The sequence below is a fragment of the Halococcus hamelinensis 100A6 genome, from assembly GCF_000336675.1.
In the GTDB taxonomy this organism is placed as follows: domain Archaea; phylum Halobacteriota; class Halobacteria; order Halobacteriales; family Halococcaceae; genus Halococcus; species Halococcus hamelinensis.
This window is the reverse complement of record NZ_AOMB01000013.1, coordinates 1-45,587: the sequence shown is the minus strand read 5'-3', so window position 1 is coordinate 45,587 and position 45,587 is coordinate 1. Positions and strand designations below refer to the sequence as shown.

Sequence of the window (45,587 nt, the reverse complement as noted above, 5' to 3'; positions counted from 1 at the left end):
ATCTCCATGAAGACCGGTGCGGAGTAGGTGATGTTGCGGAGGCGGGCTTCCTGGGGGTAGAGGCGTTCCTCGCTGCCGTCGGCCTCCCGTACCCGCGGCGTGACGACCCGGACGTCGCCGAGTTCGACGAAGACGGGCTCCTCGCCCTCCTTGTCGCCGATGTCGGTGTCGATGGTCTCCTTCTCGTCGACGACCTGTTGCATCCCGCGGCCGAGGAAGTCGTTGAACGAGCTGAAGTGGTGTTCTGCGAGCCGTTCCTGGGAGAAGTACTCCCGTGAGATCGAACGTCGTGTGTCCCTGTTCATTAGTCGATGACGAGCCGATAGACGACCGCTTGGTCGGTGGTTCGTGAGTCCCGAACGATCCGGATCACGTCGCCGGTCGCGGCCTCGTCGGGGAGCGCCGGGTCGGTGCGTTTGATCTTCGGGAGGTCGGTGCGTTTGATGTCGTACTCTGCGAGCACCTCGTCGATCTCGGAGTCGTCCTCCACGACGGTGTGCTCCGGGACGAGCGTGTGCTGGCCGACGTCTACCATGTGTGTCTAACTGGGGAAGAAGTGGCTATCACGAGATACTACAGCCTGTATAGGGTCCAGAACCTTAACCATTCCGACCGCGAGCGGGCGCTCTTCCGGGGTCGCGAACGACGGTCGGGGATGGCTGCCTCGCCTCGATTTCGACCGGACGCACGACGCGATGGGATATAGCGTTTCGGGCTCGGCCGTCGGTCGGTTTGGAAACGTTTAACCGTCCGTCCGGACAACGATGAGTTGTCGGTGCCCAGGTGGTGTAGTGGCCCATCATACGACCCTGTCACGGTCGTGACGCGGGTTCAAATCCCGCCCCGGGCGCTTTTCGAAGCAAGACGACGAGCCGTGTCTCCGTTGGCTGGCAGAACAGTATAACACACCAGCGGTGGGTGTGAAAGCTCCGTTTCGGCTCGTGTTCGGTCGGTTGGGACCGCGATTCAATCCAGGTTGCGTTCCATCCAGAGTTCGAGCGTCGTGATCGCCGCGATCGAGGTCACCATGTGGTCGGCGTCGCCGGCGAGATGTTCGCGGCGGAGGCGTCGGATCGTCTCGGCGTCGAACACCGACCGCTCGCAGGCCCGTTCGAGGAGGTCGTCGAAGAACTCACGCACCCGTGGATCGTTCCGGTACCACTCGTCGGTGGTGCTCCGACCGCCGTAGGTGGTTCGCTTGAGGAGCCGTGCGGCGGCGGTGGTGGTGAGAAAGCCCGCGACGTGGAGCGGGTAGGGATACTTCGGCGCGACGCCGGTTCGTTCGTAGCGGATCGTGGCGAGGTCGGGGTTGAGGTCGCGCGTCAGCGTGAGCTTCGCCGGCGTCACGCCGAACGGGATCGTCCCGTTCGTGAACGGCACCGTCCCGATCCGATACTTCAGCGGGAGCCGGGCGACGTATTCGAGGAACTCGCGGTGGGCGAACGGCACGCGGGTGCCGGCCCGGCTCCGCGGGATCTCGTTGCTGGCGAGCGTCATCCGGGCGTAGTAGTTGTCGAGGTGGGCTTCGAGTATCGTCCCCTTCTTCGTCCGGGCGTCGCTGCGTTCGGCGGTGTCGACGAACGACTGGAGCGGGTCGACGTCCGCGGCGAGCAGGTCCGAGACCGTCCCGTGGTCGACCATCGCCTCGCTCCAGTACATCGATTCGACGGGGGAGTCGGTGCCCGTGAAGTGACGCCGCCGGAGGTGATGGCCCATCAGTTCGCCCTGCCCCGCACCCTCCATCAGGACACCGGCGTGGTCGTCGGGGAGCGCGTAGACCGAGAGGAGGTTGAGGAACGAGGACCACCGGAGCATGCCGTCGGTGAGGTCGACTGCCTCGCCGAGGCGCTCTAAGAACAGCTCCGGGGTGAGTTCGACCTGGTCGATACCGATGTCGAGGTGGTCGGCGACGCGACGGGCGAGCGCGGGGTTGCCGCCGCCGCTCGGGTTCGCGTCGTAGGTGTAGGCTTCGAGGTCGTCGAACGCCCGACCGGCGTGGCGTGCGAGCTCGCCCGCCATCGTCCGGCTGTCGAGCCCGCCGGAGAGCCACAGCCCGGCGTCGTCGTCGATCGTTCCCGCCGTATCGTCGATGACGGTGCGATAGCGGTCCGCCAGACGGGTGAGGTAGCCGTCGTCGGGAAGCGCATCGAACGACGGCGACCAGTACCGGTCGGTCGAGACCTCACCCGCGCGGTATTCGAGCACCGTGGCCGGCGGGAGACGCGTGACCCCCTCGACGAGGGTTTTCTCGCCCCAGACGTAGCCCATCAACAGCATATCACTGACGGCTCGTTCGTCGACCGTCGGGTCGTCGAGGCGGGTGATCAGCGGGGCGAGACCCGACGCGAACGCGGTTCCGTCGTCGAGGTAGTAACACGGCCGGGTTCCCAGTCGGTCGGTCGCCACGATCAGTCGGTCCGTCGTCTGGTCGATCGCCGCGACCACGAACGGCCCGTCGAGCCGAGCGAGAAGCGCCGCGGGGTCGTCGAACAGCGACTCGAAGAGTTCGTCGGTCGAGAGCCCGAGCCGGTCGCGGTTCGTTATCGCCCCGTTGACGACGGCGGCGCGGTCGCCATCGTCGTAGGTCAGTCGTCCGCTCGGGTCGCGGTCGCCGTGGTGGACCAACCCGAGCGCGTAGTCGTCGGTCTCGAAGGTCTCGCGTTCGTACCACGGCTCGTCGTGGAGCGACGACGCTGCGTCCTCGAGGGCCGCCATGGAGAGAGAACCGCCGAACACACCGGTCATGATACGTCAGGAATCAGGTGCGCGGCGGATAACGATACCGATGCGGGATGGAATAGCAACACGAAAAAACGGTAACCGAACGCGGCGTTACTCGTCGAGCGTCTCGGGGTCGGTGGTGATCGAGACCGAGTCGTCGATCGAGGCCTGGACGAGTTTGCCGGTGTAGCTGTACTCGTCGCGGAACGAACCGACGCCGCCCGAGACCGAGGAGCCGTCGTCCGAGATCGGGTCGGAGGAGTCGTCGATGTGTTCGAGCGTGCCGGTGACTTCGAGCGAGTACTCCGTTCCCGACTCGTCCTCGCCCATCACCGTGATGGTGCCGGCGTCGTCGTCGAGTTTGATCGTCGCGTAGTCCTCGACTTCGAGCGCGACGAGTTCGCCCTCGTACTCGTAGGCGTCACGGTAGCTCTGGACGCCGCCGGTGGCGGTGTTGTCCGAGATGTCGTCGTTGTCGTCCTGGGTCGCGCCGCCGGTCTGTGACTTCTCGAGGTCACCGCTCGTCGAGAACTCGTAGGGGATGCGGCCGCCCTCGGTGCTGGTGTCGGTGATGACGAGGTTCGCGCTGTCCTCGGGCTCCGGCATGTCGGACTCGTCGATGTCCCCGCTGAGTTCGTTGTCCGAGCCCGAGCCGTCGGAGTTGCCCGACGACTCGTCCGAGTCGTCCGAGGATTCCTCCGAGTCACTCGACGAATCGTCCGATGAGGAGTCCTCTGAATCCTCGCTCGAATCCGAATCATCCGAGTCGTCCGAATCGGACTCATCCGAGGATTCCTCCGAATCACTCGACGAATCGTCCGATGAGGAGTCATCGGAACTCTCGCTCGAGGAGTCATCCGAATCGCTCGAGGAGTCATCCGAATCGCTCGAGGAGTCATCCGAATCGCTCGAGGAGTCATCCGAATCGCTCGACGAATCGGACTCGTCCGAGTCGTCCGAGGATTCCTCCGAGTCACTCGACGATTCGTCCTCCGAGTCACTCGACGATTCGTCCTCCGAGTCGTCCTCGACCGACGACACCGAGGAGCCGTCGTAGCTCGACGACGAGAGGCTCGGGGCGGGGCAGGAGCCGCCCTGGCTGATGTTGCTCTGTTCCACGTCGCTTCCGGAGAGCTGGAGACCCTTCCCGCCCGCGCTGATCGTGGTGTTCGCGACACGACTGTCGCTACAGTTCTCGAGGAAGATGCCCTTCCGGCTCCCCTCGGTTTCGACACAGCAGTCCTCGATGGTGGTGCCGTCGCGGCCCTGGATGAGGATGCCAACGAGGCTGGTCGCGTCGCCGGTGACGCTGACGCCCTTGAGCGTGCCGCTCCCGGAGCCGCCGTCCGGGTTCGACGCACGGATCCCGTAGCCTTCGGAGTTCATCTCGACGCGGGTGTTCTCGATGGTGAAGTCCCCACTGTAGTTCGGGAACACCTTGATACCGGTATCGGCGTTGGCCTCCGAGCCGATGCTGACGTCACAGTTACGGATCGCTGCGCCCGAGCCGCCGCGGTCGCTCTCGATACGGATCCCGGAGCCGTTGAGCATCTCGCCGGCGTTGTCCGACCGGCTCTCGGAGACGTCGACGACGGCGGTCACGCCGTCGACGTAGCTTCCGTTGCTCCCGATACGGACCTGGGAGAGGTCGTTGTTCTTGTAGAGTCCACCTTCGACGTGGACCTCGCCGGACGTCCGGCTGCCGTAGACACCGTTGCCCGAGAAGCCCTCGACGTTACAGTTACGGAGGGGGATGGTGCCCTTGTTCTCCTCGCCGATCCAGACGCCGACGCGGCCGTACGCACCCATCCGGCCCTCGTTGTGGAGGACGATGTCCTGGACGGTACCCGAGCCGCCGGACGACCGGACCATCGGGGAGAACGCCTGAAGCGCTGCGTCGGAGTCCCCCTTGCTCTGTCCGGTTGACGAACTGATACCCTCGCCGAGCATCTTCAGGCCGTGAACCTGGAGGTTGTCGTCCGGCGCGACCTGAACGTCCGGCGTGGCGTTGCTCTGGTCGATGGTAATGTTCTCGACGAGAACGCCGTCGCCACCGTTGATGTTCAGGGCCTTGCCGTTGTAGTCGTCGGGGACGGTGAACGTGACGTCGCCCTCGCCGACGATACCGAAGTTGCTCTTCCCGCTGACGTTGGTCTGACCCGAGAGCTCGTAGTCGCCCGACGGGAACTTCAACAGGGTGTTGCTTTCGGCGGCGTCCTCGATCGCGCTGGTGGCGTCACCAGCGTCGCCCATGTCGACGACGTTGTCGAAGCTGATCCCGTGGCGCTCGGTCGCCGCTGCCCCCTCCCCAGCGAGCAACGGTACCGAGACGGCGGCTGCCCCTGCAGCCTTGAGATACGACCGTCGGCTTGGTTTGAAACTGCTGTCTGTGCTGTCGCTATCGTCGCGTGTTCCGTTGCGCGGCATCGTCTGCTAATTAGGCATCCGTAAAATACGGCTTCTGGCCAGTTAGTTGCATTTACTTACTTTTCGTCGGATCGTGGCCACGTTTCGTGCCAGTCAATGATACTTCGATTTCTATAGGCAGTGAAAATATCTCGGATCGCGACTCGAACGGGGTTCGGGTGCGCGAGTGGTAGTGTGTGTCGCGCATGGGTAGCCGATGGACGTGGCCGGTGAACGTAAGCCCGAGGAAGGAGCGCGGCGAAGGTCAGCTCTGGCGGTCCCAGTCGATCCAGTCGTGTTCCCAGCCGGTTCGGCGCTCGGCTATGGCGCGTGCGCGCTCGCGGTCCTCGCGAACGGTGCGGTTGCGTTCGATCGAGTCGGACTGTTCGCCCTCGACGAGCAGCGGGGCGAAGCTCGTGGGTCCGAACCGTGTCTCGTGTCCCGCACCGTCGACGGCGACGAGCGACTGGTCGCGTGTGCCGACCGGCATCACGAGCCGACCGTCCGACGCGAGCTGGTCGGTGAGCGCGCGCGGCGGTCGCACGGCGGCGGCTTCGAGCAGTATTCGGTCGAAGGGGGCGTACTCCGCCAGCCCGTACGCGCCGTCGCGACGGTCGACGAGGACGCCGCCGTAGCCCGCACGCGCGAGGTTCTGCCGGGCGTCGAAGACCAGCCGGCGCGAGATATCGACGGCGTGGACGTGCTGTGGGCCCGCGATCTCGGCACAGACCGCGGCGGTGTAGCCGACGCCCGCGCCCACGACCAGGACGCTGTCGCCGGGGGCCGGCGCGAGCGCCTCGATGAGGCGTGCGACCGTGCTCGGGGCGAGAATCGCGGTTCCACGGTGATCGAACGCGCGGTCGGCGTACGCGGCCTTCTCCTCGGCGACGAACTCGTGGCGTGGGACCGCCCGGAGCGCGGCGCTCACGCTCGTGGTCTCGACGACCCCCTTGCTCTCGTGTTCGAGTCCCGCGACCATGTCGTCGCGCAACACCGCCGGATCCATACCCGAGATCCGTCCCCATCGGTCTTGAATCGCGCGCCTTCACCGGCCGGTCGAGGGGCCCATGACGACCGGTCATCCGGCGGCTCCCGCGCTCTATCCACAATTTTCGCCGTCCACCGGCGGTGCGGATGCTGTGGCGCACGCTCGCGGTCGTGCGCGAACGGACGTGAGTCCGCGACCGCGGACACTGTGCGAGGTCTGCGCGAGCAGCGCGAGCGCAGGCTCGTCGGAGCGAAGCTCCGACGGTGGATGAGCACCGCAGTGAGTGACGCGAGCCGTCGGCGAGCGGAGCGAACGAATCGGTTGGGAGGCGTGTGGCCTGTGCGGGGTGACGGCGGGGCGGTGCGGTCTCTCGTTTGGGTCGGGACTCGCGGTCGATTCAGCCCCTTCAACCCCCTCGACAAAAACGTGAAGAGCCGTTCCTTCGACCCGACTCAGCCCTGCATCCGAACGAACCGAACCCCGCCGTGCTTCTCGACGTCGAGATCACCGCCTTCCTGCTTGGTCGCGCGCACGAGGGTCTGTCGTCGCGTCCCGACCGGCGCGACGATCCGACCACCAAGGCGGACCTGTTCGACCACGGGGTCGGGGATCTCGGGGGTGGCGCACGTCAGGTAGGCCGCGTCGTAGGGCGCGCCCTCGGGCCAACCCTGGTGGCCGTCGCCCACGCGAACCTCGACGTCGTAGCCCAGGCGCGCGAGGCGCTCGCGGGTCGCGACCGCGAGGGGTTCGTAGTACTCGACGGACCGGAGATGTCCGACTACTTCGGCGGTGACGGCGGCGTGGTAGCCACATCCGGTGCCGATCTCGAGTACCGAGTCGCCGGGGTCGAGCCCGAGCAGGTCGGTCATCATCGCCACCATGTGGGGCGCGCTGATGGTCTGGCCCTCGCCGATCGGGAGCGGGCGGTCGTCGTAGGCCGCGCTCCGGCGCGCTTCGGGGACGAACTCGTGGCGCGGCACGGCCAGCAGCGCCTCGCGGGTCGAGTCGCGCTCGATACGGCCCTGGCGGTCGAGTTGTGCGACTAACCGCTCCCGCTGGGCTCGGGTGTCCATCTCACCACACGGACCAGGCCGAACTCGACTCGTCGTCGGCGTAGACCCGATTGACGTCCTTTGCGAACGCCATGTCGCCCTCGTGGTCGAGCCGGTCGAAGCCGTAGCCCGTGGCGTCGGGCCGGAGGTGGATCCCCTTGACGGTGAACGACTCCTCGCCGAGGTCCTCGCGCTCGCCCACGGTGAACTCGTAGTCGCCGGGGACCCGGAGTTCGACACCTCTGGTCTCGTCGCCGCCGTCCGCGGGATTGAGGGTGATGTCGACGCTGACGTTGCCGACGACCCGCGTCCAGACCGTCTCGATCGCTTCGGTGGTCGCGTCGTCGGTCCGTCCGCCCTCGACTTCGAGGCTCGTGATCCGAACGGTCAGCAGGGCCTCGGGGGTGTCGAGCACGAACTCCTCGCCGACCGCGAGCCGCTCGCCGAGCGGGATCTCGGTGGTGGTCGAGAACGAGTCGCCGTCCTGGGAGACGATGACGTCGCGCTCCCGCATGTCGGGTTCCTCGACCTTCACCTTGTGGACATGGCTGCACTCGCTGCACCGAACCGTGGCCTGGCTCCCGGGTTTGAGGACCTCGTGGACGACCGCGGTGTCGGGTGAACACGCCGGACAGGACGTCGCGACGCGTTCGGTGGCCTGAGTCATGTCGGTCCTATCGGGCGCGCGAATAAAAGCCGTGGTGGTCGTGCGTCGCTGGGTCCGTCCGGCCGTCACTCACTCGTCGTGTCGACGCCGAACAGCCAGTTTGCCCCGCAGAACCCTGTCAGAGCGTTCTGCAGCAGTCCGAGCCCCGCGATCCCGGTGACCATGCAGACGGTTTTCCGCCCCGACCGAAACGCACTGATGGCGGTCATGACCAGCCAGATGCCGATGACGCCACGAACGACCCGGTCGGTTTCCCCGACGTTCTGTCGCATGGACGTCGCTTCGGCGTCGACCGAGAAGTCACTTGCTCGTCCTACTGCGGAAGTTCCACTTCCTCGCCGTCGGCGTAGACGGTAGGGTCGCGCAGGATGCCGTCGAGGTGGAGCGGGGCCTGGGTGTCCCCGCCGATACCGTGGTCGTCGCCGATGGCGATATGCACTGTTCCGGCGGCTTTCTCGTCGAGGAGCACCGAACCGACCAGTTCCGTGACCGCGACGTTGGTACCGATGCCGAGCTCGGCGAGGTTGTAGGCGTCCTCGCCCACTTCCTCCGCACCGCGTTCGACCTGCTCGCGGATGTTGTCGTCGGAGATCTCGGTGACCAGACCGTCCTCGACTTCGAATCGAAGTTCCCTATCGAGCAGGCCGTGGGGCATCATCGTGCCGTCGACGACGTAGGTTCCCTCGGCGGTCTCGGGGCTGACGAACACCTCGCCGGCGGGGAGGTTCGACATCACGCCCGCCTCGTGGACGATGCCGGTGTCCGCGAGCCACTCGTGTGCGCCGGGTTCGAAGGTGATGTCGGTGCCCGCGGGTGCGGTCACCCGGATCTCGTCGGCCCCCTCGACCGCGTCGAGTACGGCCTCGCACGCCGACTCTATCTCCCGGTAGTCGGTGTTCAACCCCGTCCGAAAGACCTCCTCGGTGATGCCGGGGAGGGTGGCGATACGAGCACCGGCCTCGTTCGCGCGCGAGCGCGCGCGAGTGTGACTCAAACTCATCGTGGTCGGGCAGAGCACCACGTCGCTGCTGCGCATCGTGGCCGCCACGGGCGTCGGGGGTTCGGTGCCGTGTTGTGAGCCCGGCGGGTAGCGGACGAGGACCGCGTCCTCGGTTACCTCGTGGGCGGCTTCGTAGAGCGCTTCGCCGATGGCGAGACGGTCGTCGTCGGTCACCACGGCGCACGATTCGTTCGACCGGAGCGCGAGACACTGATTGATGGCGGTCTCGGCCGCCCGTTCGAGGGGCGTCCCGTCTGCGTGGCTCATGGCCCGAGCACGGGGGCCGCGCGCTTAGGCTTTCGGCCGGCGCGCGAAACGGTTATGCCCGTCGCTCGAACACACGAAGACATGCTCAAGGTCGGCGTCAACGGCTACGGTACGATCGGCAAACGCGTCGCGGACGCGGTCGTCGCCCAGCCGGACATGGAACTCGTGGGCGTGGCGAAAACGCGGCCGAACTTCGAGGCCGAACGCGCCGTGGCGAAGGGGTATTCCCTCTATGCCGCCATCGAGGAGCGCGCCGACCAGTTCGTGAAGGCCGATATCGAACTCGCGGGGCTGGTCGACGAACTCGTCGAGGAGTCCGACGTCGTCGTCGACGCGACCCCCTCGGGGATCGGCGCGGAGAACAAGTCGCTCTACGAGGCACACGACACGCCCGCGCTCTATCAGGGCGGCGAGGACGCCGAGATGGTGGATACGAGCTTCAACGCGCGCGCGAACTTCGCCGATGCGAGCGGGGCCGAGCACGTCCGCGTGGTCTCGTGTAACACCACGGGACTCTCGCGGCTCGTCGCGCCGCTCGAAGCGGAGTACGGGATCGAGAAGGTCCGCGCGACGCTGGTTCGGCGTGCCGGCGACCCCGCCCAATCCGGGCGCGGCCCGGTCAACGACATCCTCCCGAACCCGATCTCCCTTCCATCGCACCACGGTCCCGACGTCCAGACGATCTTCCCAGACCTCGCGATCGACACGCTGGGGCTCAAGGTGCCGGCGACGCTGATGCACATGCACAGCGTGAACGTCTCGCTCGAAGCCGAGCCGGACGCGGAGGAGGTCAGGGAACTCCTCGAAGGCGAGTCGCGGCTGTTCGTGGTGCCCGAGCGGTTCGGCATCGACGGCGCGGGCAAGCTCAAGGAGTTCGCGCTCGACGCGGGTCGGCCGCGGGGCGACCTCTGGGAGAACTGCCTCTGGGGCGAGTCGGTCTCGATGGAGGGGAACGACCTCTACCTGTTCCAGGCCATCCACCAGGAGTCGGACGTCGTGCCCGAGAACGTCGACGCGGTGCGCGCGGTGGCGGGAACCGCCGATGCCGCCGAGAGCGTCGAGACGACGAACGACGCGCTCGGCATCGGGTTCTGAGGCCACGACTCGACAGCTCGAACTGAATGCGTTGGTGCGCGCACACGGTCGGCGCGAACGACGGTGAGCGCCGACCGCGAATCGGCGTGCGAGGGATGAGCACCGCAGTGAGTGAGTGAAACGAGCGAACGAGGAGCGCAGTCGGTTGGGGAGGTATGTGGTGGTCGCGGAGCGGTGCTGTGCGGGGCGGTTGCGGAGGTGTTAGTAATTGTACCGCGAGTGAGCCGGAGGCGAACGAGCGGCCCTTTTTAGTCCAGGTTTTTGCGAGGAGTGGTGCGCGTCAGCGCACCCGACGAAGTAAAAAAGTGGTAGCCTAACCCTTTTGTCCCGCCCTCGCATACCAGTGGCTATGCAACCGGGCGACCGTGACGACCGCGACCCGTTCGAGGACATCTTCAACGAGATAGAGCGGATGATGGACGGGATGATGAACGGGAACGTCGACATCCACACCGACACCATCGACGGCACCGGTGCCCACGTCGACGTCTACGAGGACGACGAGTCGGTGCGCGTCGTCGCGGACCTCCCGGGCATCGAGAAGGACGCCATCGACCTCACCTGCGACGGTCGCCGGCTCACCATCGACGCCGCCGGCGACCGCCGCGAGGTCACCGAGCGCGTGCGGCTGCCCACGCGGGTCGACGAACGCTCGGCGAACGCCACCTACAACAACGGCATCCTCGAAGTCGTCTTCGAACGCAGCGACACCTCCGCCGACATCGATCTCTAAAGCCCCACTTTTTTGCTGCGTCGGGTGCGCTCCGCGCACCACTCCTTGCAAAAACCTGGACTAAAAACTGCCGCTCACTCACCTTCGGCTCGTTCGCGGTACGATAACTTACCAACCGCCGAACCGCTCCGCACAGCACCGCGACCACATCCGCCGAAGCCCTCGCGCCTCCGGCGCTCGCCCTTCATCCGCCAGGACCGCACCGCCACCGCAGCCGCACCGCCACGATACGGCCGCACCGCTGCCGCCCCGCGCCGCCACCGCAGCCGCAGTCGGCGGCACTCAGACCCGAGCTTCGATGAGGTCCGCGAGGTCGTCGTAGAAGCCGGGTTCGTACTTCGTCGCGGCGTCGATGGTCGGCCGGGCGTTGGTCTCCGAGACCACCGCGCGGTCGTCGTTCACGAGGATGTCGACCCCGAGCCACGGGATGTCGAGGGTGGCCGCGGTTTGCTCGGCGAGCTCCCGGAGGTCGCCGGGGAGGTCGACCCCGTCGGCCTCGGCCCCGCGGTGGACGTTGTGCTTCCAGCGGCCCGTCGCCCGTTCGGGCTCGGGGAGTCGGCGCTCGACCGCACCCGCGTACTCCCCGTCGATACACATCGCGCGGTAGTCGGTGGCGTCCGGGAGGTACTCCTGGACCAGAAACGAGCGGTCCGCGGTCGCGGGGTCGTCGTGGATCAATCGGAGGTAGTCGGTCACGCCGAGGAACGAATCGAGGTCGTCGACTTTGACCACGCCCGTCCCCCGGGTCGTGGAGTTCGGTTTGACGACCACGGGCGGGTCGAACGCCTCGAAGGTCTCGACGATCGAGGCCTCGTCGATCGGATCCGAGACCAGCACGCTTCGCGGGGTCGGGAGGCCCGCCCGCGAGAGGCGAGCGAGCACGTCGGCCTTGTTCCGCGAGGTCAGGATGTCCTCACGGTCGTTGACCCACGGCACGTCGAGCAGCGCGTCGGCGACCCCGCCCTCGATGAGCCGCGAGGGATGGACGAAGCCGACGTCGAACCCCTCCCACTCGGAGCCCGGGTCGGTCAGCGGGATCGTCCGCTGTTCGGTGACGACCTGGTCGACCTCGATGTCGCGGTCGGCCAACGGCACGCGCATCCGCTCGAACGTCTCCTTCCCGGTGGCGACCGCGAGTCTGAGCATACCGTACCGAAACCCGCCGGCGACAAAAGCCTTCGAGAACTCAGGCGACGAGCAGCTCTTCGCCGCGCTCGACGGTGATCGTACACGGGGTGCCGACCTTGTTGTACGCCCGCCGGAGGGCGTCCTTCGCGACGTCGGCCTGGTCGGGCTCACACCAGATCGTGAAGAGGCGCTCACCGGCACTGATCCGCGCCGCGGTGCCGACGGGCTTGCCGAAGGCCTGTCGCATCCCGTCGGAGACACGGTCCGCGCCCGCGCCCGTCGCCTGCTTGTTCTCCCGGAGGACGTGGTGGGGGAACTTTCGGAGGATCATCTTGTAGTTGCCTTCCCCGAAGTTCTTGATGAGATATCGGTTCGCCGAGAGGCGCGAGGCCTCCATCGCGCCGTGGCGGATCTGTATCTCCTCGTCGACCGAGAGGCTGATCTGGACGGGGTACTCCTCGGGGTCGGTGCGGACGTCGCCCATCTTGTGCTGGGCGACCGTCGAACCCGGAATCCCGGTGATGTACTCCTTGCGGGTGTACGCGGGCTTCGAGATCTCCCGGTACATCGAGGCGGGTTTGTCGGACATAGTACGAAGTGGAACGCCGAGAGGGCGAATAAACCCATCGAAGGAGTCCCACCACACGCCCTATGAACGACGGGCCCCTTAGACCACCCATGAACATGCTGGTCGACGGCGAGTGGCGAACCGACGCCTATGAGAGTACGAACGACGACGGCGAGTTCGACAGACAGGAGACGAGCTTTCGGAACTGGGTCGAGGCGGACCCGGACGCCGAGTTTCCCGCCGAGTCCGGCCGCTATCACCTCTACGTCTCCTACGCCTGCCCGTGGGCCCACCGGACCCTCGTGACGCGCGCGCTCCGCGGGCTCGAAGACGTCGTCTCGGTCGACGTCGTCGACCCCTACCGAGCCGAGGACGGCTGGCAGTTCACCCCCGGGAAGGACGGTACGACGCCCGACTCGCAGAACGGCTTCGACTACCTCCGCGAGGCCTACGTGAAGGCCGATCCCGAGTTCACGGGCCGCGTGACGGTGCCCGTGCTCTGGGACAAGGAACGAGAGACCATCGTCAACAACGAATCCGAGGAGGTGATGCGGATGCTCGACACCGCCTTCGACGAGTTCGCCAACGACGCGACGCTCTATCCCGAAGGCAAGCGCGACGAGATAGACGAGACGATCGACGCGATATACGAACCGATCAACAACGGGGTCTATCGCGCGGGCTTCGCGGGGAGTCAGGACGCCTACGAGAACGCCGTTTCCGAACTCTTCGACGCGCTCGACCACTGGGAGGAGGTCCTCGCCGACCAGCGCTACCTCTGTGGTGACGCCCTCACCGAGGCCGACGTCTGTCTGTTCACCACGCTGGTCCGCTTCGACGACGTCTACCACACCCACTTCAAGTGCAACGTCCGGAAGATCGCGGAGTACCCGAACCTCTGGAACTACCTGAAGGAGCTCTACCAGCTCCCCGGGGTGTCCGAGACGGTTCGGATGGACCATATCCGCGAACACTACTACCGAACCCATCCCGACATCAACCCCAAACGGATCGTCGCGGTCGGGCCGAACCACGACTTCGAGGCCGACCACGACCGCGACCGGATAGCCGGTGGCCCACCCCGGGAGCTCGCCGGTCTCTCGGCCGACTGACGACCGGCGGACCCGGTTTCGTGTCGTAGCGAGCCTCTTCAGAGGGGAGGTGAAGACTTACAACTGAATGCCCGTTAGCCGCCATTGTGGAGGGAGACCCGGCGGGAGTGGACCAGGACAGACGTTCTCGGCCCGACGAGACCGATTCTCCGCCTTTGGTTCGGGGATCGTGTCGGTCCCGGTACATGGAAAGGTGATAACCAGCCGCCAGCGATGGCCCTCGTATGCCGATCGCGACCTGCCCGAACTGTGGCGGAGAAACGTGGTACGACGAACCGGGCTGCCGTCGCCCGGGTCAGTATACGCTCCCCTGCGCCCTCTGTGGTCGCGTGCTCTCGATTCCATAGCGTTCGCCCCGGCACTGACGGTCTTCCCCGGCCGTTCCGGGGGCCGTCGGTTCGGGTCAGTCGGTCGACGGGAGCTCGATGTCGTCGACCGTCGGCTTCTTCAGGAGGATGTACGCCCACATCAGGGCACCGACCGTGCCGGAGACCGCGGCGAAGACGAGCCCCATCGTGAGATAGGTCAACGAGTAGGCGAACCACACGAACGCCGCGGTGGCGGAGGTGAGTCGGGGGATCCGACTCTCGGCATCCCGGAGCGTCGGTACCAGCGCGACGATCTGAACCGTCGTGAGCGAGACGAAGACGAAGTCGGCGAGCGCCATCCGTGCTACCCTCGCTCACCGTCCCGTCCGGTGTCGTCCCCGTGGACCACCCACCCGCCGGGTCGCGACCCGTCGACCGTCGCCTTCGTACCATCCCGCCGCACCGTATGGCGTTCGAAACGACCGATTTCCATCCAACCGGGTCGTTCGGCCTCGACCCACAAAAAAGACACAACTTCGACCGCCGTCGGTCGATCCACGGGCACGAACCGCCGGCGGCGAGGGATGTGGGGGCGTGGCCTGACACCCCGCCGCACATCGGACCGTCAACAAAGGGCTTTTATCGGACGGCGGGGTACGACAGACCGCGCGTGGGTAGCCAAGCCAGGCCAACGGCGCAGCGTTGAGGGCGCTGTCCTGTAGAGGTCCGCCGGTTCAAATCCGGTCCCACGCATACCACTCCACCTTTTGCTGCGCTCAGTCGCTCGCTAGCGCTCGCTCCCTCGCTGGCAAAATGTGGATCAAAAGCGCGTCGGGTTCCCTCCGGTCACCCTCGCGCCCGCTCGCTCGTTCCACTCGCTCGCGGTGCAATCACTATCCACACAGCAACCGCTCAGCAAACCGTACGGCACAGCGACCGCCAACCGCTTCCGCCGAAGCCCTCGGCGCTCGTTTCACTCGCGCCTCGCCCTTCATCCGCCAGGACCGTACCGCTACCGCGACCGCCCCGCCGCACCCGCCGCGGCCGCACCGCAACCGCCACACCGCGGGCCGCAACCGCCGCGGCCGCGCCGCCACCGCCGGACCCCACACGCTTTTGCCCGGGTGCGGGGAATGGCCACCGATGAGGATCGTCACGTTGGGTCCGGCGGGTACCTACTCCCATCGCGCGGCCGGGGCCGTCGGCGAGGGGGTCGAGTTCCGCGAATCAGTCACCGGCATCGTCGAAGCGGTCGCCACGGGCGAGGCCGACCGGGGGATCGTCCCGGTCGAGAACAGCATCGAGGGCTCCGTCACCGAGAGCCTCGACGCGCTCGCCGAGTTCGAGGTCGCGGTGGTACGCGAACTCATCACCCCGATCCGCCACGCACTGTTGGCGCAGACGGGCGATTTCTCGGTCGTGGCGAGCCACCCCCAGGCGCTCGCCCAGTGTCGGAGCTACCTCGACGCCGAGCACCCCGACGCGACCCTCGAATCCGTCACCAGTACCGCCCGAGGCGTCGAGCGCGCGCGAGAGGACCCGGACGTGGCGGCGATCGCCCACCCCGGCACCGCCGACGGCGGGCTCTCGGTGCTCGGCGAGGACATCCAGGACCGGACCTCGAACGCGACCCGCTTCCTCGTGGTGGCCCCGACCGCCGAGCGCTCGGCGGCGGGCGGCAAGAGCTCGCTGATCGTCTACCCCGACGACAACCACCCCGGACTCCTGCTCGACCTCCTCCGACCGTTCGCGGACCGCCGCATCAACCTCACCCGGATCGAGTCACGACCGAGCGGCGAACGCCTCGGGGACTACGTCTTCCACATCGACATCGAGGCGGGCCTCTACGAGGACCGAACCCGGGCCGCCGTCGAGGAGATCGAGACCCTCGCTGAGGCGGGGTGGGTCCGACGGCTCGGCTCCTACGATACCGAACACGTCGTCGAGTGAGATTTAACTGCCTCGCGAGCCTACAGTGAGGTGAAAATGTCCCGACGCAACCCCTTCGACGAGATCGAGCGGATGTTCGACCGCATGAACGACCAGTTCGGGCGGTTCGACGAGATGCCCGTCCCCGCGACCCAGTCGGTCTCCGTCGACCTCGCCGACGCCGGGGACAGCTTCGAGGTCACGGCCGACCTGCCCGGGTACGACCGCGAGGAGATCGACCTCTCGGTCGCCGACCGAACCCTCCGCATCACCGCCGAGCGCGACGAGTCGTCCGAAGAATCCGACGGCGACTACCTCCGGCGCGAACGCCACACGCAGTCGGTGAGCCGGTCGCTGACCCTCCCCGAGCAGGTCGAGGAAGGCGAGGCGAGCGCGTCGTACACCAACGGCGTGCTGACCGTGACGCTCCCGAAGGCGGCGAGCGATTCGGACTCGCGCAGCATCGACATCGACTGAGGAACGGAACCGACTTTCGGCACCCGCCCGGAGGAGGGACATGGTCCTCTCGACCGGCGACCCGGCACCCGACGTGAGCGCGACGAACCAGCACGGCGAGTCCGTCTCGCCGGACTTCGACGAGCCGACGGTAGTCTACTTCTACCCGCGCGACGACACGCCCGGCTGTACACTCGAAGCCAACCAGTTCGCGGCCGAACACGAGACCTACCGCGACGCCGGGCTGACGGTCTACGGTGTTTCGACCGACGACGTCGACTCCCACGAGCGATTCGCCGAGGACAACGACCTCGATTTCGACCTGCTCGCCGATCCCGAGGGCGAGGTCGCGAACGCCTTCGGCCTCGACGTCGAGGACGACTTCGTGGCCCGAACCACGTTCGTGCTCGCCGACGGCGAGGTCGAATCGGTCTACGAGTCCGTCGACCCCGACGGCCACGCCCGCGCGGTGCTCGAAGACGCGGACGAATCGGGGCTCGTCGCGCTCGACGGCTGAAGCGCCGCGCTCAGATCCGATCGCGAACGTTCCGTGCGGCGGTATCCGCGACCGCTCGCCACCCCGCCGGCCGCTCCGTCCCACGCTTCGGCGGGTCGAGTTCGAACTCGAGGGGGTGGTACTGGAACCCATTGAACGTCGTGGCGGCGGTGCGACCAACGAACTCGGCGTTTTCACGTTTCGAGGAGACCCCGCCGTTCGCGAGGTCGTAGTACCGGGTGAACAGCTGAAAGACGTCGACGCGACCGGCGAGCACGTCCTCGGCGAGGTGGCGAAAGAGCTTCGCGGTGTTGTCCGCCGGGTCCGCTCTGCGCCACTCCAACTCCACCACAACGAGGCGAGTCGCGGACTCGCCGGCCACGTCGACGGGCGTCCGCCCGATCCGGTGCTCGGTCGTCCAGTCGAAGTCGGGTGCGAGCGTCGCGAGGCGCTCCCGGAAGTGGGCTTGCACGTCTGCGGCGAATCGGCCCATGAGCTGGCCGCGGACCGTACCCCCAAACCGTTTGCGGGCCGGTCGACGCGGCGGAACACGCACTGGAGTTCAGTCGGGACGCAGCACGCGACACTCGATCGACTCGTCCAGGAACCGGCCCACGTCCGTCGCCTCGTGCTCTACTCGCTTCAGAATCGACTCGTCGAGCGACTCGAACGGTGTGACGTCGATGCCCGTCGTTTTCCGCGACCGGTCGAGTCGCCACGTTCCCACGACGCCCCCATCGACCAGCACGGTCGGCCGAATGATACCGCCACCTGGCCAGACGTGCGACTCGTAGCCGTCGGGGACCGGGCGATGTTCCTTCTTGTAGCCCAGCAGATACGTGTCGTAGCCGGGGAGCAGCCGGACCGAGAGGGATTCGATCGGCGGGTCGTCCGAGTCCGCCTGCTCCAGCATCAGCGCCTCGCCGGCGTCGGTCTCCAGTTCGCGTGCGTCGTCGGTCAGCGACGCCCACGCCGTCTTCACGTCCTTCGCGTAGAGACCGCTCCACGCCGCGAAGTCCGCACGGGTCGCCGGTCCGTACGCCGCGAGATAGCGCTGGGCGAGCGTGGCGAGCGCGTCGTCGTGATCGGGCGCAGGGCCGGGATCGACCCAGCTATCGAGACGGTCGTAGGCGTTCGTCCCATCGATGGGTGCGACTTCACAGACGACACCCCGGAGCGCCGCCCGCCGTATCAGGTGATAGACGGCCTGTGTCGCCGTGTCTACGGCGACACCGCGGTCGACGAGATGCTCGGCGATGCCTTCGCGCGTGAGCGGTCCCTCGTCGGCCAGCACGTCCCCGATGGTCTCGACGGCCGCTTCGACCCGCTCCTCGTCGAATCCCCACTCGGCGAGCCGGCGTGGGTCGGGGCCACGCGTCGCGAACGTCGGGCCGAACACCGCCAGCAACCACGGCAGGTCCGCCGTCGCGACGAGGTGGAAGGTCCCGCGCATACACCACGTCCGGACGACCGACCGCTCGTCGTAGAGCGCGCGTTCGACGTCCGTGGCCGTCAGCCCCCGACGCCGGGCACGCACCGAGAGCGCGGCGGCGGGTTTCTCCTGGGCCTGGATTCCACAGACCGACCCGACGAGATCGCCGACGGTCACGTCGTTGGCGGCCCGAGGCGCGATCCGCTGTGCTCGCAAGCGGTGTCGAAGCAGCCGTTCGCACCCGTCGGAGGCTGTCATGGGACGAATACGCGACGATCAGCAAAGAAGAGTGAGGGTGATCGATCGGGCGCAGGACGCTCCCGGCTCAGTCGATCTGGATCGCGGGTCGGCCCGGGGTAGCCTTCTTCGCCACGCTCTCGTCGGCCTCGTTGGCGGGGACGATCGTCACGTCGGCTTCGAACTCGCGTTCGAACAGCCACGCCGCCCGCCGGAGCGCGGCGAGTTCGGTCTCGGGCGCGAGCGCTTCGGTCAGCGACTGGTGGTTCGCCGCGAGGTCCTTCGCGTAGTCGGCAGCGGCCTCGCCACGGGTTCGGAGCGCCTCGTCGCGCATCACGCTTCCCACGACGTCGTCGTCGGCCTCGATGGCGATGTCGAGCGCGCGGTGCTTCCACGCGGGCGCGACCACGACCTCGATCTCCTCGGGATCCTCGATGTCGGCGACGTCGACGATGTGCCGGACGTCCTCGCGGGTGTTCTCGACCAGCCGGCGCTCGGCGGCGTAGTCGACGTCGCTCCCGGCGACCGGCCAGTCGGCCTCGGCCACGAAGCCGTCCTCGCCGAGCGCCTCCCAGCACTCCTCGGCGACGTGCGGGACGACGGGCGCGAGCAGCCGGACCGCGACCCGGAGGCCGCGTTCGAACGTCGACGCGTCGGGCGTGACCCGCTCGCGGTACTGCCGGAGCAGCGTGACCAGCGCGCGGGCCTCCCGGAGCGCCTCGTCGAACCGGAAGCCGTCGTAGCCCGTGGTCGCCGCGGCGACCGTCGCGTCGACCTCGCGCGCGACGTACTCGTCGATCGGGCGCTCCCCTGCTTCGGCCGTCTCGGTGGTTCCCTCGACGAACTCCGTGACGGTTCCATGGAGCCGTCGGACGAACTCGTTGTTCGAGCGCACGCCGCGGTCGGTCCAGTTGAAGTCCGTCTCGGGGCCCGCGACGCTCATCATGAACAGCCGCGCGGTGTCGGCACCGTACTCCGCGATGATCTCGTCGGGCGAGACGACGTGGTTCTGGCTCTTCGACATCGCGCGGTTCTCGAGCAACACCATCCCGTGATTCGTCAGGTTGTCGAACGGCTCCTCGACGTCGACCATCCCCATGTCCGAGATCGCACGGGTGAAAAAGCGGGCGTAGAGCAGGTGCAGGACGGCGTGTTCGACCCCGCCGACGTACCGGTCGACCGGCATCCAGTCGTTCGCGCGGTCGGTGTCGAACGGCGCGTCGTCGAGGTCGGGCGAGACGAACCTGAGGAAGTACCACGACGAGTCCATGAAGGTGTCCATGGTGTCGGTCTCGCGCTCGGCGGGGCCGCCACACTCGGGACACTCGGTCCGGACGAACGACTCGACCTCCTCGATCGGGTTGCCGGTCGGGGTCGGCACGAACTCCGGGAGCTCCACCGGCAAATCCTCGTCGGGGACCGGCACGGCACCGCACTCCTCGCAGTGGACGATGGGGATCGGGGTACCCCAGTAGCGCTGGCGGCTGATCAGCCAGTCGCGGAGGCGGTACTGGGTGTGGTGTGACGCGCTCTCGATGGTGTCGACGAAGCGGTCGCGGGCCGCGTGGCTCTCCAGCCCGTCGTACTCGCCGCTGTTGACCAGCACGCCGTCCTCGGTGTAGGCTCCGTCCTCGATGTCGAGCGAGCCGTCGCCGTCCGCGGGCGCGACGACTTGCCGGATCTCGATGTCGTACTCGCTGGCGAACTCGTGGTCGCGCTCGTCGTGGCCGGGAACACCCATCAGCGCGCCCGTACCCACGTCCGAGAGCACGAAATCTGCGACGTAAACGGGTATCTCCTCGCCCGTCAGCGGGTTGACCGCGTGCTCGCCCGTGAAGACACCGCGTTTCTCGTCGCCGTCGGCGTCCGGGTCAAGGGTCTCGACCTGGGCTTCGAGTTCGGGGTTTTCGGCGATCAGTTCCTGGGTGACCTCGTGACCCGGCGCGAGCGCGAAGAAGGTCGCGCCGTGGACGGTGTCGAGCCGGGTCGTGAAGGCCTCGCACCCGCCGAACCCCGGGATCTCGAACTCGACCCGCGCGCCCTCCTGGCGGCCGATCCAGTTGCGCTGCATCCCGCGAACGCTGTCGGGCCACCCGTCTAGGTCGTCGATCCCGTCGAGCAGTTCGTCGGCGTACTCGGTGATCGAGAGGAACCACTGGTCGAGGGTTCGTGACTCGACGGGCGTGCCACACCGCCAGCAGTGTTCGTCCTCGCCCTCGACCTGCTCGTTTGCCAGCACGGTCTCACACGAGGGACACCAGTTGACCTCGCCGCCCTTCTGCTCGGCGAGGCCGTCCTCGTAGAATTGCTTGAAGAACCACTGATTCCATCGGTAGTAGTCGGGTTCGCAGGTCGTGACCTCGCGCTCCCAGTCGTAGCCGAGCCCCACCGACCGCATCTGGTCGCGCATGGTGTCGATGCAGTCCATGGTCCACTCCCGGGGGTCGCTCTCGCGTTCGATCGCGGCGTTCTCGGCGGGCATTCCGAACGAGTCCCAGCCCATCGGGTGGAGGACGTCCTCGCCCTGCATCCGGAGGTAGCGGGCGTAGGCGTCGGTGATGGTGTAGTTCCGGACGTGGCCCATGTGGAGCTGGCCCGACGGGTAGGGGAACATCGCGAGGACGTAGGCCGGGTCGGTCGCGTCGTTCGGCGTTCGGTAGACGCCGGCCTCGTCCCAGCGAGCCTGCCAGGTCTGTTCGATGGCGGTGTGGTCGTAGGTGTCCTGTCGAGACATGAGAGACGGCTTGGGTGTCATTGACCACGGTCGGGTTTTTACCTTGTCATTGGTCGGGAAGCCGCGACGTTCTTGACGCCCAGTGGCGTAGGGTGGGTATGAGCAGCGACGACACCGAAGAAGACGACTCGGGAATCAGAACCGTCACGCCCCTCTCCAGGCCGCATCGAAACACCGAGATGGACGCCATCGGCTGGGGGATCTTCATCGTCATGTTCGTGGTCGCCCTGCCCGTGATCCCGCTGTTCGTGGTCTACTGGCTGCTCGACCGGGCGTTCGGCTCGGGCGACCGCCCCGAGGAAGCTACCGGCTGACGAACGCGAACGAGTCGACGTCGCCCGTCTCCTGGGCGTGCTCGTAGACCACGTGAGCGGTCGCCACGTCCTGGATCGCGAGCCCGGTGCTGTCGAAGACGGTGATGCCGTCGTCGTCGGTCCGGCCGGGCCGCTCGCCGACGACGATCTCGCCCACCGCGGCGTCGATGTCCTCGTCGCCGATCGTGCCGTCGGTGTAGGGGATGCTGATCTCGCCCGAGTGAGTCGTCTGGTCGTGGTCGTCGATCACGAGCTTCGCCGCTTCGAGGATTGCGGGGTCGAGCTCCTGTTTCGCGGCGGCGTCGGCCCCCATCGCGTTGACGTGGGTGTGGGCCCCGAGGTGCTCCCGCGAGACGAGCGGTTCGGTGCTCGGGGTCACCGTCGAAAGCACGTCGCAGGCGGCGGCTTCGGCGATCGAGCCGCCACGAACGTCGAAGCGGTCGGAGAAGGCGTCGACGAACGCCTCGATGGCCGCCTCGTCGAGGTCCGAGACGACGATCTCCTCGATGTCGCGGACCGCGGCGATGGCCTCGACCTGGGTGTAGGACTGGACCCCAGCGCCGACGAGTCCGAGGCTTCTGGCCTCGTCGATCGCGAGGTGGTCGGTGGCGACCGCGGCGGCCGCGCCGGTGCGTTTCATCGTGACCTCGGAGCCGTCCATGATCGCGAGCGGCATCGCGGTCTCGGGGTCCGAGTAGATCATCGTGCCGATCACGGTCGGGAGGTCGAACTTCTGGGGGTTGTCGGGGTGGACGTTGACCCACTTGATCCCGGCGGCGTCCCAGTCGCCGGCGTCCATGTAGGCCGGCATCGACCGGAAGTCCCCGTTGTACTCGGGGAGGTCGATGTAGGACTTCGCGGGCATTCGGGCGTCGCCACGTTCGTAGGCCGCGAAGGCCGCGCTCACGGCGTCGGTAACCTCGTCCATCCGGGCGTTCGCGTCGACCGCCTCGCGGTCGAGCAGGAGGGTATCCATGCCGGGCGTTTTCGCGCGGTGGCAATAAGTGCCACCAGTTCTGTCGGGCGTGGCGATCGACCACGATGGATGGGACGGACCAACGAAAGAGGTTTGCGTCGATGGTTTCGAGTGCTATCATGCGCCGTACCGCCGGACTGGTTCTCGTCGTCGCCGTCGTGTTCGCCGGATGCAGCGGGGTCCTCGATGGGGGATCCGCCGGGACCACGGGACCGTCGACGGCGAACGAGACCACCGGAAACGAACGGCTCGCGCCGGGACTCACCGACGCCGGCGTAGTGAACGCGAGCGCGCTGGTCGCGGCCCACGAGTCGATCCTCGGAAATCAGTCGTTCACCAGAACCACGAACGCGACCGCGCGAACCGCGAACGGCTCGGTGCTCGTCGATACGTCGAGCGTCGTCCGCGTGGGGTCGCCCGGCGAGGGGCTCGATTCGGTCGTCGAACAGCGCGGGAGCGCCACGTCGGTCACGACCGGCGGGGTGCCCGCCCACCGCGAGGTCTGGACGGACGGCGGCCCGGTGTTCGTCAACAACACCTACGCCAACGGCACCACCCGCTACGAGCGACTCCCGCCGGATGCGAGCGGTCGGTCGGGGGCCGTGAGCGGCGGTGTCGAGTACGCCCTCGAAGGGTACGGCCCCGCGAACACCTCGGTGAGCGAGCGCCGGTCGAACGGGACCACCCGCTACGTCGTCACGAGCGACACCGCCGACACGACCACCGGTGGGGAGGCAACCCTCCGGCTGGTGGTCGACGAACGCGGCGTCATCCACGAGCTTCGCACCGAAACGAGCCCGGCGGGGAACGCGAGCAGCCCGCTCGTGCGGACCGCCGCCTTCTCCGGGGTCGGCACGACCGAGGTACCCGAGCGCCCCGCGTGGGTCGGGACGGCGATGAACCGAACCGCGTCGAACGACACGATGGCGACCACGAACGGATGAGGTGGCGGTCGCTGGTGGTCGTCGCGCTGGTGGTCGTCGCGCTGGTGGTCCTCGCCGGCTGTAACGGCGCGCTCGGCGGCGACGGCGAATCGACGGCGACGGTGACGCCCGCCGCGGTGCCGACCGACCGGCCGACGGCGACGGCCCACCCGGCGCTCGCGCCCGGCCTCACGCGTCGGGGGATCGAGGACCCCGACGCGCTGTTGGCCGCGCACGCCGACGCCCTCGAGGACCGGTCGTTCACGACCCGCTCGAACACCACCGTCGAGTTCGCGAACGGGTCGGTCGCCACTCGCGGTACGAGCGCGACGTACGCGGGGCCGTCGGGCGAGGCGGTTCGTCTCGTCCTCGACCGGAACGGAACCGACGAGCCGAGCCACATCGAGGCCTGGCAGCGCGACGGCGAGCTGCTCGTGAACCGAACGTACACGAACGGAACGACGAGCTACGACCGCATCGCGGTCGGCAGCCAGCAACGCGTCGGGACCTACGGTGCCGGAAGCCTCGAATACCTCCTCGACTCGACCAGCCTCGCCGGGACCTCGGTGGCCGAGCGGGCGCACAACGGCACTCCCGTCTACGTCGTTCGAGGGCGCACGGAGAGTCAACTGATGGACGGCACGACGTTCCGACTGGTCGTGGGTCCGAACGGACTGATCCAGCGCTATCGCGTGATGCGGGCGACGTTCGCCGACAACGAGTCCGCCACGGCGACGACCGTCGTGACCTACGACGACGTCGGCACGACCCCATCGCCGGAACGGCCGGCCTGGGTCGATACCGCGCGAAACCGGACCACGACGGTGCCGGGAGCGGTGACGACGACCGCACCGCGGCCGACGGATTCGACGGCGACCGAAGCGGCGACAGCAGCCGAATCGACGACGAACCCATAGTGGTGAAGAGTCGTTCCGTTCGCCATTGCCGCTCCGGGATCTGATGAAATAGCTGGTAGTATCGTTGGACGATCAAAAGACGCGAGTAACGACACGTCGGGCGACGGCACCGACGAGGGACCCGGCGATCCCCACCCCGACGAAGATAGCGAGGATACGGATGTCCGTCGCCAGCGAGACGGGATAGCTGACCGGGCCGAGACCGGCATCGACGTGCATCGCGACGATCCCGCCGACCGCGAACAGCCCCGTTATCGATCCGCTGACGAGAAGCCCGTCGTTGAGGTAGGCGCAGACCGTCGCGGCACCGAGGACGACGACGACCGGCCCGACCATGAACGGGAAGGTGTCCGGAAGCCCGCCGAGCACTATCGCGGTGTAGACCAGCGTGCTCGCGAGGGCGAACACACCCGCCAAGGCTGAGAACCGTCGGGAGCGGCGCTGGTCGCGACCGACGAGGAGTGAGGAGACGTTCGCACCCATGCTATCGCCGTTCACTGGTCAGTGATAAATACTTTCTCCGCGTTTTCGATAGGGCTCCGAATATAGAGGCACAACCCACGCGTGGCAGTCGGTTGAGTCCGGATGCGCGGCGATCGAGGGACGCTGCTCGGTCGAATCGTGCGTTCAGGCCCCGCGACATTCGCTGTGGTCCCGACTGCTATCGTATCGGGTCGAAAGAACGGTCGCAACGGAGGGGTTTTCGCGCGGTGCGTGGGTCGAAACGGGAGGAGTGAGTAACCGAACGCGGTTACATCATGCCGCCCATGCCACCCATGCCACCCATACCACCCATGCCGCCCATCCCGCCGGGCGCGCCACCGGGGCCGCCTTCGTCGCCGCCCGCGGTGGAGAGGTCGCCCGCCGCGATGATGTCGTCGATCTTGAGCACGAGGTTCGCGGCCTCGGTCGCGCTGGAGAGCGCCTGCTCCTTCGCGTGGGCGGGCTCGACGACGCCCGCCTCGAAGGTGTCCTCGACGTCGCCGGTGAAGACGTTGAGTCCCGCACGACCCTCGCCGGATTCGTGAGCCGAGCGGAGCTCGACGAGGGTGTCGATCGGGTCGAGGCCCGCGTTCTCGGCGAGCACGCGGGGGACGAGTTCGATCGAGTCGGCGAACGCCTCGACCGCGAGCTGCTCGCGGCCGGAGACCGAATCGGCGTACTCGCGGAGCCGGGAGGCGAGTTCGACCTCGATCGCACCGCCGCCGGGGAGCACGCGCCCATCCGAAACGGTCTGGGCGACGACTTCCAGTGCGTCCGTAATTCCCCGTTCGAGCTCGTCGACGACGTGGTCGGTCGAGCCGCGAAGGAGCAGCGTCACGCCGTGGGCGTCGTCGCCCTCGACGTAGAACAGCTCCTCGTCCTCGTCGCGAGTGATCGAGCCGTGGCCGAGGTCGGCCTCGGTGGCGCTTTTCAGGTCCGAGACGACGTTCGCCCCGACGACCTCCTTCAGGAACTCGATGTCGGATTTCTTCGCACGGCGAACGGCCAGGATGCCCTCCTTCGCGAGGTAGTGCTGGGCGAGGTCGTCGATGCCCTTCTGGCAGAAGACGACATCAGCGCCGGTCTCCTTGATCTGGTCGACCTTCGCCTTCAGCTGGCTGTCCTCCTGGTCGAGGAACTGCTGGAGCTGGTCGGGGTCCGAGAGGCTGACCTGGGAGTCGACGTTGGCCTCCTCGACCTCGACGGCCTCGCTGAGGAGCAGCACCGAGGCGTCCTCGACGTCGGTCGGCATGGTGTCGTGGACCGGGTCCTTCGAGACGACCGCACCCGAGAGGAGCTCGGAGTCGGGAACCGATCCGCCGGTCTGGGTCTCGATGTTGACGAATTCGAGGTCGACGACGTTCTCGCCGACGTCGTTCTCCACCGTGACGTTCTGGACGGCCTCGACGATGAGGTCGGCGAGCTGTTCCTTGTTGGCTTCGGCCCCTTTGCCGGTCATCGAGGTCTCGGCGACCTTCCGGACGCGCTCGGTGTCGTCGGCCTCGACCTGCTCGGCGATGTCGGCGATCTCCTCGCGGGCCTGCTTCGCGGCGTTGTCGTAGCCCCGCATGATCGCCGTCGGGTGGATGTCCTGCTCGATGAGCTCCTCGGCGTTCTTCAGGAGCTCGCCCGCGACCGCGACGGCGGTCGTGGTGCCGTCGCCCGCCTCGTCCTCCTGGGTCTCGGCGACCTCGACTATCATCTCGGCGGTCGGGTTGTCGATGTCCATCTCGGTGAGGATGGTGACGCCGTCGTTCGTTACGGTGACGTCTCCCATCGAGGAGACCAGCATCTTGTCCATCCCCTTCGGCCCGAGTGTCGAGCGGACCGAGTCCGCGACCGCCCGCGCCGCGTTGATGTTGTGCGACTGGGCGTCCCGGTCCTGAACGCGCTGGGCGTCGTCCCCCATGATTATCATGGGCTGTCCCTGCATTCGCTGACTCATGATTCACCGATTGATTGTCTGCGATTCTATATAAAAGTACCCATTCCGTACGAACGCGTCGTTCCCGGCTTCGAACCCGAGACCGGGAAAACCCGGAGACTGCGTGGGAACGGTTCGTTTGGCGTGCGGATCGGTAACGTACCGGTGGACGTCGGCGGACGGCTCTCGGATGGAATTTATAACCGGTCTATCGGTCGAGCGGCTCCTTCCAGTGGACGACCACCGAGCCGACCACGAAGTCGTCGCGGGCCTCCGCGTCGCGAACGAACTGGATCGTGTTGGTCCCCTCGACGAGTTCGGCCCCCGTGATGGTGTCCATCCAGTACTGCCAGCCCGGCGACGGGGGCACGTCGAACCCCGAGAGGGCGTCGTCGTTGACCAGGATCTCGTGGCCGTAGCCTCCGACCTCGAAGAGCTGGCATTCGAGGTACGGTTCCGTGGGACCGTCGGTCGGGACCTCGAACTCGAGCTTCGAGGACCGGTGATTGCCGACGAACTCCGCCCACGGCACGTCGAGCCCGTCCGCGCTCTCGCCGAGGTGTTCTTGGAAGTTCAACACCGTGTAGTTCGCGTGGGTCCGCGTGGAATCTGCCATCGTGCGGAGGCTTGCGGGCCGGGGAATTAAGCCCGTTGTCTGTCCCAGCCCGGTTCGGTCGTCGTGTGCAGCTCCGTCGTAGCGTCCGTGCGCTCGGCGCTCACGTCGTCACGTCCGCGCCCTGCCGCCGACACGCTGCGACGCTCGTTCGAAGCGACCTCCTCGCGGTCGCCAGAACCGATAAGCACCGACCGGATCGATTCGTGCCATGCCGTTGTTGCAGTTCGACACGACGTTGTCGCTGTCGGGGACCGAGAAGACCGAGTTCGCCGACCGGGTTACCGGGCTCTACACCGACGAGATGGAGACGACCGCCGGTCACGTCGCGGTGACGGTCCGGGGCCACGACGAGTCGGCGCTCCACCTCGGTCGGGCCGTCGACGGGCCGAGGCTGTTCCTCGACGCCGAGATCCGACGTGGACGCTCGTTCGAGCGCAAGCGGGCGTTCGCTCTCGCGGTCATGGAGCACGCTCGGGATCGGTTCGACGTTCCCGACGAGAACATGAAGGTCGTGTTCACCGAGCACCACGGCGACGCGATGATGGGCGTGGACCGTGTCGGCGGCGAGTGGGGCGGTGAGTGAGTACCGACCGGATCTACCGCTTGGCGAGTCGGTCCCTCGAATCGTTGTACCGTGGGTGTGCTCGTGAAACCCTCGCAGAAACACGGTCGCAGCAACGCTGCTCCCTGCTTTGCCTCGTGGTTCGAGAGAGCGAAACTCTCTCGTCATCACGAGACGGCTCCGCCGTCTCGAACGACTTTGCTCGACAAAACACGGTCGCGGCAGAGCCGCTCCCTGCTTTGTCTCGCTCTGCTCGACAAAACGCCGGGACGGGGATTTGAACTCGCCCGGACGTGCTCACTTCGCTGCGCGCGCCCGGTCTGCACAAATCCCCGTCGTTTGCGCTTCGCTCGTCACGTCCGTTCCTCGCAGAAGCGCCGGGACGGGGATTTGAACCCCGGATCCCAAAGGGAACACGCTTTCCAGGCGTGCGCCTTACCACTCGGCCATCCCGGCTCGGTCGGTTCTATCCGAGTCGGCGGTTAAGCCCTTTCGCTCCGCACCAGCCAGGTCTCGAAGACGTAGCTGGTGACGGCCGTGACGAGCCCCACCACGACCGCGAGCCCGAGTTTCGGGGTGAGGCCGATCCCGAGCCCGCCGGCGAGTTCGGTGGCCTGGACGAGCACGAGGAACGCGAGCGCGCCGATCACGCCCCACAGCAGTCCGGATCTCGTTCGCGGGCGCACTACGAACGCGTCGCGATCGCCTCGATCTCGACGCCGACGCCCTTCGGGAGCGCACCGGCCTGGACCGCGCTCCGGGCCGGCGGCTCGTCGTCGAAGTAGGTCGCGTAAGTCTCGTTCATCTCCTCGAAGTCGTCGATGTCGGCGAGGAAGATGGTCACCTTCACGATGTCGTCCAGTCCGACCCCCGCCTCGTCGAGCACGGCGCGCACGTTGTCGAGCACGAGTTCGGTCTGGTCGGCTATCGGGGCGTCGGCCTTCGACTCCCCGTCGGGGGTGAACGGAATCTGGCCTGCGGTGAAGACCAGGGAATCGGTAGTCGCAGCCTGGCTGTACGCGCCGACCGCTGCGGGGGCCTCGTCGGTCTCGATGGTTCGCTTCATGCCCGAGGATCGACGCCGAGCGCCTTAAACCTCGGCGAGTCGGGACGGCCTATAGAACTGTCTACGCGCTCCGGCGTTCGCGGGCCTTCCGTCGGAGGTTCTTGTAGCCGCACTTCCGGCAGCTGTTCGCCCGCGGGGGGTTCCGTGCGTTACACCGCATACAGATCTGCTTCGCGAGGAGGCGCTCCTCCGCCGCTTCGAATCGTGCCATGTCCTCCATCTCGGGTCAGCGGGGTTAAGGGTTTTCGAAACGCCGGATCGGCTCAGTCGGCGTCCGCGAGGTACTCGGACTGGACGGCGACCACCTCGGCGGAGTCGGCACACGCGGCGTATCGCCGGAGGGGTTCGTCGTTGAGTTCGAGGAAGGTGTGTCCCCATCGAAACTTCGAGAGGAGCGTCTCGGCGACGTCGCGCTCCCCGAGAACGCAACACGCGCCGGCGAGCGCCTCGGCGGTGGTGAGCTGGAAGGGTGTGCCGTAGTTGACGGGATTGGCAGCGACCAGGAACGGCAGCGCACGGTGGGGCCCGCGGAGCGAGAAGCGCTCCGCGTCGGCGGTCTCCCACGAACAGTCGAGCGCCACCACTCGGTTGTCGGCGTCCCGACGGTCGGCTGGCGAGAGCGCCTGCTCGGCGTGCGGGTCGAGGACGATCCCCGAGGGTGTTTCGCGGGCCGAGTTGTGAAGGGCGACGAGGTCGAAGCGCGCGAGCTTTCTGGCCGTGCACTTCTCGGGGTCGTCGTCGCCCTCGTACCGGACGTGACACTCCACGGGCGGGGTAGACGGCTCGAAAGGAAAACGGGTCCGATCAGGCGATCGAGTCGTACTGGTCGGCGAGCTTGTCGGCGGCCTGGCCGAGCTGTTCGCGCTCGTACTCCGAGAGGTTCCAGTCGACGACCTCCGCGCCGTCGCTCGTGAGTTTGACCGGCACGCCGAGCCCGACGCCCTCGTGGCCGTACTCGCCCTCCAGCACCATCGAGCCGGGGAGGACAGTACCGGTATCGCGGACGATAGCCTCGACCATGTGGCCGACGCCGGTGGCGGGGCCCCACTGAGTCGCGCCCTTGCGCTCGATGACGTTCATCGCGCTCTGCTGGAGGGATTCGAGGATGTCCTCGCGCTCGTCGTCGGAGAACTCGGGGTCGGTCCCCTCGACGCGGACCTTCGAGAAGACCGGAACCTGGGCGTCGCCGTGCTCGCCCAGAATGCTGGCCTCGACGTTCGTGACCTCGGTGTCGAAGCGGTCGGCGAGCACGTACCGAAAGCGTGCGGAGTCGAGCCGGCCGCCGAAGCCCACCACGTGTTCGCGCGGGCGGTCGCCCGTCTCGTAGAGGTGGCGGTTCAGCAGGTCCATCGGGTTCGAGGTGGTCACCGAGATGAAGTCGTCGGTGTGCTCGGCGAGCGAGGACTCGATGTCGGCGATGATCGGGGCGTTGTCCTCGCCGAGGTCGAGTCGGCTCTGCCCGGGCTGGCGCGGGATGCCCGCCGTGATGACCACGACGTCCGAGCCCGCGGTGTCCTCGTAGGTCCCCTGGCGGATCTCGGTGTTGGTATCGTAGGCGATGCCGTGGTTCGTGTCGGCGGCCTGCCCCACGGTGGTGTCCTCCTGGTCGGGGATGTCGACGAAGACGATCTCGTCGGCGACCCCGCGCAGGGCGATGTTGTAGCCTGCCGCCGCACCGACCGTGCCCGCCGCGCCGACCACGCTGACTTTCACCATATCGTTTCCTGTAACCCTCGGCTCGGGCTAAAGGGCTTCGAAACACACAGTTTCGGCCACTGGTCACGACACCTTCACTTTCACCCCGCTTTCGTGGGGTTGAAGTCGGTACCGGGCGGAGGTTCGACGCGTCACACGCGTCGGCGGCCTCTCCACCGCCGTTTTCACCAGAGCTATACCGGCGAGCGGCGCAGACGCCACATGATCGAACTCGCCGACGTCCGCGACGCCCGCGAGGTGGTCGCCGGCGTCGCCCGCCACACCCCGCTCGAATACTCCTACTCGCTCTCGGAGCTCTCCGGTGCATCGATCCACCCCAAGTTCGAGGTGTTTCAACGGACCGGCTCGTTCAAGATCCGCGGGGCGACCAACCGGATCGCCGCCCTCTCGCCCGACGAGCGGAGGGCGGGTGTCGTGACCGCGAGCGCCGGCAACCACGCCCAGGGGGTCGCGCTCGCGGCGACACGTACGGACGTCGACAGCGTGGTCGTGATGCCCGAACACGCCCCGATCGCGAAGGCCAGCGCTACCGAAAGCTACGGCGCGCGGGTCGTCCTCCACGGCACCGACTACGACGAGGCACAGGCCCGCGCCCACGAGATCGAACGCGAGGAGGGCCGAACCTACGTCCACGCCTTCGACGACCCGCTCGTGATGGCGGGTCAGGGAACCATCGGTCTCGAGGTCATGGACGACCTCCCCGAGGTCGACACCGTCGTGGTGCCGATCGGCGGCGGCGGGCTGATCTCCGGGATCGCCACCGCCGTGAAGGGGATCGATCCCAGCGTGCGGGTGGTCGGCGTCCAGGCCGAGGGCGCGTCGAGCGTGGCGGAATCGCTCGAAAAGGGCTCCGTGCACACCCTCGACGGGGTGGACACCATCGCCGACGGCATCGCGACGCGACGGGTGGGCGAACGGACGTTTTCGGTGATCGAGGAGCGCGTCGACGAGGTCGTCACGGTCTCGGACCCCGAGATAGCGGTGGCGATCACGACGCTGCTCGAACGCTCGAAGGCCCTGGTCGAGGGCGCGGGTGCGGTCCCGATGGCCGCAGTGCTCGCGGGCGCGTTCGAGTACGAGGAGGACGAGGTCATCGNGATAGCGGTGGCGATCACGACGCTGCTCGAACGCTCGAAGGCCCTGGTCGAGGGCGCGGGTGCGGTCCCGATGGCCGCAGTGCTCGCGGGCGCGTTCGAGTACGAGGAGGACGAGGTCATCGTGCCGGCGCTCTGCGGGGGCAACATCGACCTCAACATGCTCCGGACGGTCGTGATGCGCGGGCTCGTCGAGTCCGGTCGCTACCTTCGGCTTCGAACGACCCTCAAGGACCAGCCCGGTTCGCTCGAACACCTCATCGGGATCATCGCCGAGCGACGCGCGAACATCTACGCCATCAAACACGACCGGACCTCGCGCGACATCGGGATGACCGCGACGGAGGTCGAACTCGACCTCGAAACCCGGGGCCGCGAGCACGTCGAAGCGCTCATCGAGGAACTCGAAGCGAACGGCTACGCCGTCGACGTGCTGGTCTAACCCAGGGGAACGCGTACCCACAGTCCTTTTTGAATCCCGCCCCTTTGGAGCGAGCATGAGCGAATTCGACAAGGAGGCCGAGCGCAAGAAGCTCGAAGAACGCTTCGCCGAGGAAGAGGAAGACCGCGAGACAACCGAGCGCATGAGCGAACTCCTCCTCCAGGGTGCGACGATGACCGACGTCCACTGTGACGAGTGCGGCAACCCGCTCTTCCGCTACGACGGCCAGACCTTCTGCTCGTCCTGCCAGCGCACCGTCGAACGGTCCGAGGGTACCGGGAACGCCGCGGCTACCGAGAACACAGCCGCCGGGAACACGGCCACTGAACCCGCGGCCGAACCGACGAACGCGACGCAGGAAACCACGACCCGGAGCGCCGCCGACCAGCAGGTCCCCGCCACCGACCCGCACGACGGGTCGGCCGATGTCGGACGAGGTTCACCGACCGGCACGGCAGCAGGGCGAAACGAACCCTCGGAGCCCGTCTCCGCACCCGACCAGCGCCAGCGCGCGCCGGCGGACGGGACCCCCACGAACGGAGCCACCGCCGGAATGGAGGGGTCGGGGACCGCTGACGGCCTCGCCGCGACCGAGGCGTCGCTCTCGCGCACCCTTCGCCGTCAGGCCGACGCCGCCGAGCGCGCCGAGGACCTCGGCCGAACCCGCAACCACCTCGCCGCCGTGCGCGAGGCCGCCGAGGCGCTCGATGCGGTCCGGTCCGTACGATAAAACAGCCCCCACCTTTCAGCCCCACCTTTTGCTGCGCTCGTTCGCCTTCGGCTCACTCGCTGGCAAAATGTGGATCAAAAGCGCGTCGGGTTCCCTCCGGTCACCCTCGCGCCCGCTCACTCGCCGACGGCTCGCTCGCGGCACAACCACTAACTTCCCGCACCGCCCCGCACAGCACCGCAACCGCCTCCGCCGAAGCCCTCGGGCGCTACGCGCCCTCGCCCTTCATCCACCAGGCTCCACCACTACACCGCGACCGCCACCGCACTGCGGCGGCCGCACCGTACCGCCGCACCGCAGCCTCGAACCGCACCGCGGCTACGGCTCGTAGTCGCTCCCGATGACCTCGCGGATCCGCTCGGCGGTGACTTTCCCGACCCCCGAAACCTCCAGCAGGTCCTCTTCGTTCGCGATCATCACGCCTTCGACGGTGCCGAACTCCTCGAGCAGCGCCCGCGCCGTCACCGGCCCGATGTCCGCGATCGCGCTCACGACGTACTCCTGCTGTTCGACCAGGGTCTTCGATCCCTTCTCGCCGTGGACGCTGACCTCGCGGTCGTCCAACTCCTGTTCGCGACCCGCGATCACGTGGAGGAGGTCCGCGGTGTCGGCCTCGTCCGTGGTCCGGAGCACGCTCGCACCGAAATCCACGGCCAACGACGCCAGCGCGCCCCGGATGGCGTTCGGGTGGACGTTGCGCTCGTCGTAGAGGTCCTCGCCCTCGATCACCACTACCGGTCTTGCGTAGTGGCGCGCGGCGTCGCCGACCTGGTCGAAAAGGGACCTGTCCCCGCCGGTGAGCGTATCGAGGAAGTCGCTCACCGACTTGCGCTCGACCACCACCCGATCCGAGAGGACGTAGTCGCCGACTTCGAGCGTCTCTAATCTGGTCTCGCAGTCCTCCCGCGTCGAGAGGTCGCGCGCGATCGAGGCGTCGAGTTCGCGCTGGTCCACGACGATCTCGATGGTCTCGCCCTCGCCGGCCGCGGTCGCGACGATCCCCTCGCTCTCGTCGACCGATTCGTCTTCGACCGACTCGTCACGCTCTGCTGTGCCGGATTCGTTCCCGTCCGATTCGCTTCGGTCCTCCGTGTCGGCCTCGCCGGTCGTCGGCGGACCGAAGGCCGTCAGCCCCGACTGGCCACCGTCGCCGGCGGTCGTCGTTCCTGGCTCGACTTCGACGGAGGGGGTAGCCGCCGCCGGATCCGGTTTGCCCGCGAACGCGTCGAGCCCCTGCTGGGCGAGTTCGGATTCGATCTCGCCCGCCGAGTCCTTCAGTCGCCCGAGTTCGTTCGTCATCGTCGACTGCTCGTGGCGGGACTTCCAGAAGTAGGCCTCGTCGCGGGTATCCTCGGCGAGCAACACCATCACCCGGCCCTCGGCCTGACGACCCGTCCGACCCTTGCGCTGGATCGACCGGATCGCGGTCGGCACGGGTTCGTAGAAGAGCACGAGGTCGACCTCCGGTACGTCGAGCCCCTCCTCGGCGACGGAGGTCGAGACCAACACCTCGAACTCCCCGGCGCGAAACGCGTCGAGGGTCTCCTGCTGTTCGGTCTGGGTCATCCCATCCGAGCCCTCCTTGTCGCCCTGGCCGACGAACTTCCGCGTCTCGAAGTGCGCACCCAGGAACTCGGTGAGGGTCTCGGCGGTGTCCCGCGATTCGGTGAAGACGATGACGCGCTCGCCGCCCTCGATCCCGAGACACTGCGCCAGCAGAATACGGGTTCGGCGGAACTTCGGGTGGAGGTCGTCGTACCCCTCTGCTTGCTCCATCGCTTCGCGCACCTTCGGGTCCGAGACCAGCCGCTGGCTCGCCTTCGACGCGCCCGACGAGCGCGCGGCGTTGCGCTGGCGCTCGAAGTAGCGTCGGAGCGACTCCACGCTCTGGGTTTCGGCGAGCGTGACCGCCCGCCGGAGCTTCATCACCTCGGCGTGGACGCTCATTCCCTCGTAGCCCTCCGACTGGTCGTTGTCCATCAGTTTCCGGAGCTCGCCGCGCATCCGGTTGAGGTCGCGCTGGGAGACGTCGGCGCTCGTGGTCCGCGTCACGCCGAGCTCCTTCAGCCGTTCCAGTCGATCCTCGATCACCGCCACCAGCGAGTTCCGGATGGCGAGGATCTCCTCGGGGAGGGTCACGCGCTCCCACTCGACGTCCGTGTTGTGGGTGTACTGAGCCACGTCGGCGTCCTCTTCGGTCATCACCGCCACCGAGGCGAGGCCGAGGTTCTCACAGACCGACCGGATCCCCTCCTCGTCGCCGCCGGGCGAGGCGCTCATGCCGGTCACGAGCGGGCGCTCGGCGTCGGCGTGATACCGCTCGGCGATGTAGTTGTAGGCGTAGTTGCCCGAAGCGCGGTGGCACTCGTCGAAGGTGAGGTGCGTCGTGTCCGAAAGGTCGATTCGGCCGCCGATGAGGTCGTTCTCGACGACCTGTGGGGTGGCGATCACGACCCGGGCGCGTTCCCAGAGCGCGGCGCGGTCGTCGGGGCTGACCTCACCGGTGAAGACGGCGACCTCGTCGTCGGGGATCGTCAGCGCCTCGCGGTAGAACGCGGCGTGCTGGGTCACGAGGGGTTTGGTCGGCGCGAGCAGGAGCGACGTTCCCCCCGCTTCGTCGAGCCGGCCGGCGGTCACGAGCAGGCTCACGGTGGTCTTTCCGAGCCCGGTCGGGAGACAGACGAGGGTGTGCCCGCTCGCGGCCGAGCGCGCGAGTTCGACCTGGTAGCGCCGGCGTTCGAGCACGTCCGGTTCGACCAGCGGGCGGTCGATGGACTCGATCCCGTCGGCGGAGGCGGTCATTGGCCCGTCGTACCACCCCGTCCGGAATAAGGATTCGCAGACCCGAGCGAAAGTGGATCCGCGAGTTTCAGCCCACGACCGTCGGCATCGTCCCCCTCGTGACCCAGAGCCCGACCGCGATACCGACCGCCGCCAGCACGGGGATCGAGAAGTTGTCGTCGATGACGTAGCCCCAGACCACGGGTTTGACGCCGTCGGCGAACGTCGCGGCGGCCGCACCGAGCACCGCCGGGAGGAGGGGCACGAACGGGGAGGCGAGCACGAGACAGACCACGAACGTGACGAGGATCACCGACGCGGCCTTCGTGGGCCGGAGCTCGCCCGATCCAAGCAAACCGCTGATCGGGTCGGCGACCATCAACATCAACACCGCCGGGAGTGCGACTCGGGGTTCGAAGACCAGCACCACCGCGGTCGAAGCCAGCACGTAGAGCGCGTAGCCCGCGAGGTTCTCCTGTTCGTACTCACGGGTGAGCACGTCGTAGAGTCGCCAGTCGAGGCCGACGAACAGTCGAAGCGCTTCGAGGGCGATCGTGACGAGGGAGCCGAGAACGAAGGTCCAGCGGAGCTGGGCGTAGGTGACGACCCCGAGGAGGTAGGCTCCGGGGAGCACCACACCGCTCATGTGGACCGCGCGCCGCGCGACCTCGTTGGCCATCAGCGTTCGAACGGTCCGCCCGCCCGGAGCGCCGCGAGCCGTGCGGGGAGCTCCGCGATCGGGACCCGGGTCTGCTCGGTCGAGTCGCGCTCGCGGAGCGTCACGCTCTCGTCGTCGAGCGATTCGTAGTCCACCGTCACACAGTACGGCGTCCCGATCTCGTCCTGGCGGCGGTAGCGCCGCCCGATGTTGCCCGAGTCGTCGTAGGTCACCGCGAGCCCCGCCTCGCGGAGGTCGGCGGCGACCTCGCGGGCGCGCTCGCCCAGCCCGTCCTTGTCCATCAGCGGGAACACGCCGACGAACGTCGGCGCGAGGTCGGGTGCCAGGGAGAGGTAGCTCCGGGACTCACCCTCGACCTCGTCCTCGCGGTAGGAGTGGTCGAGCACGGTGTAGATCAGCCGGTCGACGCCGAACGCGGGCTCGATGACGTGCGGGGTGACGTGTTCACCCGGAATGGTCTCCTCGCGCACCGCGAAGCCGGTCCGCTCGGTCGGCATCGTGTATTCCTCGCCGTCGAGTTCGACGGTCACGTCCGCCCCCTCGAACGCCGATGGGTCGCGTTCGGCGAGCCCCTGGAGTTCCTCGGCGATCCGACCGGCATCGGAGCCGAACTCGGGTCCCAGGAAGCTCATGTCGGGGTCGACGGAGGGTCGTTCGACGGTCTCGGGCTCGTCGTAGGCCTTGAACACCGTGAACTCCTCGCCCGAGTGGTCGTCGTGCTGGGAGAGGTCGTAGGTCCCCCGGTCGGCGAAGCCCGTGACCTCGATCCAGTTGCCGTCGAGTTCGGTCTCGGCGTCCCAGCAGTCCGAGGCGTAGTGCGAGAGCTCGTCGCCGAGGTGCTGGCGGTAGCGAAAGCGGTCCATGTCGACGCCGATCGACGCGTACCACTCCGCGGCGACCCCGAGGTAGTAGGCGATCCAGTCGTTCGCGACGACCCCGGTATCGAGCGCTTCCTCCACGGTGAAATGCTCTATCTCGCCGTCGCGCTCCTGGGCGGCAGCCGAGTAGAGCGGGAGCGAGACGTCCGCAACCCGTTCGAGAGGTGGGTGGTCGGTCTCGGGGTCGTAGAACTGTTCGAGTTCGGCCATCGCGAGTTCCCGGACCCGGATGATCGAGCGCCGGGGGCTGATCTCGTTGCGGTAGCCGGTCCCGACCTGAGCGACCCCGAACGGGAGCTGATTCCTGGCGTACTCGGCCAGTCGAGGGAACTCCACGAACATCCCCTGGGCCGTCTCGGGGCGGAGATAGCCGGGCGAGGCGGAGCCGGGACCGATGTTGGTCTCGAACATCAGGTTGAACCCCGAGACGGGTTCGTCCGCGAGCGCCGTGCCACACGTCGGGCACGCGATGTCGTGGTCGGCGATCAGCTCGCTCACCCGGTCCGTCCCGAGCGCCTCGGCCTCCTCGATGTCGGTGGCGTCCTCGACGAGGTGGTCGGCCCGGTGGTTGGTCCCGCACTCGGGACACTCGACGATCATGTCGTCGAAGCCGTCGAGGTGACCCGAGGCCTCGAAGACGGGTTCCGGCGTCACCGTTGGCGAGGCGATCTCCATGTGACCCTCGCGGGTCACGAACCGCTCGCGCCAGCTGGCTTCGAGGTTGCGCTTCAGCGCCGCGCCCTGCGGGCCGTAGGTGTAGAAGCCGCTGGCACCGCCGTAGGCCTCGTTCGCGGGGAAGTAGAAGCCGCGTCGTTTGGCGAGTTCGGCGAGGGTCTCGGCGTCGACGCCCGCCGAAGCGGACCCCGTCTCACTCATCAACGGCCTCCAGGAGGTCGACGTCCCGGACGATCCCGGCGAGTTCGCCGCCGCTCACCAGCGGGATCTGCTCGATGTCGTTCCGGAGCATCTCCTGGGCGGCCTCGCGCGCGGTCCGGGTGGTCCCGACGCTCACGACGTCGCTCGTCATGAACTCACAGACCGGGTCGGCGGGGATCTCGACGTTTCTGGTCGGGAAGTAACGGCCGCCGACCGCCTTGATCCCCTCCCACTTCCAGTCGGCCTCCTGGTCGGCGATCGACTCGCCGGTCTCGGCCTCGCCGTCGATGACCCGCGCCACGTCGAGGACGTCGACCTCGGTGAGCACGCCGCACATCTCGCCCTCGTCGTCGAGCACCACGCCGTAGGGGACCCCCGAGTGCGAGAGCTCGCGCTCGGCGACCGTGAGCGGCGTTCCCGCATATATCGCGTTCACGGTCCGGGAGGCGAGCTCGCCGACCTGGGTCTCGCCCGCGACCTCGCCCTCGGCGATCGCGCGGATCACGTCCGTGATGGTCACGATCCCCTCTAGCTGGTCGTCTCGCGGGCTCTGTCCGCTCGATTCCGAGGCGCGCTGCGCCTCGCCGTCGACGACGGGCAGCCGGCGCGCGCCCGACTCGACCATCAGCCGGGCGGCCTCCTCGATGGTGGCGTCGGCGGTGATGGTCGGGCCGTCCTCAACGAGGAGCGCGAGCTGGTCCTCGTCGGGGTGTTCGATCAGAGTCTGGCGCGAGACCAGCCCCCGAAACTCCTCCTCGTCGCCCTCGCCCTTCACCACGGGAACCGAGGAGAAATCGCGTTCCTGGAGGTATTCGAGCGCGTCGTCGCGGGTGCCGGGGATGGAGACCGTGACGAGCGCATCGCGCGGCGTCATCGCGTCGGCGACGTTCATGATGGACCCACTGGGCCGCCCACGTACAAAGTCGTTACACTTCCCGTCCCGCGTGGATCGAGCGCCGTGAACGCCGCCAGATCAGTCGACGGTCGACCGGTTCGGCGAAGGGTTTTCACGTTCGCTTTCGGACCCTCCCCCGGAGCCACATCGTGACCGAGGAGCAAGCGGAGACGGGGTCGTGCTCGTTCGCCGACGCGCTCGAACGCGGTGGCGAGGCGCTCGCCACCCACGCCGCGGCCCTCCGAGCCGCACCCGTCGAAACGCGAAGACGGGGGGTTCGGGCGCTCGAAGCCGCCGCCACGACGGATCCAGGCGCTATCGCGCCCGCGCTCTCGGCCTGTGAGGAACTGCTCACCGACGACGACCGCGCGGTCCGGCTCTCGACCGCGAAGCTGTTCGTCGCCGTCGCCGCGGGCGACCCCGACCCGGTCGTGCCGTCGGTCCCGGCGCTGGCCGCCCGTCTCGCCGACGACGAGGAGTTCTACTACGTTCGCGCCCGGTCGGCCGAGGCCCTCGGCTACGTCGCGCTCGCCCACCCCGAAACCGTCGCCTCGCCCGCCGTGCTCGCCGACCTCCGGGTGGGCCTCTCCTTCGAGGGCTCGGAGGTCCGCGAGAAGCTCGCGAAGGCACTCGAACTGGTCGCGACCGGCAGCCCCGACCGCCTCCGCCACCACCTCCCGGACCTCGCGACTCACCTCGACGACGGAAGCGAACTCGTTCGCTACCACCTCACGACCGCCCTGCTGGTCGTCGGCTGCGTCCATCCCGCGGCGCTCGCCGACGTGGCCGACGGGCTCCTCGCCCGGCTCGACGACGAGGAGCCGTCCGTTCGCGGGCGGGCGCTCGAAGCCTGCGGCGTGCTCGCCCGGTCGTCGGTCGACGTCGAGGTCCCCCGAACGCGACTCGCGTCGTTCGCGGACGACGAAACGTTCGTCGTCCGGCGCGCCCGGTTCGCGGCCGCCGCGCTCGACAAGGGGGAGGACGCCTTCGAGGACGTCGGAACCGTCGCGGCGGTCCGGGGGACGACCGAGGCGGCCGTCGCGGCGATCCGCGCGCCCGACGGCGAGTGTCGGAACTGCGGGGTCGCGCTCCCCGAACCCGGGCCCCCTATCTGCCCGCGGTGTGGCGCACCGCGCTGAGGCCTCGACGACCGGGACGACCACGGGAGGTCCCGGATCTCGTCACCAGCACCGTCCGAGCAAGCGGCTCCGAGTCGGTGCCCGACCTACTCGCCGGCGGTGAAGTCGGTCGCCGGGAAGAACTTCTCCGGGTCGTCGTGTTCGAACGACCCCACAGGCGTGCCGTCGAGTTTCTGGAGGTGGGTGTACATGACCCCGGCATCCTGGACGGCGCTCAGCAGCGACCGCGACGTCCGGCGCTCGAACCCGCCGGCGACGAAGACCGCCGTCTCGGTGTCGGGGTCGGTGAGCACCGTAACCAGAAAGACCTGGCCGCCGGCCTCGTTGCGGTAGACGTCGTAGCGCGGGAACTCGCCGGCATCGATCGCCGTCGCGACGTCCTCGGCACGGTCGCCGGGGATCACGTAGACCAGCCCGAACCGCCCCTCGACACCGCTCTCGGGCGGTTCGGGGGCGGTGTGGCCAGCCGGTATCGTGATGGTCTCCCAGCCCTCGTCGGCGTACTCCGTGGCGAGCGCCTCCATGTCGTCGAGCGTCGCCGCCCACGCGTTCTTGAGCGCGTTGGCGTTGGCCGTGACGCGGTCGGCCGAGTCGGGGTCGTCGCTTATCTCGGGCATGTGCCGGGCCAGGGACCCGGGGGATAAAGCCCCTCGGCTACACCGCGACGCCGAAGACGGTCTCCAGCGCGAACGAGACCGCGAGCATCAGGAGGCTCGAGAGGAAGAGCTTCGCGGCCGGCGAGAGTCGGTCATCCGGGACGAGCCCGTACTGTCCGAGCGGGGGCACCCGTTGAACGAGGCGCTGGAACCGACTCTCGTCGCGCGTTCCGACTGTCTCGCCGGTGTCGTCCTTCCACGGCGGTCGCGGTCGGAGTTGGAACGTCGAGACGCCGAACAGGAAGAACCCGACGAAGAAGAGGGCGTACTTCACGCCGACGAGGCCGCCCCCGAGGGGGAGGCTCACGACCGCCGCGGTCGCCGCGACGCACACGACGACCACGGTGGCGTACGTCGCCGCGTCGAGCGCTTGGCGCGCGCGGTGGGCCGCCGATCCGACCGGCGGACGGCGGTGGGGGTGGGCCATCAGCCCTCGAAGACGGTCCGGTCGAAGACGTCCTGGGGCTCGTCGTGCTCGGGTTTGTGGCGGTGACAGAGGCTCACCCGCCCCGCCGAGCTCACCTCGTGGTGGGCGGGGGTCTCGGCGTCGCACTCGCTCCCGAACTCGTCGAGGAGCGTCGCGAGCGCCGCCCCCTCGTCGTCGTCGCGGACGTGGGATTCGGCTTCCTCGATGTGGCGCTGGACCTCGGTGGGGACCTAGACGTCGCCGAAGACCTCCTCGTTGATCTCCTCGATGTCCGAAAAGCGGGTCTCCATCCCGAGGAGACTTCGGGCGCGTTCGGAGAGGCTCCGGTCGGCGCGTTGTCGCTCGCGGAGGATCTCCTGGAACACCTCGATCCGCTCCCAGAGCTCGTCGTCGGCGTCGCGGTACTTCTCGGGCCGGATCTTCGCCGGACACCGCGTGCTGAACGGACAGCCGGCGGGCGGGTCACGCGGCGACGGCGGGGTACCCCGAAGCGTGATCCGATCCTTGTCGGTGTCGGGGTTGGGTTCCGGGATCGCCGAGAGCAGCGCGTGGGTGTAGGGGTTCGCCGGCTCCTCGAACAGCTCCTCCGTGGGGCCGACCTCCATGATGTTCCCGAGGTACATCACCGCGACCCGGTCGCAGATGTGCCGGACGACCGAGAGGTCGTGGGCGATGAAGAGGTAGGTCAGCCCGAACTCGTTCTGGAGGTCCTCTAAGAGGTTCAGGATCTTCGCCTGCACCGAGACGTCGAGCGCGCTCACGGGTTCGTCGAGCACGACGAACTCGGGTTCGAGTGCGAGCGCGCGCGCGATCCCGACCCGCTGGCGCTGGCCACCCGAGAACTGGTGGGGGTATCGGTAGTAGTGTTCCTCGCGGAGCCCGACGGTTTCGAGGAGTTCGCGTACGCGCTGGCGGCGGTCCCGGGGCTCCTTCCAGTCGTGGACGTCGAGGGGTTCGCGAACGATCTCCCCGACGGTCATCCGGTCGTTGAGGCTGGATTGGGGGTCCTGGAAGACGATCTGGGCGTTGCGCCGCCAGTTCTTCAGGTCGTCGCCCGAGAGCCGGGTGACGTCGGTGCCGTCGAACAGCACCTCGCCGTCGGTCGCGGTCTCGAGCTGGACCAGGGTTCGCCCGAGGGTCGTCTTCCCACAGCCGGATTCGCCAACGAGGCCGAGGGTCTCGCCCCGGTCGATCGAGAGGCTGACGTCGTCGACCGCCTTCACCGGCTCGTTCGAGAGCAGCCCGCCGTCCTCGTAGTAGGTCTTCAGGTTCGAGACCTCGACCAGCGCCTCGCCGCGCTGGGCCCCCTCCTCGCGCTGGACGGTCTCACTCATCGACCGTCACCTCGCTGGCCTCGCCGCGGTCGCGGTGGGTCTCGACCGCCTCCTCCCGCGAGACGTCCTCGGGGTAGAGCAGACACGCCGCGGTGTGGTCGGTCGCGGCGTCGTTCACCGAAACCGAGACCGGGTGGACGGCGTCGCACTCGGCGAACGCCTCGGGACACCGCGGCGCGAACCGGCAGTAGGTCGGCGGTTCGTTCGGCGTCGGCACGTCGCCCTCGATCGTCCGGAGGCGCTCCTCGCCCACGTTCCGACCGGGGATCGATTCGAGCAACCCCTCCGTGTAGGGGTGTTTCGGGTTCGCGAACACCTCGCCGACCGGCGCGGTCTCGACGACCTCGCCGGCGTACATCACGTTGAGCCGGTCGGCGACCTCCGCCATCACGCCCATGTCGTGGGTGATGAAGACGATCGAGAGGCCGCGTTCTTCTTGGATGTCGGCCAGGAGTTCGAGGATCTGGGCCTGGATCGTGACGTCGAGCGCGGTGGTCGGCTCGTCGCAGATCAGGAGTTCGGGCTCACACGCCAGCGCCATCGCGATCACCGCGCGCTGGCGCATCCCGCCCGAGAACTGGTGGGGGTACTCGCCGATCCGGCGCTTGGCGTCGGGGATCGAGACGGCTTCGAGGAGGTTGACCGCCTCCTCGGTCGCCGCCTGACCGCGGAGCCCCTGGTGGAGCCGGAGCGCCTCCTTGATCTGATTCCCGACGGTGTAGACGGGGTTGAGCGAGCTCAGCGGGTCCTGGAAGATCATCGCGATCCCCTTCCCACGGAGCTTCCGCAGCGCGGCCGGCGACGCGCGGGTGACCTCGACGTAGCCCGCCGCGGGCTCGTCGCCGTCCCACTCCTCGACGAAGACGAAGTCGTTCTCGTCGGTCGCGTCGGCGCGTTCGTCGTCGGAGAGCCCCGAGACGTCGACCGTCGACCCGCCGAACGAGTTCGCGAGCCGCGCCACGGTGGCGGGGTCGCGAAACCGGATGGAGCCGTCGAGCACCCGCCCCGGCGACCGGGTGAGCCCCATGATCGACCGCGCGGTCACCGACTTGCCCGAACCGGACTCGCCGACGATCCCGACGGTCTCGCCGTCGTGGACGTCGAAGCTCACGCCGTCGACGGCTCGAATCGTCTCCTTGTCCGTGAAGAAGGCGGTTCGCAGGCCGTCGACCGAGAGGATCGGTTCCTCGTCGCGGCGGTCGAATCGGAGGGCGTCGCCCGTCGCGTCGGTATCGGTGCTCACGCGCCACCACCTCCGGCGATGGCGGCCTCGCCACCGTCGGAGCCGCCGCCCTCGCTCTCGGGGTCGAGCGCGTCGCGGATGCCGTCGCCGAACGCGTTGAACCCGACGACGATCAGCGTGATCATGATCCCGGGGATCAGCGAGATGTGCCACGACGCGGTGGCGACGTAGGGCTGTCCCGAGGCGATCACGGTTCCCCACTCCGGGGTCGGCGGCGTGATCCCGAGGCTGAGATACGACAGCCCCGCGACCGAGATGATGATCCCGCCGAGGGTCAGCGAGGCGTAGATCAGGAGATAGCCGGTGACGTACGGCAGCATGTGCTTTCGCATGATGGTTCGGGGCCGCTGCCCGAAGCTCTTTGCGGCATCGATCCACTCCTCCTCGGAGACCTGGAGGGCGGGTCCGCGGAGCGCCCGCCAGAAGAACGGCCAGTACGTGAGCGAGAATATCACCATGAGCATCACCGCCCCGTTGTAGAGGTTGGCGAGCCAGGTACCGGAGAAGACTGCGGAGGCGAGGATCGCAACCAGCAACACCGGGAGTGCCTGAATCGAGTCGCTGGCGACCACGGTCGCGAGGTCGGCGAGCCCCTTGTAGTACGCCGTCAGCATGGAGAGGATGCTGGCGATGCCCGCACCGACGATGAGCGAGACCAGTCCGATCATCAGCGATACCCGGGCCCCGGCCGCCATGTAGGTGAAGAGGTCCTTTCCGTTGGTTATCGTGCCGAACGGATGGAACCGTTTGTAGTCGTCGTAGGTCCAGGGGCCGACGTTCTGGCCGCCGGCACCCTGGGACGTCGACCCGAGGTTCGCGGTGCCGACGGTGACGTTCTGGAGCGTCTCCGTTTCGTCGTCGTAGTATTCGGTGTAGTGGGTGTACGGGTTCTGGATGTTGGCGTCGACCGTCGTCGGGCCGAGCGCCGGCGCGAACAGCGCCATGATGAAGAACGTCAACACGAGCACGAACCCGAACTGTCCCCATCGGTGGCCCCGAAGTCGGTCGACGACGTCGTCGCGGGGCGTCCAGTCGGCGTAGCGGTAGTGCTCGCGGAACCAGCGGTAGCCGACCCAGAACCAGCCGAGCCAGACGAACGCGTAGACGTAGATCAGGACGACCCGGATCAGCCACGCGTACTTGGGTTCGAGCCCCAGGAAGGTCCCGGTCCACGCGCCCGTCCCACCGGGCTGGAAGCCGTCGTTCGGGATCAGACTGCGCGAGAGCAGTGTGGGGATGCCGGCGGCGGCCTCGCCCGCGCTCGCGAGCGCGGCAGCGACGGGGTTCGGTGCGAGCGGGCCGAGGCGGGCCACGGTCAGGAGGAGTTTGATGACGACGCCGACGACCGCACCGAGTTCGAGCGCGAGCAGGACGACCGCGCCGAGGAGCCACTTGAGAGCGGGCCGCGGGTTCGCGGCGATGCGTTCGCGAAGCGGTTTCTCTTCGTCGAGGGGTGTATCACTCATGGATTACTCGTTTTCGTAACCGACGCGTGGGTCGATGAGGGTGTACAGCAGGTCCTGAAGGATGTTCGCGAACACCGTTATCAGGATGAAGATGAACATCAGCGCGCCGACCAGCGGCAGG

Annotated in this window: 44 protein-coding genes, 3 tRNA genes and 3 pseudogenes; 15 read left to right on the top strand and 35 right to left on the bottom strand. The window is 67.8% G+C overall.

What is annotated here, in order from left to right; translation table 11 throughout:
- A pseudogene (locus C447_RS05010) lies at positions 1 to 305 on the bottom strand (DNA-directed RNA polymerase subunit B''); the annotation flags it as partial.
- Complete coding sequence (locus C447_RS05005; protein ID WP_007691516.1) at positions 305 to 535, bottom strand: DNA-directed RNA polymerase subunit H; 231 nt, start codon at positions 533 to 535, stop codon at positions 305 to 307. The gene C447_RS05005 and the pseudogene C447_RS05010, both read right to left, overlap by 1 nt.
- Positions 536 to 777: 242 nt before the next feature.
- Here C447_RS05005 and C447_RS05000 point away from each other — a divergent pair.
- Positions 778 to 850, top strand: a tRNA-Asp gene (locus tag C447_RS05000).
- Positions 851 to 966: 116 nt separating this feature from the next.
- Here the strand turns inward: C447_RS05000 and C447_RS04995 are convergent.
- The 7 genes from C447_RS04995 to C447_RS04965 all read right to left on the bottom strand — a co-directional run bounded on the left by C447_RS04995 (position 967) and on the right by C447_RS04965 (position 9,101).
- On the bottom strand, positions 967 to 2,715 hold the full coding sequence (locus C447_RS04995) for an asparagine synthase-related protein (protein ID WP_007691514.1): 1,749 nt from the start codon (positions 2,713 to 2,715) through the stop codon (positions 967 to 969).
- A gap of 117 nt (positions 2,716 to 2,832) precedes the next feature.
- A complete protein-coding gene (locus tag C447_RS04990) occupies positions 2,833 to 5,148 on the bottom strand; it encodes a right-handed parallel beta-helix repeat-containing protein (RefSeq protein WP_049904373.1) in 2,316 nt (771 codons plus the stop codon).
- A gap of 244 nt (positions 5,149 to 5,392) precedes the next feature.
- The gene (locus C447_RS04985; RefSeq protein WP_007691510.1) at positions 5,393 to 6,133 is read right to left on the bottom strand and encodes a protein-L-isoaspartate O-methyltransferase family protein; all 741 of its coding nucleotides are present in this window, start codon (positions 6,131 to 6,133) and stop codon (positions 5,393 to 5,395) included.
- Between the two features lie 434 nt (positions 6,134 to 6,567).
- Positions 6,568 to 7,188, bottom strand: coding sequence for a protein-L-isoaspartate(D-aspartate) O-methyltransferase (locus C447_RS04980; protein ID WP_007691509.1), 621 nt, complete (start codon positions 7,186 to 7,188; stop codon positions 6,568 to 6,570).
- 1 nt (position 7,189) lies between these two features.
- Entirely contained in the window at positions 7,190 to 7,834 is a 645-nt protein-coding gene (locus C447_RS04975; protein ID WP_007691507.1) for an HVO_0476 family zinc finger protein, read from the bottom strand.
- 65 nt (positions 7,835 to 7,899) lie between these two features.
- On the bottom strand, positions 7,900 to 8,106 hold the full coding sequence (locus C447_RS04970; RefSeq protein ID WP_007691505.1) for a YgaP family membrane protein: 207 nt from the start codon (positions 8,104 to 8,106) through the stop codon (positions 7,900 to 7,902).
- A gap of 41 nt (positions 8,107 to 8,147) precedes the next feature.
- The gene (locus C447_RS04965) at positions 8,148 to 9,101 is read right to left on the bottom strand and encodes an aminopeptidase (protein WP_007691503.1); all 954 of its coding nucleotides are present in this window, start codon (positions 9,099 to 9,101) and stop codon (positions 8,148 to 8,150) included.
- Between the two features lie 81 nt (positions 9,102 to 9,182).
- Between C447_RS04965 and C447_RS04960 the strand changes: the two genes are divergently transcribed.
- The gene (locus tag C447_RS04960; protein WP_010612537.1) at positions 9,183 to 10,196 is read left to right on the top strand and encodes a type II glyceraldehyde-3-phosphate dehydrogenase; all 1,014 of its coding nucleotides are present in this window, start codon (positions 9,183 to 9,185) and stop codon (positions 10,194 to 10,196) included.
- Between the two features lie 349 nt (positions 10,197 to 10,545).
- Positions 10,546 to 10,929 carry an Hsp20/alpha crystallin family protein gene (locus tag C447_RS04955; RefSeq protein ID WP_007691499.1) on the top strand — a complete coding sequence of 128 codons (384 nt, stop codon included), beginning with the start codon at positions 10,546 to 10,548 and terminating at the stop codon, positions 10,927 to 10,929.
- Positions 10,930 to 11,211: 282 nt separating this feature from the next.
- Here the strand turns inward: C447_RS04955 and C447_RS04950 are convergent, their stop codons facing one another.
- Together C447_RS04950 and C447_RS04945 are read right to left on the bottom strand one after the other, a co-directional pair.
- Positions 11,212 to 12,075, bottom strand: a complete 864-nt coding sequence (locus C447_RS04950; RefSeq protein ID WP_007691496.1) for an ATP-grasp domain-containing protein — start codon at positions 12,073 to 12,075, stop codon at positions 11,212 to 11,214.
- Between the two features lie 40 nt (positions 12,076 to 12,115).
- Positions 12,116 to 12,646, bottom strand: coding sequence for a 50S ribosomal protein L16 (locus C447_RS04945; protein WP_007691494.1), 531 nt, complete (start codon positions 12,644 to 12,646; stop codon positions 12,116 to 12,118).
- A gap of 89 nt (positions 12,647 to 12,735) precedes the next feature.
- On the opposite strand from C447_RS04945, the gene C447_RS04940 reads away from it, so the two are divergent.
- Positions 12,736 to 13,737, top strand: coding sequence for a glutathione S-transferase family protein (locus C447_RS04940; RefSeq protein WP_007691492.1), 1,002 nt, complete (start codon positions 12,736 to 12,738; stop codon positions 13,735 to 13,737).
- A 403-nt stretch (positions 13,738 to 14,140) separates the two neighbouring features.
- Here C447_RS04940 and C447_RS04935 read toward each other — a convergent pair whose 3' ends face one another.
- Positions 14,141 to 14,404: a hypothetical protein gene (locus C447_RS04935; RefSeq protein ID WP_007691491.1), complete on the bottom strand. Its 264-nt coding sequence runs from the start codon at positions 14,402 to 14,404 to the stop codon at positions 14,141 to 14,143.
- A gap of 309 nt (positions 14,405 to 14,713) precedes the next feature.
- Here C447_RS04935 and C447_RS04930 point away from each other — a divergent pair.
- The 4 genes from C447_RS04930 (at position 14,714) to C447_RS04915 (ending at position 16,947) form a co-directional block, all read left to right on the top strand.
- Positions 14,714 to 14,798, top strand: a tRNA-Leu gene (locus C447_RS04930).
- A 390-nt stretch (positions 14,799 to 15,188) separates the two neighbouring features.
- On the top strand, positions 15,189 to 15,995 hold the full coding sequence (gene pheA, locus C447_RS04925) for a prephenate dehydratase (protein WP_007691489.1): 807 nt from the start codon (positions 15,189 to 15,191) through the stop codon (positions 15,993 to 15,995).
- A 36-nt stretch (positions 15,996 to 16,031) separates the two neighbouring features.
- Positions 16,032 to 16,451: an Hsp20/alpha crystallin family protein gene (locus tag C447_RS04920; protein WP_007691488.1), complete on the top strand. Its 420-nt coding sequence runs from the start codon at positions 16,032 to 16,034 to the stop codon at positions 16,449 to 16,451.
- A gap of 40 nt (positions 16,452 to 16,491) precedes the next feature.
- Positions 16,492 to 16,947: a peroxiredoxin gene (locus C447_RS04915; protein ID WP_007691486.1), complete on the top strand. Its 456-nt coding sequence runs from the start codon at positions 16,492 to 16,494 to the stop codon at positions 16,945 to 16,947.
- Between the two features lie 10 nt (positions 16,948 to 16,957).
- On the opposite strand, the gene C447_RS04910 is transcribed toward C447_RS04915, so the two are convergent.
- From C447_RS04910 to leuS, 3 genes are all read right to left on the bottom strand, one after another.
- Positions 16,958 to 17,419 carry a hypothetical protein gene (locus C447_RS04910; RefSeq protein WP_007691485.1) on the bottom strand — a complete coding sequence of 154 codons (462 nt, stop codon included), beginning with the start codon at positions 17,417 to 17,419 and terminating at the stop codon, positions 16,958 to 16,960.
- Between the two features lie 69 nt (positions 17,420 to 17,488).
- The gene (locus tag C447_RS04905) at positions 17,489 to 18,616 is read right to left on the bottom strand and encodes a winged helix DNA-binding domain-containing protein (RefSeq protein ID WP_007691484.1); all 1,128 of its coding nucleotides are present in this window, start codon (positions 18,614 to 18,616) and stop codon (positions 17,489 to 17,491) included.
- Positions 18,617 to 18,683: 67 nt separating this feature from the next.
- Positions 18,684 to 21,329, bottom strand: a complete 2,646-nt coding sequence (leuS, locus tag C447_RS04900) for a leucine--tRNA ligase (protein ID WP_007691483.1) — start codon at positions 21,327 to 21,329, stop codon at positions 18,684 to 18,686.
- A gap of 98 nt (positions 21,330 to 21,427) precedes the next feature.
- On the opposite strand from leuS, the gene C447_RS04895 reads away from it, so the two are divergent.
- Positions 21,428 to 21,643 carry a DUF7535 family protein gene (locus tag C447_RS04895; protein WP_007691482.1) on the top strand — a complete coding sequence of 72 codons (216 nt, stop codon included), beginning with the start codon at positions 21,428 to 21,430 and terminating at the stop codon, positions 21,641 to 21,643.
- Here the strand turns inward: C447_RS04895 and C447_RS04890 are convergent.
- Entirely contained in the window at positions 21,633 to 22,619 is a 987-nt protein-coding gene (locus C447_RS04890) for an alanine dehydrogenase (protein ID WP_007691481.1), read from the bottom strand. The two genes, C447_RS04895 and C447_RS04890, sit on opposite strands and share 11 nt — an antisense overlap.
- A 119-nt stretch (positions 22,620 to 22,738) precedes the next feature.
- On the opposite strand from C447_RS04890, the gene C447_RS04885 reads away from it, so the two are divergent.
- Both C447_RS04885 and C447_RS04880 read left to right on the top strand, forming a co-directional pair.
- Positions 22,739 to 23,563, top strand: coding sequence for a hypothetical protein (locus C447_RS04885; protein ID WP_007691480.1), 825 nt, complete (start codon positions 22,739 to 22,741; stop codon positions 23,561 to 23,563).
- Positions 23,560 to 24,459, top strand: coding sequence for a hypothetical protein (locus C447_RS04880; protein ID WP_152416133.1), 900 nt, complete (start codon positions 23,560 to 23,562; stop codon positions 24,457 to 24,459). The genes C447_RS04885 and C447_RS04880 overlap by 4 nt, the downstream gene beginning before the upstream one ends.
- Before the next feature lie 72 nt (positions 24,460 to 24,531).
- Here the strand turns inward: C447_RS04880 and C447_RS04875 are convergent, their stop codons facing one another.
- The 3 genes from C447_RS04875 to C447_RS04865 all read right to left on the bottom strand — a co-directional run bounded on the left by C447_RS04875 (position 24,532) and on the right by C447_RS04865 (position 27,482).
- Complete coding sequence (locus C447_RS04875; RefSeq protein WP_007691478.1) at positions 24,532 to 24,942, bottom strand: hypothetical protein; 411 nt, start codon at positions 24,940 to 24,942, stop codon at positions 24,532 to 24,534.
- Positions 24,943 to 25,210: 268 nt separating this feature from the next.
- Positions 25,211 to 26,860, bottom strand: coding sequence for a thermosome subunit beta (thsB, locus tag C447_RS04870; protein WP_010612100.1), 1,650 nt, complete (start codon positions 26,858 to 26,860; stop codon positions 25,211 to 25,213).
- Between the two features lie 214 nt (positions 26,861 to 27,074).
- Positions 27,075 to 27,482 (bottom strand): DUF7383 domain-containing protein, encoded by a 408-nt coding sequence (locus C447_RS04865; protein WP_007691476.1) that lies wholly within the window; start codon positions 27,480 to 27,482, stop codon positions 27,075 to 27,077.
- 208 nt (positions 27,483 to 27,690) lie between these two features.
- On the opposite strand from C447_RS04865, the gene C447_RS04860 reads away from it, so the two are divergent.
- The gene (locus C447_RS04860; protein ID WP_007691475.1) at positions 27,691 to 28,065 is read left to right on the top strand and encodes a hypothetical protein; all 375 of its coding nucleotides are present in this window, start codon (positions 27,691 to 27,693) and stop codon (positions 28,063 to 28,065) included.
- Positions 28,066 to 28,419: 354 nt separating this feature from the next.
- Here C447_RS04860 and C447_RS04855 read toward each other — a convergent pair.
- The 6 genes from C447_RS04855 to mdh form a co-directional block, all read right to left on the bottom strand.
- Positions 28,420 to 28,500: transfer RNA gene (locus C447_RS04855), tRNA-Ser, on the bottom strand.
- Between the two features lie 26 nt (positions 28,501 to 28,526).
- On the bottom strand, positions 28,527 to 28,730 hold the full coding sequence (locus tag C447_RS04850; RefSeq protein WP_010612101.1) for a hypothetical protein: 204 nt from the start codon (positions 28,728 to 28,730) through the stop codon (positions 28,527 to 28,529).
- Positions 28,730 to 29,110 (bottom strand): Rid family detoxifying hydrolase, encoded by a 381-nt coding sequence (locus tag C447_RS04845; RefSeq protein ID WP_007691474.1) that lies wholly within the window; start codon positions 29,108 to 29,110, stop codon positions 28,730 to 28,732. The genes C447_RS04850 and C447_RS04845 overlap by 1 nt, the downstream gene beginning before the upstream one ends.
- A gap of 61 nt (positions 29,111 to 29,171) precedes the next feature.
- A complete protein-coding gene (locus tag C447_RS04840; RefSeq protein ID WP_007691473.1) occupies positions 29,172 to 29,321 on the bottom strand; it encodes a 50S ribosomal protein L40e in 150 nt (49 codons plus the stop codon).
- A 52-nt stretch (positions 29,322 to 29,373) separates the two neighbouring features.
- Complete coding sequence (locus C447_RS04835; RefSeq protein ID WP_007691472.1) at positions 29,374 to 29,877, bottom strand: DUF367 family protein; 504 nt, start codon at positions 29,875 to 29,877, stop codon at positions 29,374 to 29,376.
- 37 nt (positions 29,878 to 29,914) lie between these two features.
- Entirely contained in the window at positions 29,915 to 30,826 is a 912-nt protein-coding gene (gene mdh / locus C447_RS04830; protein WP_007691471.1) for a malate dehydrogenase, read from the bottom strand.
- Positions 30,827 to 31,027: 201 nt separating this feature from the next.
- Here mdh and ilvA point away from each other — a divergent pair, with 201 nt between their 5' ends.
- Positions 31,028 to 32,362, top strand: a complete 1,335-nt coding sequence (gene ilvA, locus C447_RS04825; RefSeq protein ID WP_007691470.1) for a threonine ammonia-lyase — start codon at positions 31,028 to 31,030, stop codon at positions 32,360 to 32,362.
- A 55-nt stretch (positions 32,363 to 32,417) separates the two neighbouring features.
- Positions 32,418 to 33,092 carry an Sjogren's syndrome/scleroderma autoantigen 1 family protein gene (locus C447_RS04820; RefSeq protein ID WP_007691464.1) on the top strand — a complete coding sequence of 225 codons (675 nt, stop codon included), beginning with the start codon at positions 32,418 to 32,420 and terminating at the stop codon, positions 33,090 to 33,092.
- Between the two features lie 318 nt (positions 33,093 to 33,410).
- Here C447_RS04820 and C447_RS04815 read toward each other — a convergent pair whose 3' ends face one another.
- The 4 genes from C447_RS04815 to C447_RS04800 all read right to left on the bottom strand — a co-directional run bounded on the left by C447_RS04815 (position 33,411) and on the right by C447_RS04800 (position 39,198).
- Positions 33,411 to 35,894 carry a DEAD/DEAH box helicase gene (locus C447_RS04815; RefSeq protein WP_007691463.1) on the bottom strand — a complete coding sequence of 828 codons (2,484 nt, stop codon included), beginning with the start codon at positions 35,892 to 35,894 and terminating at the stop codon, positions 33,411 to 33,413.
- 67 nt (positions 35,895 to 35,961) lie between these two features.
- Positions 35,962 to 36,552 carry a diacylglycerol/polyprenol kinase family protein gene (locus C447_RS04810; RefSeq protein WP_007691461.1) on the bottom strand — a complete coding sequence of 197 codons (591 nt, stop codon included), beginning with the start codon at positions 36,550 to 36,552 and terminating at the stop codon, positions 35,962 to 35,964.
- Positions 36,552 to 38,306 (bottom strand): glycine--tRNA ligase, encoded by a 1,755-nt coding sequence (glyS, locus tag C447_RS04805; RefSeq protein ID WP_007691459.1) that lies wholly within the window; start codon positions 38,304 to 38,306, stop codon positions 36,552 to 36,554. Before glyS ends, C447_RS04810 begins: the two co-directional genes overlap by 1 nt.
- The gene (locus tag C447_RS04800) at positions 38,299 to 39,198 is read right to left on the bottom strand and encodes a CBS domain-containing protein (RefSeq protein ID WP_007691457.1); all 900 of its coding nucleotides are present in this window, start codon (positions 39,196 to 39,198) and stop codon (positions 38,299 to 38,301) included. Before C447_RS04800 ends, glyS begins: the two co-directional genes overlap by 8 nt.
- A 152-nt stretch (positions 39,199 to 39,350) precedes the next feature.
- On the opposite strand from C447_RS04800, the gene C447_RS04795 reads away from it, so the two are divergent.
- Entirely contained in the window at positions 39,351 to 40,340 is a 990-nt protein-coding gene (locus C447_RS04795; protein ID WP_007691456.1) for a HEAT repeat domain-containing protein, read from the top strand.
- Between the two features lie 86 nt (positions 40,341 to 40,426).
- Here C447_RS04795 and C447_RS04790 read toward each other — a convergent pair whose 3' ends face one another.
- The 6 genes and pseudogenes from C447_RS04790 to C447_RS18510 all read right to left on the bottom strand — a co-directional run.
- Positions 40,427 to 40,957, bottom strand: coding sequence for a DUF7529 family protein (locus C447_RS04790; RefSeq protein ID WP_007691454.1), 531 nt, complete (start codon positions 40,955 to 40,957; stop codon positions 40,427 to 40,429).
- Between the two features lie 37 nt (positions 40,958 to 40,994).
- Positions 40,995 to 41,423, bottom strand: a complete 429-nt coding sequence (locus C447_RS04785) for a DUF7555 family protein (RefSeq protein ID WP_007691452.1) — start codon at positions 41,421 to 41,423, stop codon at positions 40,995 to 40,997.
- Positions 41,423 to 42,757 (bottom strand): annotated as a pseudogene (locus C447_RS04780) (ABC transporter ATP-binding protein). Before C447_RS04780 ends, C447_RS04785 begins: the two are co-directional and overlap by 1 nt.
- Positions 42,750 to 44,000, bottom strand: coding sequence for an ABC transporter ATP-binding protein (locus C447_RS04775; RefSeq protein ID WP_007691443.1), 1,251 nt, complete (start codon positions 43,998 to 44,000; stop codon positions 42,750 to 42,752). Before C447_RS04775 ends, C447_RS04780 begins: the two are co-directional and overlap by 8 nt.
- On the bottom strand, positions 43,997 to 45,466 hold the full coding sequence (locus C447_RS04770) for an ABC transporter permease (protein ID WP_007691442.1): 1,470 nt from the start codon (positions 45,464 to 45,466) through the stop codon (positions 43,997 to 43,999). The genes C447_RS04775 and C447_RS04770 overlap by 4 nt, the downstream gene beginning before the upstream one ends.
- 3 nt (positions 45,467 to 45,469) lie before the next feature.
- Positions 45,470 to 45,587 (bottom strand): annotated as a pseudogene (locus C447_RS18510) (ABC transporter permease); the annotation flags it as partial.

Coding starts and splice junctions, on each gene's coding strand:
- C447_RS05005 (WP_007691516.1), bottom strand. CDS start 535: ATGGTAGACGTCGGCCAGCACACGCTCGTCCCGGAGCACACCGTCGTG.
- C447_RS04995 (WP_007691514.1), bottom strand. CDS start 2,715: ATGGCGGCCCTCGAGGACGCAGCGTCGTCGCTCCACGACGAGCCGTGG.
- C447_RS04990 (WP_049904373.1), bottom strand. CDS start 5,148: ATGCCGCGCAACGGAACACGCGACGATAGCGACAGCACAGACAGCAGT.
- C447_RS04985 (WP_007691510.1), bottom strand. CDS start 6,133: ATGGATCCGGCGGTGTTGCGCGACGACATGGTCGCGGGACTCGAACAC.
- C447_RS04980 (WP_007691509.1), bottom strand. CDS start 7,188: ATGGACACCCGAGCCCAGCGGGAGCGGTTAGTCGCACAACTCGACCGC.
- C447_RS04975 (WP_007691507.1), bottom strand. CDS start 7,834: ATGACTCAGGCCACCGAACGCGTCGCGACGTCCTGTCCGGCGTGTTCA.
- C447_RS04970 (WP_007691505.1), bottom strand. CDS start 8,106: ATGCGACAGAACGTCGGGGAAACCGACCGGGTCGTTCGTGGCGTCATC.
- C447_RS04965 (WP_007691503.1), bottom strand. CDS start 9,101: ATGAGCCACGCAGACGGGACGCCCCTCGAACGGGCGGCCGAGACCGCC.
- C447_RS04960 (WP_010612537.1), top strand. CDS start 9,183: ATGCTCAAGGTCGGCGTCAACGGCTACGGTACGATCGGCAAACGCGTC.
- C447_RS04955 (WP_007691499.1), top strand. CDS start 10,546: ATGCAACCGGGCGACCGTGACGACCGCGACCCGTTCGAGGACATCTTC.
- C447_RS04950 (WP_007691496.1), bottom strand. CDS start 12,075: ATGCTCAGACTCGCGGTCGCCACCGGGAAGGAGACGTTCGAGCGGATG.
- C447_RS04945 (WP_007691494.1), bottom strand. CDS start 12,646: ATGTCCGACAAACCCGCCTCGATGTACCGGGAGATCTCGAAGCCCGCG.
- C447_RS04940 (WP_007691492.1), top strand. CDS start 12,736: ATGAACATGCTGGTCGACGGCGAGTGGCGAACCGACGCCTATGAGAGT.
- C447_RS04935 (WP_007691491.1), bottom strand. CDS start 14,404: ATGGCGCTCGCCGACTTCGTCTTCGTCTCGCTCACGACGGTTCAGATC.
- pheA (WP_007691489.1), top strand. CDS start 15,189: ATGAGGATCGTCACGTTGGGTCCGGCGGGTACCTACTCCCATCGCGCG.
- C447_RS04920 (WP_007691488.1), top strand. CDS start 16,032: ATGTCCCGACGCAACCCCTTCGACGAGATCGAGCGGATGTTCGACCGC.
- C447_RS04915 (WP_007691486.1), top strand. CDS start 16,492: ATGGTCCTCTCGACCGGCGACCCGGCACCCGACGTGAGCGCGACGAAC.
- C447_RS04910 (WP_007691485.1), bottom strand. CDS start 17,419: ATGGGCCGATTCGCCGCAGACGTGCAAGCCCACTTCCGGGAGCGCCTC.
- C447_RS04905 (WP_007691484.1), bottom strand. CDS start 18,616: ATGACAGCCTCCGACGGGTGCGAACGGCTGCTTCGACACCGCTTGCGA.
- leuS (WP_007691483.1), bottom strand. CDS start 21,329: ATGTCTCGACAGGACACCTACGACCACACCGCCATCGAACAGACCTGG.
- C447_RS04895 (WP_007691482.1), top strand. CDS start 21,428: ATGAGCAGCGACGACACCGAAGAAGACGACTCGGGAATCAGAACCGTC.
- C447_RS04890 (WP_007691481.1), bottom strand. CDS start 22,619: ATGGATACCCTCCTGCTCGACCGCGAGGCGGTCGACGCGAACGCCCGG.
- C447_RS04885 (WP_007691480.1), top strand. CDS start 22,739: ATGCGCCGTACCGCCGGACTGGTTCTCGTCGTCGCCGTCGTGTTCGCC.
- C447_RS04880 (WP_152416133.1), top strand. CDS start 23,560: ATGAGGTGGCGGTCGCTGGTGGTCGTCGCGCTGGTGGTCGTCGCGCTG.
- C447_RS04875 (WP_007691478.1), bottom strand. CDS start 24,942: ATGGGTGCGAACGTCTCCTCACTCCTCGTCGGTCGCGACCAGCGCCGC.
- thsB (WP_010612100.1), bottom strand. CDS start 26,860: ATGATAATCATGGGGGACGACGCCCAGCGCGTTCAGGACCGGGACGCC.
- C447_RS04865 (WP_007691476.1), bottom strand. CDS start 27,482: ATGGCAGATTCCACGCGGACCCACGCGAACTACACGGTGTTGAACTTC.
- C447_RS04860 (WP_007691475.1), top strand. CDS start 27,691: ATGCCGTTGTTGCAGTTCGACACGACGTTGTCGCTGTCGGGGACCGAG.
- C447_RS04845 (WP_007691474.1), bottom strand. CDS start 29,110: ATGAAGCGAACCATCGAGACCGACGAGGCCCCCGCAGCGGTCGGCGCG.
- C447_RS04840 (WP_007691473.1), bottom strand. CDS start 29,321: ATGGCACGATTCGAAGCGGCGGAGGAGCGCCTCCTCGCGAAGCAGATC.
- mdh (WP_007691471.1), bottom strand. CDS start 30,826: ATGGTGAAAGTCAGCGTGGTCGGCGCGGCGGGCACGGTCGGTGCGGCG.
- C447_RS04820 (WP_007691464.1), top strand. CDS start 32,418: ATGAGCGAATTCGACAAGGAGGCCGAGCGCAAGAAGCTCGAAGAACGC.
- C447_RS04815 (WP_007691463.1), bottom strand. CDS start 35,894: ATGACCGCCTCCGCCGACGGGATCGAGTCCATCGACCGCCCGCTGGTC.
- C447_RS04810 (WP_007691461.1), bottom strand. CDS start 36,552: ATGGCCAACGAGGTCGCGCGGCGCGCGGTCCACATGAGCGGTGTGGTG.
- glyS (WP_007691459.1), bottom strand. CDS start 38,306: ATGAGTGAGACGGGGTCCGCTTCGGCGGGCGTCGACGCCGAGACCCTC.
- C447_RS04800 (WP_007691457.1), bottom strand. CDS start 39,198: ATGAACGTCGCCGACGCGATGACGCCGCGCGATGCGCTCGTCACGGTC.
- C447_RS04790 (WP_007691454.1), bottom strand. CDS start 40,957: ATGCCCGAGATAAGCGACGACCCCGACTCGGCCGACCGCGTCACGGCC.
- C447_RS04785 (WP_007691452.1), bottom strand. CDS start 41,423: ATGGCCCACCCCCACCGCCGTCCGCCGGTCGGATCGGCGGCCCACCGC.
- C447_RS04770 (WP_007691442.1), bottom strand. CDS start 45,466: ATGAGTGATACACCCCTCGACGAAGAGAAACCGCTTCGCGAACGCATC.